The sequence below is a fragment of the Psychrobacter vallis genome (genome assembly GCF_904846715.1).
In the GTDB taxonomy this organism is placed as follows: Bacteria; Pseudomonadota; Gammaproteobacteria; order Pseudomonadales; family Moraxellaceae; genus Psychrobacter; species Psychrobacter vallis.
This window is the reverse complement of the sequence record NZ_CAJHBU010000025.1, coordinates 1-41,569: the sequence shown is the minus strand read 5'-3', so window position 1 is coordinate 41,569 and position 41,569 is coordinate 1. Positions and strand designations below refer to the sequence as shown.

33 protein-coding genes and 1 pseudogene are annotated in these 41,569 nt (G+C 43.0%); 5 read left to right on the top strand and 29 right to left on the bottom strand.

Annotated features, from left to right (window positions below):
• Positions 1-25: 25 nt before the first annotated feature.
• Complete coding sequence (locus JMY02_RS12680) at positions 26-1,801, bottom strand: hypothetical protein (protein WP_201598874.1); 1,776 nt, start codon at positions 1,799-1,801, stop codon at positions 26-28.
• 139 nt (positions 1,802-1,940) lie between these two features.
• Positions 1,941-3,113 (bottom strand): annotated as a pseudogene (locus JMY02_RS12675) (YifB family Mg chelatase-like AAA ATPase); the annotation flags it as partial.
• Between the two features lie 374 nt (positions 3,114-3,487).
• Here JMY02_RS12675 and hemN point away from each other — a divergent pair.
• A complete protein-coding gene (hemN, locus tag JMY02_RS12670; protein ID WP_201598882.1) occupies positions 3,488-4,951 on the top strand; it encodes an oxygen-independent coproporphyrinogen III oxidase in 1,464 nt (487 codons plus the stop codon).
• 241 nt (positions 4,952-5,192) lie between these two features.
• Here the strand turns inward: hemN and JMY02_RS12665 are convergent, their stop codons facing one another.
• The 5 genes from JMY02_RS12665 to JMY02_RS12645 all read right to left on the bottom strand — a co-directional run bounded on the left by JMY02_RS12665 (position 5,193) and on the right by JMY02_RS12645 (position 9,690).
• On the bottom strand, positions 5,193-6,569 hold the full coding sequence (locus JMY02_RS12665; RefSeq protein ID WP_201598873.1) for an esterase-like activity of phytase family protein: 1,377 nt from the start codon (positions 6,567-6,569) through the stop codon (positions 5,193-5,195).
• 225 nt (positions 6,570-6,794) lie between these two features.
• On the bottom strand, positions 6,795-7,655 hold the full coding sequence (locus tag JMY02_RS12660; protein WP_201598871.1) for an SPFH domain-containing protein: 861 nt from the start codon (positions 7,653-7,655) through the stop codon (positions 6,795-6,797).
• Between the two features lie 15 nt (positions 7,656-7,670).
• Positions 7,671-8,168 (bottom strand): NfeD family protein, encoded by a 498-nt coding sequence (locus tag JMY02_RS12655; RefSeq protein ID WP_201598880.1) that lies wholly within the window; start codon positions 8,166-8,168, stop codon positions 7,671-7,673.
• A gap of 191 nt (positions 8,169-8,359) precedes the next feature.
• Positions 8,360-8,947 (bottom strand): porin family protein, encoded by a 588-nt coding sequence (locus JMY02_RS12650; RefSeq protein ID WP_201598869.1) that lies wholly within the window; start codon positions 8,945-8,947, stop codon positions 8,360-8,362.
• A gap of 203 nt (positions 8,948-9,150) precedes the next feature.
• Positions 9,151-9,690 carry a porin family protein gene (locus JMY02_RS12645; protein WP_201598867.1) on the bottom strand — a complete coding sequence of 180 codons (540 nt, stop codon included), beginning with the start codon at positions 9,688-9,690 and terminating at the stop codon, positions 9,151-9,153.
• A 287-nt stretch (positions 9,691-9,977) separates the two neighbouring features.
• Between JMY02_RS12645 and JMY02_RS12640 the strand changes: the two genes are divergently transcribed.
• Positions 9,978-11,210 carry an 8-amino-7-oxononanoate synthase gene (locus JMY02_RS12640; RefSeq protein ID WP_201598865.1) on the top strand — a complete coding sequence of 411 codons (1,233 nt, stop codon included), beginning with the start codon at positions 9,978-9,980 and terminating at the stop codon, positions 11,208-11,210.
• Between the two features lie 210 nt (positions 11,211-11,420).
• Positions 11,421-12,242, top strand: coding sequence for a methyltransferase domain-containing protein (locus tag JMY02_RS12635; RefSeq protein ID WP_201598863.1), 822 nt, complete (start codon positions 11,421-11,423; stop codon positions 12,240-12,242).
• A 101-nt stretch (positions 12,243-12,343) separates the two neighbouring features.
• Here JMY02_RS12635 and dnaK read toward each other — a convergent pair whose 3' ends face one another.
• A complete protein-coding gene (gene dnaK, locus JMY02_RS12630) occupies positions 12,344-14,287 on the bottom strand; it encodes a molecular chaperone DnaK (protein WP_201598861.1) in 1,944 nt (647 codons plus the stop codon).
• Between the two features lie 211 nt (positions 14,288-14,498).
• Positions 14,499-15,098 (bottom strand): nucleotide exchange factor GrpE, encoded by a 600-nt coding sequence (gene grpE, locus JMY02_RS12625; RefSeq protein WP_201598856.1) that lies wholly within the window; start codon positions 15,096-15,098, stop codon positions 14,499-14,501.
• A gap of 634 nt (positions 15,099-15,732) precedes the next feature.
• Between grpE and JMY02_RS12620 the strand changes: the two genes are divergently transcribed.
• On the top strand, positions 15,733-17,148 hold the full coding sequence (locus JMY02_RS12620) for an alpha/beta hydrolase (protein WP_201598855.1): 1,416 nt from the start codon (positions 15,733-15,735) through the stop codon (positions 17,146-17,148).
• A gap of 151 nt (positions 17,149-17,299) precedes the next feature.
• Here JMY02_RS12620 and JMY02_RS12615 read toward each other — a convergent pair whose 3' ends face one another.
• The 12 genes from JMY02_RS12615 to fmt all read right to left on the bottom strand — a co-directional run bounded on the left by JMY02_RS12615 (position 17,300) and on the right by fmt (position 30,242).
• Positions 17,300-18,445 carry a metallophosphoesterase gene (locus tag JMY02_RS12615; protein ID WP_201598854.1) on the bottom strand — a complete coding sequence of 382 codons (1,146 nt, stop codon included), beginning with the start codon at positions 18,443-18,445 and terminating at the stop codon, positions 17,300-17,302.
• Between the two features lie 82 nt (positions 18,446-18,527).
• Positions 18,528-19,523, bottom strand: a complete 996-nt coding sequence (locus JMY02_RS12610; protein ID WP_201598844.1) for a TIGR01777 family oxidoreductase — start codon at positions 19,521-19,523, stop codon at positions 18,528-18,530.
• A 24-nt stretch (positions 19,524-19,547) separates the two neighbouring features.
• The gene (locus JMY02_RS12605) at positions 19,548-20,048 is read right to left on the bottom strand and encodes a hypothetical protein (RefSeq protein WP_201598842.1); all 501 of its coding nucleotides are present in this window, start codon (positions 20,046-20,048) and stop codon (positions 19,548-19,550) included.
• Between the two features lie 112 nt (positions 20,049-20,160).
• Positions 20,161-20,607, bottom strand: a complete 447-nt coding sequence (locus tag JMY02_RS12600; RefSeq protein WP_201598840.1) for a hypothetical protein — start codon at positions 20,605-20,607, stop codon at positions 20,161-20,163.
• Between the two features lie 108 nt (positions 20,608-20,715).
• Entirely contained in the window at positions 20,716-21,663 is a 948-nt protein-coding gene (locus JMY02_RS12595) for a fatty acid desaturase family protein (RefSeq protein WP_201598838.1), read from the bottom strand.
• A gap of 118 nt (positions 21,664-21,781) precedes the next feature.
• Positions 21,782-22,300: a GbsR/MarR family transcriptional regulator gene (locus tag JMY02_RS12590; RefSeq protein WP_201598836.1), complete on the bottom strand. Its 519-nt coding sequence runs from the start codon at positions 22,298-22,300 to the stop codon at positions 21,782-21,784.
• Positions 22,301-22,442: 142 nt separating this feature from the next.
• Complete coding sequence (locus tag JMY02_RS12585; protein ID WP_201598832.1) at positions 22,443-23,072, bottom strand: L-threonylcarbamoyladenylate synthase; 630 nt, start codon at positions 23,070-23,072, stop codon at positions 22,443-22,445.
• 157 nt (positions 23,073-23,229) lie between these two features.
• Complete coding sequence (dprA, locus tag JMY02_RS12580; protein ID WP_201598878.1) at positions 23,230-24,495, bottom strand: DNA-processing protein DprA; 1,266 nt, start codon at positions 24,493-24,495, stop codon at positions 23,230-23,232.
• Positions 24,496-24,663: 168 nt separating this feature from the next.
• Entirely contained in the window at positions 24,664-25,761 is a 1,098-nt protein-coding gene (locus JMY02_RS12575) for a LysM peptidoglycan-binding domain-containing protein (protein ID WP_201598821.1), read from the bottom strand.
• Between the two features lie 207 nt (positions 25,762-25,968).
• On the bottom strand, positions 25,969-27,390 hold the full coding sequence (gene thrC, locus JMY02_RS12570) for a threonine synthase (RefSeq protein ID WP_201598820.1): 1,422 nt from the start codon (positions 27,388-27,390) through the stop codon (positions 25,969-25,971).
• A 41-nt stretch (positions 27,391-27,431) separates the two neighbouring features.
• Positions 27,432-29,015 carry a transcription antitermination factor NusB gene (locus JMY02_RS12565; protein WP_201598819.1) on the bottom strand — a complete coding sequence of 528 codons (1,584 nt, stop codon included), beginning with the start codon at positions 29,013-29,015 and terminating at the stop codon, positions 27,432-27,434.
• A 114-nt stretch (positions 29,016-29,129) separates the two neighbouring features.
• Complete coding sequence (gene fmt / locus JMY02_RS12560; protein ID WP_201598817.1) at positions 29,130-30,242, bottom strand: methionyl-tRNA formyltransferase; 1,113 nt, start codon at positions 30,240-30,242, stop codon at positions 29,130-29,132.
• A gap of 314 nt (positions 30,243-30,556) precedes the next feature.
• Here fmt and JMY02_RS12555 point away from each other — a divergent pair, with 314 nt between their 5' ends.
• Positions 30,557-33,457, top strand: coding sequence for a response regulator (locus JMY02_RS12555; RefSeq protein WP_201598816.1), 2,901 nt, complete (start codon positions 30,557-30,559; stop codon positions 33,455-33,457).
• Between the two features lie 100 nt (positions 33,458-33,557).
• Here JMY02_RS12555 and JMY02_RS12550 read toward each other — a convergent pair whose 3' ends face one another.
• From JMY02_RS12550 to rpmH, 8 genes are all read right to left on the bottom strand, one after another.
• Positions 33,558-34,232 (bottom strand): riboflavin synthase, encoded by a 675-nt coding sequence (locus JMY02_RS12550; protein WP_201598815.1) that lies wholly within the window; start codon positions 34,230-34,232, stop codon positions 33,558-33,560.
• A 416-nt stretch (positions 34,233-34,648) separates the two neighbouring features.
• On the bottom strand, positions 34,649-35,695 hold the full coding sequence (gene ribD / locus JMY02_RS12545) for a bifunctional diaminohydroxyphosphoribosylaminopyrimidine deaminase/5-amino-6-(5-phosphoribosylamino)uracil reductase RibD (RefSeq protein WP_201598812.1): 1,047 nt from the start codon (positions 35,693-35,695) through the stop codon (positions 34,649-34,651).
• A 97-nt stretch (positions 35,696-35,792) separates the two neighbouring features.
• Positions 35,793-36,251, bottom strand: coding sequence for a transcriptional regulator NrdR (gene nrdR, locus JMY02_RS12540; RefSeq protein ID WP_131656516.1), 459 nt, complete (start codon positions 36,249-36,251; stop codon positions 35,793-35,795).
• 265 nt (positions 36,252-36,516) lie between these two features.
• Positions 36,517-37,968, bottom strand: a complete 1,452-nt coding sequence (gene mnmE / locus JMY02_RS12535; RefSeq protein WP_227678519.1) for a tRNA uridine-5-carboxymethylaminomethyl(34) synthesis GTPase MnmE — start codon at positions 37,966-37,968, stop codon at positions 36,517-36,519.
• A 187-nt stretch (positions 37,969-38,155) separates the two neighbouring features.
• Positions 38,156-39,844 (bottom strand): membrane protein insertase YidC, encoded by a 1,689-nt coding sequence (gene yidC, locus JMY02_RS12530; protein ID WP_201598810.1) that lies wholly within the window; start codon positions 39,842-39,844, stop codon positions 38,156-38,158.
• 419 nt (positions 39,845-40,263) lie between these two features.
• Positions 40,264-40,641: a membrane protein insertion efficiency factor YidD gene (gene yidD, locus JMY02_RS12525; protein WP_201598808.1), complete on the bottom strand. Its 378-nt coding sequence runs from the start codon at positions 40,639-40,641 to the stop codon at positions 40,264-40,266.
• Position 40,642: 1 nt separating this feature from the next.
• Complete coding sequence (gene rnpA / locus JMY02_RS12520; RefSeq protein WP_201598806.1) at positions 40,643-41,014, bottom strand: ribonuclease P protein component; 372 nt, start codon at positions 41,012-41,014, stop codon at positions 40,643-40,645.
• Between the two features lie 190 nt (positions 41,015-41,204).
• Positions 41,205-41,339, bottom strand: coding sequence for a 50S ribosomal protein L34 (gene rpmH, locus JMY02_RS12515; protein WP_007394757.1), 135 nt, complete (start codon positions 41,337-41,339; stop codon positions 41,205-41,207).
• Positions 41,340-41,569: the final 230 nt, after the last annotated feature.

Here is a 41,569-nt window from a genome sequence, read left to right as displayed (position 1 = left end):
TTATTTAATTTTTTAAATTTATTTACTAAATAATTTCATTGATTTTATTAACAATTCTATTTTCGATAGGATTATTAACATAACTAATATGTTTCAAAGGTTCTACCATTTTAAACCTAGACTCTAAAATTGACTTAATCCCTTTACCACGGCTCTCACTAATTGTGTTTATGATACCAGCTAGGTTCATCTCATTCGTACCTTGTATAGGGCTTGTGAACAAAAATAAGCTAAATGTTGCACTTTTATAAGGCTCAATATCTAAGCAGTACAGTACAGCCCTGTCTCTTATCTCAACTCTTAGTAGTAGTCCTTTTCGATTTCTCTCATAAACTTCAGACCATTTTGTGCCTTCAAAATCAAATAACCCATAAGGATGAGTATTATCAGTATGATTTAGTGGTAGGGCCGTAACACGCCAATTCTCGTTTGCTGACTCAATTTCGTGAAAGATCTCAGAAATTTCATTAAGAGATTTAATTTCACTTGGCCCTCTTTCAGGAGTTATTTGTACAGGGTTAATTGGATTATTTCTTATGTAATTTTCTTGACCTAGAGATCCTTTATTTACAGCTTCATTATCCTGTAGAGTCACTTGGCTGATACCTATAACATTATAAACAGTCTCTTCTTTGCCATCCTGCTCATGTTTCTTTTGAACTGGTAATGTGTTGAGAAACGGAAAACGTGCACTTTGATCAAGCTCTATAACTAATTCGGTCTTATTAGCACTTGGTCTGTCTCCAGCAGTCAATTCTATTTGATCTTCTTCTACCGTTGCTTGTTCCTTAGATACTCTAACTTCGTATTCTTCTCTCTCACGATCTTTAAATGTTTCGGCACTAATAATATTTAATTTTTTAAATGGCCAAGAGTGGTGACAAGTTTGAATTTTGCGTACTAAAAAGAACCTATCTTCACTACCTTCTATATTTAAGTAGTGTCCTATAACGTCAAGTTTAGTTTTATCTTTGAAAGGTAAAGTTGTTTCTAAGGGTAATCCAGTCAACCTATGATAATAACCCTTTTGTTCTGAATGATTTAAAGCATTATTGGCACGACTATGAATTGATCGCATTGCGAAAAGTGTCGTCTTGTCCAATAAAGCTCGAGCTATGAATGGAACATCACTATCAAGAAAATGTCTGCTATTAAGCTTTACCGAACAAATATCAGAGTTGTCTTCCACGCTTCCAATAAGCTCAGCTAACTCCACTATTCTATCTTCTTCAAACAATTTAGAAATAAAATATTTTGATGCAGAAAAATAATGTCTAACAATTTCAGAGTAAGGAATAAGTACCGTAGTGTTTTTACTTTCAACGAAAGAATCTGAAATAGCTAATAAGGGTAATTTATTATTTAGATTAAGAGGATTAAATTTAGCAGAAGTATTCAATGATTTATAGACATCTTCTTGAACACATCTATTCCGTTCTATACCAATTTCGATAGTTTCTGAGGTAATAGGCTCAAAAACTTTTTCGATAGATTTAGAGCCTTTAGCCTTCCAAATAGAGCCTGCTGACATAAGATATAAGTACTCAACCCTTATGTCTACACTGATTAATCTTGCACTAAATTTTGCCCCAATAGAATCGAAGTATTTGTTGTAATTTCCAGTTGATTCATGACTCTTTAACTTATCTATTGACACTGTTTCGTGCAACTTAAAAAATTTGACTCTTAGAAATTCAAACGGCTCATGCTTGCTAATATTTTCAATCGCTTCCAACCTATATAGTGCTTTATTTATAAAATAATTATTTTCAAAGCGCTCGTTCTCAAATATTATCTTCACAATAAAACCTTTTCTAATTTATACAAATTTCGTTTGATTAATATAATTTTAAACTTATTTCACCAATTTTTGTCTCAAATGTAAGCTTATACATATTATCAATTATAGTTGTAATTATCATTTAGATTTGTAGTTGTCAGCGACATCTTGCTGAGCCGTCACCGTCATAGCCACATGGGCAAGGATTCATCGCAGCGACCAACTGAAAGTTAGCTGGAAAAGTCATCTGTGAGTTGGCACGGCTAATGGTAATCTGCTTGGCTTCTAATGGTTGGCGCAATACCTCTAACACCGTACGATCAAACTCAGGCAATTCGTCAAGAAACAAAACTCCTTTATTAGCAAGCGTAATCTCACCAGGTTTGGGACGTGAGCCACCGCCTACCAAAGCCACCGCTGATATGGTGTGATGAACCTGCCTAAATGGCCGTGTCCCATAATCATAATCGCTGTCAGCTACTGAATATGTGCTGGCAACCTCTAGCGCATCCTCAGCACTCAAGTCTGGCAAAATAGTCGGCAGGCGTGACGCCATCAGTGTCTTGCCAGAACCCGGCGGCCCTGTAAATAATAATGAATGACCACCCGCTGCGGCAATCTCCAGCGCGCGTCTCGCATGATGCTGTCCTTTCACATCCGCTAAATCCACTTGATAGCCAATTTGCTGTGGCGCAGGACTGGGCTGCACCACCGCTAAACGTGCATCGAGGTCACTAGGATCGCTTAAAGATTGCAGATGATCACAAACGGCTTTTAGACTTGGCGCTGCCAGTATCGTTACGCCATCAACACGGCTGGCCTCAGCGCTATTATTGAGTGGTACGATGAGTTGCGGTGTGACCTGTGATAATGGTTGTGGCTCATTTGGCGCTTGCTCATCCTTTTTTAATACTTGTGCTATCTTTGCTGCTAATCCTTCAGCTTTTATCGCTCGTGCTACAGCCAGACTACCCGTTACTTGCCTAAGTTCCCCATTGAGCGCCAATTCACCAATAAACTCAAACCCAGATAGCACATCTGGTTCTATCTGACCACTTGCCGCCAATATTCCAATGGCAATGGGCAAGTCCAGACGAGCGCCATCTTTTGGCAAATCTGCAGGTGCTAAATTGATCGTCAACCGCCGATTCGGAAATTGAAAGCCGGAGTTAAGAATCGCGGAACGTACACGATCCTTACTTTCGCGGACGGCGGCTTCGGGTAAACCAACAATGGTCAATGCTGGCAGGCCTTGCGACAAATGCACTTCAATAATGACCTTGGGTGCATGCAAACCAACGACCGAACGAGTATAGACTTGAGCAAACGACATCACTGTTTCCTAATATAGCGGATAAGTGATGATAAAGTATTATCAATCAGTGCGCAAATGTCGTGTTTTATTATTTATGAGATATAAGCCTCTGCCTCATAAGAAAACAAGCCAACCACCCCAACGCCAATAAGGATTTGTTATACTATTAGCTATCTACTGAGCCGTTCGTGGATTTGGCTATCAATGTGACTCATCACCATCCATAAATGATAAAACGGACATTGGCTTTTGCCTACTTAACCATGAATCATATAAAAAGTAGCAATACCAAAGGTCAAAACGAGGAATACCGCATGACAGACTATTCAGGACAAAACACCCAGCAGCCTTACAATCGTGCGGAAGAGCAACCGACCACCACGCGCCCTGTTATGCAGACAGAAAGTCCTTATGCCAGTATGCGCGGTAGTATCACGAGTAAACACCTTCCCGCCTTTGATGAAGCAATTATTAATAAATACAATCGTTCAGGGCCACGTTATACCTCTTATCCGACGGCATTGGAGTTTTTACCCATCCCTGATGGACTTGAGACAAAAATTCTGCAAAATCGCGAAGCCCGTGCACCATTGTCTTTGTATTTCCACATTCCATTCTGTCGTCACCTTTGCTATTACTGCGCTTGTAATAAAATCATCACCAAAAAAAATAGCGACTCAGGCGATTATTTGCAGTATTTGATCGCGGAGATTAAGCACAAACGTCGCTTGTTATCCACGCCAGCAGACAGCAGCAAACCTTTGGTGAAACAACTACATTTGGGCGGTGGCACACCCACGTTTTTGCGTGATGAGGAAATGGTTCAGCTGTGGGAGTTTTTGCAGACGCAGTTTGAGTTTTTACCAGAAGACCAAGGCGACTACTCGATTGAAATTGACCCACGCGAGCTGAGTGGCAACACGCTAAAAGTGCTGCGTCAGCTTGGTTTCAATCGGGTTAGCTTAGGGGTGCAAGACTTGGATGAGACGGTGCAAATTGCCGTCAATCGAGTGCATTCAGCGGAATTGATAGAAAATGTCCTAAACGAAGCGCGCGAATTGGGTTTTCATTCCATCAATATCGATCTGATTTATGGTCTACCGCATCAAACGCCAGTGACCTTAGATAAAACAGTACGCCGTATCATTGAGATGTCGCCCGATCGTCTGTCGGTGTTTAACTATGCCCATCTGCCAGAACGCTTTAAAGCCCAGCGCCAAATCAAGGATGAAGACTTACCAAGTCCAGCAGCCAAGCTTACGATGCTTGGCAATACCATCAATACACTGACGGAAGCAGGCTATCAATATATCGGTATTGATCATTTTGCCAAACCTGACGATGAGCTGTCTATCGCCCAGCGCGAAGGCAAGCTACATCGTAATTTTCAGGGTTATACCATCATGGGCGACTGTGATTTATTGGGCTTTGGCGTCTCCTCAATCAGTCAGATTGCCAATGCCAATACTCGCTACATTTTACAAAACGATACGGATCTGCAAGCCTATCAAGCCAATATCGATGCCGCGCACCACAATCCCACGATGATGCCTGCCGTAAAAGTCATCAAGACTTCTATCAAAGATCGCTTGCGTGAATACGTCATTATGAATTTGCTATGTCACGACTACATCGACTTTAAAGATGTGAATCAAAAATTTGGTATCGATGCGATCACTTATTTTATTGATGAGATTCAACAGTTGGGCGAGATGCAGTCAGATCGCCTCATTGATATGGATGCCGCTGGTATCCGTGTCTTACCGAGAGGTCGCTTGCTGGGTCGCAATGTGGCCATGGTGTTTGATGAATATCTTGATAAAAAACACAAAAACCGTTTTTCAAAAGCCATCTAAAGGGTTTGTCGCATGATATTCAATCCACTATGAAAAAATGCAGTGCTGCTAGGATAAATTTTTCTTGCCTGCTGTGCCGTTGCTGCCAGAGGCTACAAAAAATTCATCCCCGTCTCGCTCCCTCTCTTTTATATTGATTTGACCATCGCTTAATCCGCAGCGATAAAAAAGACCCCATTTGGTTTGAGGTCTTTTTTATTTCGTACAGACTATAGTAGTACCTAGCATTAGCCCCATCATTTTATGCAGTGGGCATAACGATATACAGTCTGTTGGCGTCTTCTATCGTTTTTTCCTTATCCAAGTACTTTTGCTCGATGGTGCTTTTTGAATTTGTTATTTCCGTATCGGTCATCGCAAAATCATCATCATTGAACAAACCCAATGAGCCATCTTGACGCAACCACAAGCCTTCAAGCTTGTCATGAGGATAATATAGGGTAGCAAGAACATCAACGACCAAGGTTTTTTTCACAGGTTTGATGGACATGCCTGCCAGTATTTGCCAGTTTGCCTCGGTTTCTGTCATCATTTGCTCCAGCGTTCGACCGTCGATGGTTAATCCGACCATTTCTTCTTGCTTGATATTGTGAGTAACCAAAACAGCTTCAATATCAGTCGCTTGAGAAATATCTATTTTATAAATGAGCTTTTGGGCAGACGTCTCTTGTAACGGAAATTTGCGATCATGCTCAATAATATAAAACTCTTGATGACTGAGTGCAACAATACCCGAAGTCACATGTTGCGCTTTATCAAGCCGGTATAAATACTGTGCTATCTGACCAGAATTTAGGTCAATCGTCACAATGCGAGTCAAACTAGACACACGCCCTGACTCATCAGGATTGTCTATGGAAGATTCCATAACGGCTACAAGCGTGGTTTGATCTGGCGTAATCGTTAACGCCTCCATACCACGATTGGCACGACGCTTCGCAAACTCTGCTGGTAATAAAAGCAGCTTACCGTCACTAATCATATTATTACGCGCATCATTGGCAAAAGGATTGATACGTGCAATCTCTATCCCTTCAGCATCGTAGTGTACGAGGTGTGGACCATACTCATCACTGATCCAAAAACTGCCATCAGTGAGCGCCGCCAGCCCTTCAGGATCCAAACCATTGATATCAGTTTTAATAGGATTGGTCACTTCATCAAACGGTAGCGTTGGGTTCATCGTCATCGGCTGACCATTGACATCATAAGGGACTTCATTGGTACCGCCTAACGTCTTTGGGTTTGGCAGCCCAGAGATAGGATGGCCATGACGGTCTTTCAGCATTATGTCTTTTATTTTGGTGATTTTTCCATCTGTTTGTAACTCGAACAAGCCAATACATGGTACATAGTCTGGTATTAAAAATTGCTTGCCCTTACCTGCATGACCTTCAAAGTCGGCGTTTGGCCCGCGATCAGTCAGTACATAGAATTGGTTGGCATTGGTAGGGTGTGCGGCAGCGTCTGAGCCGTAACCGCCACCTCGAATCTCCAATTGCTGATTGGGGTAGGCAGCATTGATGTGCGTTGCATCAAGCACGGTATAAGGTAAAGGACTGCCTTGCACAAACGCGTTTATATGGATAATGTCAGTACTTACAGTTTGCTTTGTCACGTTTGCTTTCCTTGCATTCATATTTTTATGAGTGAACAATAATACGAGCACCTACTGGGGTGTGTCCTCAACTCGATTGATGGTCATCTAAATGGGCTAAAAATGATTTTTGGCAAATCAAACTCAAAAAATAGCCAGCGCGTAAAACGCTCACTGGCTATGTTTAGAAACGGATTTCGGGCATTGTGAATTGACTGCTCTGAAGTATAATAGAGAGCATATCTATTATACTTTTAGCTTATCACCAACCATACCCTTAACGGTGCTTAAAATATCGGCAGGTAAAACCACCATTTTTGAATTATCAGATTCTGCCAACTCACGAATCGCTTTAATATACTGCTCACCCAACAAATAAACAATCGGCATCTCTTCTGTGCCCATCGCATTAGTGATCAGGCGAATCGACTCTTCAGACCCGCGAGCAAGTACTACCTGTGCTTCAGCATCACGACGCGAGGCTTCTAAGCGACCGTCAGCTTCTAAGATAGCCGCTTGCTTTTGGCCATCAGCACGCGTCACTGTCGCACGGCGTTGACGTTCAGCCGCTGCCTGCTCTTCCATAGCGGTTTGCATGGTATCAGACGGATTAATATCTTGGATTTCCACCGTTTTAAGCGTAATGCCCCAGTCAGAGATATCCTCAGAAATGGCATGTTTGAGTTTGGCTTTGATTTCGTCACGGCTAGACAGTGCGCTGTCCAAATCCATCTCACCGATAATGGAACGCAGTGATGTCTGTACTAAATTGCGAATACCGTACTCATAATCTTCGATACCATAGACGGCTTTGTCAGGACGCACAATATTGATGTAGGCGACCGCATTTGCGATAATAACCACGTTGTCTCGAGTAATGACCTCTTGTGATGGAATATCGAGCACGATATCTTTGGTCGTTACTTTGTAGGCCACGTCATCGACGTAAGGGATAATAAGGTTTAGCCCAGGCTCTAGCGTTTGACTATATTTGCCCAATCGTTGCACCACCCACTTATACCCTTGCGGTACAATGCGAACTCCTTTAAAAATAGTAAACACGACCAGCGCGACCAATACTATCATTACAATACTAAAACTTTCCATAACACACCCCTATTATTATACCTGCATATTTTTATTGATCACGGCCTGTGATTTCATACTGCTCACAATCAGCTCGTTACCGATGATATCAGTCACCACAACCCGCTCTCCGACAGCGATTACCTCTCCTGTGGTACGGCACATCCATTCTGCCGCCCCAACAATAGGCACACTAAAGCGTACAACACCTGCACGGTCTGGCTGCGGTTGCACGATAATCATGCCTGTCTCGCCAACGATGACACTACCACCCAACCCTGCTTTGGTACGATCCACCGATAAAGGTTTGACAAATTTGAACCACACCACCAAAAAAGCCGCAGAAAGCACCAACCAGATGATAACTTGAACAGAGACAGAAATAGGCATTAACCATGCCAATGCGGCAACTATGATGGCCGCTGCACCAAACCAAAGACTGGCAAAGGTTGGCACAAACATTTCAATAATCAGTAGCACAAAGCCTAATACCAGCCAATGCCAAGGTTCAATCATCCAAAGCATCTCCATCATTGCTACCTCACCTATCATAATCGTCTTATCTTTTAATGTATCACACTTTTAGCATTTATATTTTCTTAAAAATCATCAATATATGAGGTATGCACTACAAAAATTTATACATGAGACAGTAAAATTTTAGGCATAAAAAAAACGACCGCCGAAGCGATCGTTTTCTACTAGTAATTCACATAAATTAAAGTTTAGAATTTAGCATGTGCGCCCAAAGTAATACCACTGGCGTCTAGATCATCGCCATCGCCAATATCAATAGATGGGTAAAAATTATACATAGCTTCTACAGATACCATAGGTGTTACATTGTAGCCTAAACCTAAACCGCCTGCTACTCCTGTATCAGAAGCGCTTGCTTTAAAACTATTGCCAGCAATAATTTTATCTGTGTATTCCGCATCAACTTCATTTTTTGCTATACCTAAGCGACCTTTTGCATACAGTGATGTATTTGGAAATACATAGTCATAAGTACCGTACAGACCATATACATCAGCGCTATATTCTGATTTCTCTTCACTGTCGTTATATACTTCTTCATCACTAGTCGTTAAATATTCAGCTTCGATACCAAATGCTGGTGTAAACTTATAGCCGCCGTAAACACCATATGATATGGCATCATCGATGCTGTTAGCAACATCACCATCTGGACTGTATTGACCAACTTTTACACCAGCGTACGATTGACCTGCATAATTCACTGCTGCTTGAGCACTTACACTCAATAAAGCACCTGTTGCTAAAGTTAATAATGTTTTCTGTAAAATTTTCATTGTGATCCTTAAAGATATTTCAATCAGCAGTCGTATTTTTATAAACTGCTGTCCGTTAAAATACCATCTTGTATATAGATGATAATGATATTTTAACAATATTATCTTTAAAAGCACACAACTGTTTTTCATTTTACGTAATATAAAAAAACGACCGCCGAAGCGATCGTTTTATACTACTTAATAATCTATCAATCAAACACTTAGAACTTTAACTGTGCACCAACCGTCATAAGATCAGCATCGTTACCTAGCATGTCATACGCAGCTTCAACACTGAAGTCAGGGTTAACTGAATACCCAAGACCTACACCGCCAGCAAGATTGGTATCGTCTTTAGACTCTGATACTCTCAGTGCTCCAACATTATAATTGGCTTCTACTTCAGTTTTGGCCACACCTAACTTACCTTTGGCATATAAACCAGTATTTGGGAAGGCATAACGATAGGTACCATAAGCGCCATACGTTTTTGCGTCAATATCTCCGCCTCTGTAGTCAGCGTCATCTGAACCAACATATTCAGCTTCGATACCGAAGTTAGGATCAAAGTTGTAACCACCGTATACGCCATAAGCGGTTGGATCATCAGCACCATCAATATCTAGGTCAAACTGACCAACTTTAACACCAGCGTATGGTTGACCGGTATAGCCATTACCATAACCAACGGCTGCTTGAGCACTTACTGCAAGTAAAGAACCAGTTGCTAGGGCAAGTAGAGTTTTTTGTAAAGTTTTCATTATTAGCTCCTTAGAGGAAGTTTGGACAAACAAGTTATGTATTTTATATTGGCCTTTTGGCCCTATCGCCTTGTTCGCTAACGATGAGTACATAGTAACAAAGTATTTCAAACACTCTGTCAGTGTTTGATGGCATGAGAGTTAAGATTTGCAAGTATTTATCAGTGTGTGGGTTACAAAGGCCTAGATATGAAACTTTCTGTTACATGTCTTGATTTTGTGCAATACTTCGTACCTAGTACCACGCCATGCTTATATATGTAAAATAAAATAAGGGACAAACCCACATGCCAGTGCCTATTTCTAAGCGATTACAAGATGCCCTTGTCCAGTTGAAGGACAACCAACAATACCGTCAGTTACCAGATCTGGAGCATCAAGGGCGTTATGTCGTCAATAATGGCCAAACCTTATTGAATATCGCTAGTAATGACTATCTTGGTTTGAGCGGTGACGCAGCGCTGCAGTACGAATTTTTTGAGCACATACAACAATATCCCGCAACACAATTGCCCAAAATGAGTGCCGCCTCATCACGGCTTTTAACCGGAAATGACGCACAATTGCAACTGCTAGAAGATGAGTTACAACACTGGTATCAATTGGCAGCGGGTAAAAAAAATAGTGCGGCTACGAAGTCAACACTGGTAATGAACAGCGGCTATCATGCCAATATTGGGATTTTACCAGCCCTCACCGCCTTACCTGTCAAAACGCTCATTTTGGCAGACAAGCTGGTACACGCCAGTATCATTGATGGTATTCGCTTGAGCCAAAATAAGTTATGTACCTATCGGCGTTATCGTCATAATGATTATGAGCACTTGGCAATGTTATTGGCACAAGCTGAGGATAATGTTGAACGCATTATTATTATTACCGAAAGTATCTTTAGTATGGATGGTGACCGCGCAGACTTACGGGCGTTGGTACGCTTAAAAACATTGGACAGTCGTATTGAGCTATATGTAGATGAAGCACACGCTGTGGGGGTCTTTGGCGATCAAGGCTGTGGACTGGCCGAAGAAACGCAGACACTGACTGATATCGATTATTTGGTGGGCACTTTTGGTAAAGCATTTGCCTCAATCGGTGCGTACATCTTATGCGATGAGACGGTCAAATCATGGCTAATCAACCACATGCGCCCTCTTATCTTTAGTACCGCGTTACCACCGATCAATCATGCTTGGACACGTTTTATTTTGGCAAAAATGCCACAGTTGCAGTCGCATAGACAACATTTGGCTCAGATATCTCTACAGCTTAGCCAAGCCATCAGCCCTGCGCATCGGGTCACATCGAGTCAGCAAGAGATCGTTTATCAGTCACCCATTGTGCCTTATTTATTGGGAGACAATGCTCGAACGATTGCCAAAGCAGAGCGGCTACAAGCAGCGGGGTTTTATGCCCTACCTATCAGGCCGCCGACCGTGCCTGCCAATACGGCACGCATTCGACTAGTCATGAATGCCAGCATAAGCATGGCAGATTGTCAGCGTTTGATCGCGCACTTATAATCAATCATAAATAAAGTGGATACACGACATCATGACGAAGGACTGGTACAAATTTTTCTTGCTTGCTTATACCGTTGCTGCCAGAGGCTACAAAAAATTCTTACCAGTCCTGCTGTATCCTTTTTATATTAATCTGACTATATAACTGAGAAAACTTGCCTTAACATTGTCTTAGCAAACACTCATGATATTTTGGATTGAATAAACGTTATGGAACACCCCATTACACTAAATGAGCTGAGCGCCCGAAAGCAGAGCATCGCCCGTCATTTCGCCAAAGCCAATGACTATGATCAGCACGCTCACATCCAGCAGCATATCTGTCAGCACTTGCTGACTCTGATTGCCCATCAGCAGCAAGATAGCGTGCTTGAAGTGGGTGCTGGTACTGGTCAAATGACTCAGTTGCTAGCGGCAAATCTACAAAGCAACCGCTGGATCATCAATGAGCTTTGCGCGCAGCAAGCAAAAAACCTACAGTCCATACTGCCAAAGGCACAGCTGCGTATAGGTGATGCAGAAACGATAGATTTAGCGACCAACCACAGTTTGATTGTCAGTGCCAATGCGATACAGTGGTTTGATGAGCCGTTACGTTTTATATCGCAGTCATCAACTCGGCTACAAGCGGGCGGCCAGCTATTACTCAGTACTTTTACACCTGATAATTTTTTGCAAATTAAAGCCCTTACTGGGAAAGGACTGGCTTATCCAAGCGTGGCAGCATGGCGTTCAGCATTAGAGGATACCAAACTTAAGAACGCTCAGCTATCGACTCAGCGCTTCGACATACCGTTTGCACGGCCGTATGACGTACTAAAACACATGAAAATGACCGGCGTGTCAACCAACCAAACCCAACGGCGCAGTACAGCAGACAATCAAAATACCGCCCCTTTTGTTTGGACAAAAGCGCGTTTGCAACAGTTTGAGCAGGCATATTGGCAACAGTTCTCAGGACAAGATAAAGAGGGACAACCCTGTGTCTATCTAACTTATGAAGTGCTTATCATTGATGCTTATCGGTCATAAAAACTATCAATTATAAAAACCATCAGCCATAAAAAAACGCACCTCGAAAGGTGCGTTTTTTGTCTTTACTGACTGGCTCTACTGATTAGCGTTAAGAAATATTATTTCTTATCGTCATTGACTTCAGTGAACTCAGCATCAACGACGTCATCATTGGCTTGGTTTCTGCTTTCAGCATCGTCCGCGCCTTGTTGGAACTGGCTTGGATCCATGCCTTCTGCTCCAGCACCGCTGTCAGCATAAATCTTCTGACTAACTGGCAAGAAAGCATTGTCTAACGCTTCAAGCTTGGCTTTGATGTCATCATGATCATCTTCTTTAATCACTGCTTCAAGCTCAGTGATGGCCGTTTCTACGGTTGATTTTTCTTCAGCAGTGACTTTGTCTTCTGCTTCTTTTAGTGCTTTTTGTACCGCATGGATACGACCATCTGCTTCGTTACGCACTTGCGCTAGATTAGCGAATTTCTCGTCTTCTGCGGCATTGGCTTCTGCATCGCGAACCATTTGTTCGACTTCTTCGTCCGACAAACCAGAATCCGCTTTGATCTGGATGCTTTGCGCTTTACCAGTGCCTTTGTCAGTTGCTGAGATGTTCATGATACCATCAGCATTGATGTCAAAAGATACTTCAATTTGTGGCAGACCACGTGGTGCTGGTGGAATATCCGTCAAATCAAAACGACCAAGCTGTTTGTTTTGGTTAGCGATTTTACGTTCACCTTGATATACCTGAATCGTTACTGCTGGCTGGTTGTCTTCAGCCGTTGAGAACACCTGTGATTTCTTGGTAGGAATCATCGTGTTTTTCTCGATAACTGGTGTCATCACACCGCCCATCGTTTCGATACCAAGGGTCAATGGCGTTACATCAAGTAGTAGTACATCTGTTTTTTCACCAGACAATACCGCACCTTGAATCGCCGCGCCCGCTGCTACCGCTTCGTCAGGGTTCACGTCTTTACGTGGTTCTTGACCGAAGAACTCTTGTACTTTTTGTTGTACCAGTGGCATACGTGTCTGACCACCAACTAAGATAACATCATCGATGTCACCAATTTTAATGCCGGCATCTTCAAGCGCAATTTTACAAGGGCCCATGGTGCGTTGTACCAACTCTTCAGTGAGACTCTCTAGCTTTGAGCGACTGATGGTCACGACCAAATGCTTAGGACCACTGCTGTCTGCGGTGATATATGGCAAGTTCACTTCGGTGCTTTGGGCACTAGATAGCTCAATTTTCGCTTTTTCTGCCGCTTCTTTTAGACGCTGCATCGCCAATGAGTCACCTTTTAGGTTGACGTCTTGGTCTTTTTTGAATTCATCAGCCAAATAATCAATCAAAGCTGAGTCAAAATCTTCACCACCAAGGAACGTATCACCATTGGTCGCAAGTACTTCAAACTGTTGCTCGCCATCGACATCAGCGATTTCTATGATTGAGATATCAAAAGTACCACCGCCCAAGTCATATACAGCAACCGTGCTATCGCCTTGCTTTTTGTCCATACCATAAGCAAGAGCAGCAGCAGTTGGCTCGTTGATGATACGTTTTACATCAAGACCCGCAATTTTACCTGCGTCTTTTGTGGCTTGACGCTGTGAGTCATTAAAGTAAGCAGGTACCGTTACAACGGCTTCAGTCACGCTTTCACCAAGATAGTCTTCTGCTGTTTTTTTCATTTTTTTCAAGATTTCAGCAGAAACCTGTGGTGGCGCCAGTTTTTTACCGTTCACTTCTACCCATGCATCACCATTATCCGCTTTGGCAATTTTGTAAGGTACCATGCCGATGTCTTTTTGCACGACTTTGTCATCAAAACGACGACCGATCAAACGCTTGATCGCAAACAACGTATTGTTTGGGTTGGTTACCGCTTGACGCTTGGCTGATTGACCAACCAAAATTTCGTCATTTTTATAGGCGACGATTGATGGCGTTGTACGAGTACCTTCAGCATTTTCGATGACCTTAACCTTGTCACCTTCCATGACGGCAACACATGAGTTGGTTGTACCTAAATCAATACCAATTACTTTACCCATAATCAATTACTCCTAATTGTTTTAAATATAAATTTTGTTTATTCTGACCACAGTCGGTCACTTGTTGCTTTATATCGGTTTACTTATTGATTTTTTCAAGGCAATAAGTCCGCAAAAATGGTCTTTCGTGTGACTTTTTGTGAAAATCCTTAATATTAGTAAGGTTTACCACTTTTAAATACTATTAACGTGAAAATGTGACGTTAAATTCCTATTGTCCGACACGTACCATAGCTGGGCGCAATAGGCGACCGTTCAGGCTATAACCCTTTTGCAACACTGTTCCGACGGTATCTGCTTCTGCATCTGCGTCAATACCGACCGCTTCATGCAGATCAGCATTGAATTTTTCACCTTGTGGATCAACCGCTTCGACGCCATTTTTATTCAATACAGCGACTAGCGCTTTATGGGTCAGTTGTACCCCTTCGGCGACTGGATCGTTGGCCTCAGCATTTTCAATAGCACGCTCTAAGTTATCAACAATCTCTAATAATTCTCTGGCAAATTTTTGTAGGGCAAATTTTTTGCTTTTATCTGCTTCTTGTTCCATGCGTTTTTGGGCGTTGTAAGCTTCTGCATTGGCACGAGCCGTGCCTTCTTTTGCTTGCTTAACTTCGCCTTCTAACTCAGCAATACGTGCTTTAAAAGTATCAAGATCGATTTCAGTATGGATAGTCAGATCTTCATCTGAGTTATGTTGTGGATCAAACTCATTCATGGTTTCTTCTAAAATACTGTCGCTGTGCTCAATATTATCATGCGCCACATTTTGCTCAGGGGATTCGTGGTTGGTGTTTTTCTCGCTCATGATGGCTCCTTAGAATGTTAATAATGACGGTTAATATAGAACACAATAAACCCGCTAATCGCGAGTCATACCGTGCTCTTATTAGAGACTAAACGGTTCTTACTCATTGTTGTTATTGATGCGTTTTACTAGCTGTTTGATAAAGGTGACGGCTACAAATTTCAAGCCCAAAACGTAGGAATTTTTCTCATTTACAACAAATACGGTGTCAATACGTCACTAAACACCGATAAAAGACTTTTTATTGCCCTGCACGAATAGCATGGTCTGGCACAACTCAATATTTTTTAGCACATTTAAGTGACCGTTGATTGCACTATAGTCGATACCAAATAAAATGGATGTACAACACTATGATGCGAGACTGGCACAAATTTTTCTTGCTTACTGTGCCTGCGCAGCTCGATGCTACAAAAAATTCATTCCAGCCCCGCTGACGCTCTTTATGACCTGACTATGTCAATTGACTTGAGGACACGCTTTAATACTTCAATACTTCAATACTTTAGTAATTACCAAAAAACACGCTGTTTTTTATCTGACTCCTTTATCATAGCGGCAAACAGTATCACTTATCTTAAAGTAAGCACCAATGTGTAACAACGGATACTGACCATTATTTATGAGAAGTGTTATGTCTAATTCAACCGTACTAAATTCAACTGTACTGTCAGTTAATACCTTATTGAACAAAGCCTTGATGACGTTGAAGCTCGCCTCGATAGAGCCAGTAAATAACGGCATAGAAAAAAACGGGTCTCAAAAGCAGCCCATGACCGTTAAAGAAAAAATGCTTAGCTACACCCCGATACCCACCTATAATCCTCACACATTACACCATGCCATGAAAGGTCTAGGCTATTTGCCAACGCCCATTTTAGAAAGCTTGGTTGGTTATCTGGACGGGCCTACGTCAAAACAATATCTGCACGCCAATGCCCATCTGCGTTTGATTTTGGCTATAAACAGTAAACTTAAAACCCCACTAGAGCTTACGCCAATGCGTGAGCTACGCGAAAAATTTGCCGCCGATGCAGTGGCCATGCAAACGCCAAAAGTATGGAAGCAAGCGAGTGGTAGTGTGCTCAGCAATATAAAACACTTTACCAAAAAAGGGCACACGCCAATTCGCTGGGAAGACAAAATGATTGCCCATGCTGACGAAGGTGACATGACGATTCGTTGCTATCAAGCAGGACTTCGCTCTAATGGTATGAGCTTAAAAAAACGCCGTAGCCACAACCCTGATGACACGGTGATGTTGTTCTTTCATGGTGGCGGGTTCTGTATTGGTGATGTCGATACTCATCATGAGTTCTGTCATGCTATTTGTGAGCAAACTGGTTGGTCGATTGTCAGTGTTGATTATCGCTTGGCGCCTGAACACTCATCTCCATCTGCGTTGAGAGACTGTATCACCGCTTATGCTTGGGTGGCTGAACACTGCCATACACTGAATGCGTCACCATCACGCATTGTCCTAGCGGGTGATAGTGCTGGTGGTGGACTGTGCACCCTGCTTGCCCAGCAGCTGACTGCGCCATCTGAAACTTTGTGGCGAGATGTGGGTATCGATGGTCAAAAGACATTTACGTTATTAAAAAGCCTACCCAAACCACTGGCGCAAATGCCTTTATATCCGGTTACTGATATCGAGACAGATTACCCGAGCTGGGAGTTGTATGGTGAAGGGTTACTATTAGATCATGCCGATGTGGCGGTATTTGATGCCGCTTGTTTTGAAAACAGTCTATTACCACGCCAGCATGTACTCAATTCTCCAATGCTCGGTGATAACAGTCAAGTATGTCCCACTTATATTGTTGCCGCTGAATTAGACGTATTGCGTGATGAAGCGTTGGCTTATGCCAAGCAAATAAAAAGCCATGGCATCCCAGTCAGAACCTATACCGTACTTGGTGCGCCGCATGGCTTTATTCACTTTATGAGCGTGCATAGCGGCTTAGGTCAAGAGACACACAATATTATCAATGGCTTTGCGCGCTTTGTACGGGACACAGTGAGTAGCCAATCTCAGTTAGCGGCGTAGCTATAGTTGAAATACTTTAGAGTCGCTACAGTATTGCTGGTGTAAATTTTTTGCAGCCTCTGTCTGCGAAGGAACAGCAAGCCAGAAAAATTTGCACCAGCAGTACGTGTTGTATTGATATTACTTTTCACCGACTATAGTTATCAGGGCATCAGTGCTTTTTGCCAACAGTGTCACCAGTCAGGCTGATTAACCAAATCTCTGAGCGCGACCCCAATCGAAAAGGAATACCCCAAAAGCCATAACCAGAGGACACTACAAAGTGACCATTGCCAATGGCTTCATACCCATAACCTACTCGATTGATGGCATTTACAATAAAATTCGCTGGAAATATCTGACCATTATGAGTATGCCCTGATACTTGCAGATCAATTGATAACTGACTGTGTTCAGTAATATCGCTCGGTCTATGATCGAGCAGTATGATTGGCTGCTTAGTATCCACTTGCGCCAATAGCTCAGTGGTCGCCACGCGTTGATGCTTGTGGTTATCAAAACGACCAATCAACCAAACGGCTGTGCCCTCGTGCTCTATACACAACGCTTCATCGTTTAACAATTTTACGCCAGCACCGCGCAGCGCCTCACTGATCGATTGCTCATGACCATATAAGTCATGATTGCCCAATGTGGCATAAATCCCATATGGCACACTAGCAGATAGCTGAGTCAAGTTGGCTGCCATATCATAGTCAGAAAACGCCTGTGTGTTGTCATCCATGATATCGCCTGGCATAAGCAATATATCTGCTTTATTTTGCACAATAAGGCGCTGTAGCCTGTCTATCGCCCCACCGCCGAACAATCGCCCGATGTGTAAATCGCTGGCTACCGCAATCTTTAATGTTCTAGCAAGCGGCTTGTCGATATGCACAGACAATTTGCGTACGATAGGGACGTAGGCATTGTATAACGCATAGATAAACAGTCCCAAAAACACAACCAACGCCAGCGCTCGTAAGGCAAAATCGACCAATGCAGAATTACTTACTGCCTCGCCCATAAGTGAGGTGATTAACCCATATCCGCCATATACTAAACTGGTCCCTAAGGCCGTGAGTAGCGTAAAATGCATGACCAACATCCAACCACTAACCCAGCGATAACTATTGGTAAACGCTCTTTTGACACTTAATATCAACAATCCGTTAGTGATGATAAATATAGTAGACCATATGACAATCTGGAGCGTTGAGGTTGTCCAAGGCTGTAGCCACCATTGCAAGCTCACAGCCGCGCCCAAACTAAAGAGTTGTAATAGCAAAAAAATGGTGATAAAAAATGCGTAGCGCATGAATATCCTTTATGATGTTTCACATGAAACCTAATCTCATACAATTGACAACTATGTTTCACATGAAACAATAGCGAAATTCTTACTCCTGCTCTGTTAACGCTTGCTTAAACGTTGGTTGTTTAAACTCGTACCCTGCCTCCAGCAATGCGTTTGGCAACACTTTTTGTCCATCAATCAGCAGCGTCGACATTTCACCAAACATCAGCTTGAGTAAAAACTCCGGTAATGTGAAAAAGGTTGGACGATGTAGCCACGCTCCCAGTGCTTTGGTAAAAGTATGATTGGTCACAGGATTGGGCGCTGTCAGGTTATATACGACCGCTGGCGTGTCATTTGCCGTTTTTAAGACATTATCACGACTATTCACATTGGCATGGTGTCCTTCACTAGCATGGTGTCCTTCACTAGTATGATCAGCCAAATGCTGTTCAATGATAAATATCGCCGCCCCCACCCAATCCTCATGGCTAATCCAACTCATTATCTGTTTACCATCGCCCAACTTTCCCCCGACACCCATTTTGAATGGTGTCAAAAGCTTACCAAGCATTCCACCTTCAGGATGAATCACAATACCCGTACGCACAATAGCCACAGGTACGCCATGGTTCGTGGCTTTGAGCGCTAACTGCTCCCAGTCATCACACAACTTATGGGCAAAATCTGTCTCAAAACCACTGCTTTCAGTCAAAGTTTTGTCCCCTTGCGTACCATACCAGCCAATCGCTGACCCACTGATCAATAATTTGGGCTTCACTGTCGTACGATTAATAAATGCTAGTAAGGCGTTGGTCGGTTTGATACGGCTGGCAAGCAATTGCTCTTTGCGCTCATCGCTCCACCGCGAGTCGGCAATACCTGCACCCGCAAGATTGACAATAACCTCAAAGCTCATATCAGACTGAGCAAGTTCTTCATAAGTCATCATACTGATATCGTCAGGATGTGCCTGACTGCTATCACGCGTGAGCCACGTAATGTTTACGTTTTTGTTTTGCACGCGATATCGTGCCATCAACTCTCGACTAAACGCACTGCCTAAAAAGCCCGAACCACCACTGATTAAAATATTCATGCCCCACTCCTTATGTTTTGTACCTCATTGTCTAAAAGACGATAACCCTTGATAATAATCGTGTTCTTTTTCGCCCATATTGTCAAAACGGCTTTTACATGACTTTGGTAAAGCCATGAAGCTAGCAATCGCGGAATTGATGGCACCAAACATCCCTATGGTAATCATAAATACAAATAATACGCCAACTTCTATCAATGAATTTATGCTCAGATATAAAACAATGGCACCCATATAAATCGCTGACGTTATAAAGCCAATTACAAACGTCGTTCTTATACTTTTATGATCACCGCGCCATATCTTTTTACTAGCAACGAAAATACCCGTTAATAAAGCAGGAATAAAACCAAGTAAGCCAACATATAACAATGGCTGATAACCAATTTGAGCAAAATCAGCATCCCTAAAGATAAACAACAAAAACAGCTGTGCTATCAATCCGCCAACCACACTGCCAATGCCTGCAAACAAAATAATCACTTGTGAATAAGGATATGAATCTACATTATTATTCATTTTCATTATATTTACCCTACTAACCTTAGTTGTTAAGTTAGTATAAATAGCTCGTTGGTAACGATAATGGATTTGCCATGGATAATTGATGATTGTTTATTTAACTTATCGCTCTAACTTATGACTTTGGTAAGAAGAATAATCCTGTTAAATATCCACTAATACTTCCAATCATGGTAGCAAAGATACAAGCAGCAAGTGAAAAAGTGAAGTTGTTAAAACCCATAAGTAACAAAGCGCAAATAACCGTCGATATTGTACCGATGATAGCTGACTGTGATAAACCTTTGTCATTACGGTATAGCTTCAAACTCGCAACCAAACAACCAGTCAATATTGCAGGAATTAAGCCTAGCAACGAACCAAGAAATGCAAAGGTAGGTATTGCTAATAGAGCTAGCACTAGTGACCCAACAATACCCTGCAAAACAGCTTCTAAAACCATAAACATGGCTATCACCAATCCTATTACTCCGCCACCGATAGCTCCACCGAAGAATGAATATGCTGTTATAACATTTGCTTTTGGATAGTTCTCACTACTTTTATTAGAATCTGAACCCATGACGATATCCTTAGAAATAGTTTTTTCTAGTTACTGGTTAAATCTATTAACTCAAGCGTTCAGCATCTTCTTATAACGTCGTTAATGCTGACATATCTGCTCATCACACTAAGAAAAACGCTTACGAATCGGACACTCACTATCATTATTACTTTGATTTTTGTCTTTTAATTTATTCCAGCGATTATTTATCGATTCCGTAACAGTCGTCATATTTGGCAATACATGCTGTTTGGTAAGATGCGGCGCTACTGTATCTAAGCGCCTTGCCAGTTCAGGCAGATGGTTGGAGGGCACAGCGGGAAATAGATGATGCTCTACGTGATAGAGCAGATTAAAAGTCAGCAGGTTGACCAATGGATTACGCTCGGTGCGGGCTATCGTCTCATCACAATCATGATGCACGCCCCACACTGCGATAATACCGACACTGGCATTGGCGAGCATCATGATCAACAGGTGATAGACCAGTACTCGCGTTAGCATCTCAAGAGCAAAGACGTGAAACACGGTCAACACAAGCGCAACGATGACGATTAAAGCAATCAAACCAAACTCTAACCAAATGATACGTTGATTGCGATGGCTACTTAGGCGTAATCCTTGACGATAGATATCAAACCGATAGGTCACGCCACCTAGCATCGCTTGCCACCATGGCAGTTTTGCCAAACTGCCTTCGATATCACTGTCCCCGAGCGGGTTGCGGTGATGCTCCATATGTGTGGCGCGGATGCTGTGCAAACTTGTTATTAGCAGCACACTAAGCAGCAGCAATAGAACGGTGGTCAGACGTTTACTCGTACCCAAGCTATGATGATAGCTATCATGAGCTTGGCGAAAAGCAGCAGCGAAAAATAAATAAGAAGCGCCGCACGCCAGTACGTACCAGAATTGACTGGCAAACCACCATGACAGCAATAAAAACGGATAAGGCAAAATGATGTTGTAAGCGATTTGACCGCGAGTTAACTGACGTAAGTCTTGCCACTCGACTAAAGCAATTGCCCTTTTAATCGATCGCGCTTTGTTATTGTGTGTTTGATTCGCTTTCATTTTACACATCCATTTGTCGTTGCGATTAAGAGAACGGATAAGAGCCTTAAAATTACATTTATTTCTGTCAAAACAGAAATAAATACTTAAATTTTTTATTTTAAATGTGCCGTTACTATTAACGTAGAACTTTTTTAATACTCGCGCCCAGTTTTAATATCTTTTTGAGTGCGCTTGTCGGTAACCTAAGCATCTCAGAGGACCATGTAGTCACAGTCTCAACGAACTCTTGTGTTTCACGGATACGGGTTTTTACATCATTGTTCTCGTGTTCAAACTCAGGACTGTCCATCAGCTCTTGTAAGAACTGCACGGTTGGATCAAGTTCACGCTTTTGACGTTCAACCACGATAATACGTGCCAACTCCCAAACATCAGTATTGGTTGTAAAATGATCACGACGATCTCCCAATATTGAAACCTTCTGTACCAAACCCCAGTGCTGTAGCTCTTTAATACTGTTAGAGACATTAGAGCGAGCCACCCCAAGCGTATCAGTGATCTCTTCAGCATTTAGAGGTTTGCCAATGATATATAACAATGCGTGAATCTGCGACATGGTGCGGTTAACGCCCCACTGCGAGCCCATCTCACCCCAATGTAAAATAAATTTTTCGGTGACGGGGTTTAATTTCATGACAAATACTCACTTAATTATTTATAAACTTTTAATTAGCTACTTACGCTATCTTGCGCCATTCTTTTATTTCTGTCAATACTGAAATAAATATAAAGTTTAGCACTGAAACAATCATGGCATATCTAGTAGACCATGATTGTTAGCGGATAACTGACCCTGTTTTTGCATCACGTATTTGACTTGGCAACGTATAGCCCAATGTCTCAGCCTGCAAGTAACTGATTTGCTCACCGAAATAAATATATGCTTCAGAAAACGTACTGGCTGGCGACTGTCCTGATAGATTACAGCTGGTAGAAACCAATAGCCCAAACGGATTATGGGCGCTGACCAATTGCTCACAAAGCTTACGGACAAGAGGATGAGCAATCACTCGCACTGCTACCGTCTGATGCTGACCAGTGATCCATGAGGGAATAGTAGTAGCAATGGTCTGCGGGACAGGCAATAGCCACGTATGTGCTTGCTGATATTCTAGGTCTACATTGTCACTGTCCGTTTGCCAGCTCTTTAGGATAGACTCGCGTTGCGCGTTATCCAGCGAAGCTAATAAAGGCGCTATACGATCTGCGCTATCAGTAACGACGATCATACCTTTTTCTTCGGGACGCTGCTTGATGGCCAAAATACGTTGAACGGCTGCTTCATTATAAGGATCACAGCCAATGCCCCATACGCTCTCGGTTGGGTACGCAAGTAATTGACCTGCTTTTAGAGAATTGGCTGCTTGGATAACAGAAGGTGCGATTGTAGAGGTAGATTGGTTCATGGCTTGAATAGTTTATGATAAGGAATGCGTAAATAATAACACAGCCGCTGCTTTAGATTAGATAATGAAAACTAGAAACGGCCAAAAGGCGTTGCGCCCTCCATAGACTCTATGATTTGAGCAAGACAGCATGGTTGTTCTAAACACGACTGTTATTCTAAAGACGTAAGTACCGTCCACCTTGTACATTGATAACGCCTAATAACTCAAGTTCCACCAGCTGCCCTATTAGCTGCGGTGCTGTCATTTCGGTCGCAATGATGAGCGCGTCTAGATCTTGCCCATGCCAATCAAGCTGCTCGTAAACCACCCTTAAATGCTCAGGTACGACGATAGCGCTACGAGGAGATTTGATGTTCGATGGCGACAGCTGGCTGGTATCCCCCACCGCCATTTTATCTAGATCTGTAGGATGAGAAGGATGACGATTATCCAATTGAGGGTCATTGGTACTGGATGTAGAAGAACTAGAAAGACTGGCTGACTGATGTGAATGGCGACGGTAAGCCAACTGACTATTCACATCTTCGATGACTTGCTGAGGATGATAAATCAATGTTGCCCCTTCACGTATCAAATGATGACAGCCCTCAGCGTTGCTATTGTCAATATGACTGGGTATCGCAAAGACTTGCTTGCCCTGCTCAGAGGTGAGGCGTGCGGTAATCAATGAGCCACTTTGAACCTTGGCTTCTGTCACAATCGTCGCCAAGCTCAACCCAGCCACCAAACGATTACGACGGGGAAAGGTATGCTTGTGTGGCTGAGTATGCGGCAATAGCTCACTGATAATGCAGCCACCTTGCTCAATAATCTGGGCAAATAATTGATCACGATGATTGGGATAATTTATGTCTATACCTGTACCCATCACCCCAACCGTGCGACCTTGATATTCAGAATCCGCCTGCGCCAAAGCACCCAAATGGGCACGCTTATCTACTCCCATAGCGAGACCACTGGTGACAATATAACCTGCCTGCGCTAAATATTGCGCCATATCAAACGTGATTTTTTGTGCATGTGCGGTGGGTTTTCGGCTGCCAACGATAGCGATTTGCGCTTGCTGTAAGCGCGCTTTATCACCACGGTAAAACAATAAAGGCGGTGGGTCGTAGATTTGCGAGAGCTGTGCGGGATAATAAGGCTGATCGGCAAATAACAGACCATATCGACCTGCGGTTAATGCCTGTTGGATCTTGTCGATATTGGCGCACGTTTGCTCAGGCTGTTCATGACGTTTGAGATGGGTATGATGAATACCAAGCTGTCGCCAAGCATCCACTTTGGCCTGCCATGCAAGCTGTGCATGACCAAAGGAGGTGATGAGCTTATGATACGAAGACAGTGACGCATTCACCTCATACCACAGCGCCAATATGGCACGCTGATCGTCGGTTAATAAAGAAGAGACGGCCGTCATAATCATATATCTCGTACAAACGAACTTAGCGTGGTTCATTTTACGAACCGGCGATAGTTTATACCAATCCCAAAAGTTAGAGTAGCAAGGAAAACGAGTGCAAGTACTACGCATGGTAAGCTAAACGAGTGTGACGCAGCTAATCAGGTCTTTTGGGTTTGGTATTATTTACAGATAAGGCGGTGGTAACAGCTGATCGCCAACATTAATAGGCAGCTCAGACTCTAGCACATAAGCATAACTAATATGATCAAAAGTATTAAAGATCATGACCATACCGCTTTGCTCATTTGGTAAGCGTACTGGCATATCGTTGTCTTTGGTATCACGCACCAATGGCCCTTTTTGGTAAACCGTCAGCACATCACCTGGTTTTGCGCCATGTGTGCTACCAAGGTTGACAGCAACCACGCTGCGTTTGGCCGCTGAGCTGATTGAGTCCATCACGCGTACAATCAAACCACCGCGACTGACAGACGCAGGAGTTGGATAAAACACGGGTGGAATTGAGTTGTTCAATTCAACGAATACGCGATCACCTTCGCGCACTTCTTTACCGTAACTGTCTGTGAGCTGTAAGCTTGTGACACCGTTACTTTCTGTAGAAGTCACCAATCCTGTCGCTACTTGTGTGACTTCTAAACCGATAACTTCTTGCGTTTTAGGATCAACATACAGCTCACCTTCACGGTAGATACCATAGCGCTGACCGACGATCAGCGGCACGCCTTTGGCATAAACCTTGTCACCCGCTGCAGTGATCAAATTACGGTTCTTAGATGCTAAAATATAAGGCGTGGTGTTGAAATCTTGTGGATTGACGATGACGGTCTTATCCAACCAGTGTTGAATAGCTGACCATGGAATAGGCGGAATACTGTTGGCAGTTGAGGTCACTGCGACCGTACTGGCAACCACATTGCCTGTTAATTGTTTCTCAACTCCAGCACAGCCCTCGCCCGTATCCACGCCAATGAGTGTTTTACCTTGAATGACGCATAAAATAAGAATGTCATTTGGATAAATAAGATTTGGGTTTTTGATTTGTTTATTGGTCGCCCAAATCTCTTTCCAGCGCCATGGGCTATCTAAATAGCGCCCTGAAATATCCCACAACGTGTCGCCTTTTTTGACGACATAACGATTGGGGGCGTCCGCTTTGATGGTTGGTGGCGGATTATTAGCGTAGGCAGTGGTCATCAGCATTGCACTGCTAAACGTTGTGATTAACAGGGCTTTTACTGCCGTTTTTAAGCTCATTTTCATTATTATATCCACAATGTGTCACGCTGTTTTGGCCAGTGTTGTGTCTAAAAAAGCGCCAAGCACAATCGTGAAAAGCTGGCGCTGTTTCTAATATTACAATCATATCCACCATAACACAATAATAAACAATTTATTACAATGTTGTAACTTTTTTGTGGATTTTTTCTTTTCAATTACTATGAAAACAGAATGTTAGTTACCCAGCATTTAAACGGGATTTGGCGTGACATGCTGACGTATCTGCTCGGCGACTAGCTCGGCCTTGTTGTCTAGTATCACCACGTGTTGCGGCAAGCTTTCTAGCCCTTCTGTATGGGCAGGACGAGCAATGTCTATGTGGCCGATCGCTTCAACGATAGTATCAGCAAACTTCACAGGTAATGCAGTCTCTGCACAGATGATAACTTCACCATCTAACTGTAGCTCTTTGGCGACCTTGATACCATCGGCCGTATGCGGATCGACCAGCTCACCATGCTGCTCATAAAGTGCCTTGATGGTTTGTAGACGGTCACTATGGGTAGATTTACCCGCAGCAAAACCATAACGCGTATTGACCGCTTCCATCACATCAGACAAATCAAAACCTTGGCCTGATTTTACCCCGTCAAATAATTCGTGAACGCGAGCCGTGTCTTTATCTAATAATAAATACACAAAACGTTCGAAGTTTGAGGCTTTTGAGATATCCATTGAAGGACTTGAGGTGATGTAGGTTTGTGCGGTCGGGCGTGGCTGATACGCCCCTTGGTTAAAGAAGTCGTTTAGTACGTCGTTTTCATTGGTGGCAACGATTAAACGCTCGATTGGCAAGCCCATTTCACGAGCGATATGACCCGCACAAATATTGCCGAAATTGCCTGATGGCACGCTAAAGCTCACTTTTTCATCATTGCTCGTCGTGACAGCAAAGTACGCTTTAAAATAATAAACAATCTGCGCCAGTATGCGACCCCAGTTGATAGAGTTGACCGTGCCTAAGTTATACGCTGCTTTAAACTCAGCGTCCTGTTGCAAGGCTTTGACGATATCCTGACAATCATCAAACATCCCATCAATCGCGATATTATGGATATTGTCATCGGTCAAGCTATACATTTGCGCGCGCTGAAATTCACTCATTTTTCCGTGCGGTGACAGCATAAAGACTTCGACATTTTCTTTGCCACGCAGGGCATACTCTGCCGCACTACCCGTGTCGCCGCTGGTGGCACCAATAATGGTGATACGCGCATCTTTTCTTTTGAGCACATATTCAAAGGCATTGCCCAAAAACTGCATGGCAACGTCTTTAAATGCTAGCGTTGGACCGTTTGATAATCCCAAAATGTATAAATTGTCTTCAAGCTTGCGTAAAGGAACAATCTCCGCGCTGCCAAATACGTCAGCGGTATACGTACGCTCAATGATATCTTGTAAATCCGTCGCAGGAATATCAGTGGCAAAACGCTGCATAATCGCCATGGCAAGCTTTGGATAGCTAAGCGTACGCCATTCATCAAGTACCGCACTGTCAATATGCGGATAATGCTCAGGCAACATCAGACCGCCGTCTGGTGCAAGCCCCATCAAAAGCACATCACTAAAATCCATCGGCGCTGTCTGACCACGGGTACTGATATATTTCATTAGATAATCCTGTCTATAATGAGATGATTAGTTAAAACGGTTTATTCAGCAGTTTTATGCAATAACGCATAATAAAAACCATCACCGCTTTCGCTATCAATTGGCAAGCACTGGCGACCGATGGTTTGGGCAATACCCCAACTACAATCTTCGGTAAATTCAATTGCGACCGCATCATTATGATAGCTGATAAAGTCCTGCATTTGCTCGACGTTTTCTTGCTTTAGGATAGAGCATGTTACATAGAGCAGATATCCACCCGCTTTGAGCTGTGGCCACAGATTGTGCAATATATCGGCTTGTAACAATGCAGTTTGTTCGACGTCTTCTTCAGTACGCAAGATACTAATATCAGGATGACGACGAATGACGCCCGTCGCAGTACAAGGAGAATCAAGCAATATTGCATCAAATACGGGCTCATTGGTAGCCGCTTTTTTATTTTTTCCATGCTGCCATCTGGTAGCGTCGGCACAAACAATATTTAGCGCAATATTTTTTTCAGCTTGCTCTAAATCATGCTGCGTTAAGGTCAAACGCTGTAAGTTGTCATAAATACGTTCGATACGCGGTGCTTCGTTGTCGATAGCAGTCAGCTTGATTTTAGAAACAGACGATGGCGCTTCCGTATTTTCTTGTTTCACGTGAAACAACGGCGACTGAACATCTGAGCTGAGCAACTCTAACCAATGCGCAAGCTTGCCACCTGGTGCTGCGCAAGCATCTAGAATATGTATCTCACTGTTATCATCTTCAGTATTATCAGGATCGGTAACTGTAGCATTTAGCCTAGCAATCAATGCTTTGTGGATAATTGGTGCAGCAAGTTGCGCATGCATGTCTTGCACGCTAGCAGCGCCTTGGGCAAATTGCGGTAAAGCATTCACGGCGGTGGTCTGATGCAACCTTAGCCCTTTGGTTGATAGCGTTACAGAAGCGGCAGCATCTGACGAACCGTCCAGTTGTAAGCCACTTATTATCTCAACCAAGTCTGCGTCCACTTCGGCACTGTATAATTCTTTTTGATAGTCATCTATCGATGTAACAGCTGTATTCACTCGCAAAAACATCGGTGCAGCTTGGCGCAAGCCTTGGGTCAGCTCATCGTACTGCTCACTCCAATCTTGCTTAAGCTGATAAGCGAGCCAATTCGGTAGGCTGTGCTTTTTATCGCATTTCTTACGAAATTTGCTAGGGTTTTTGGCGACTTTACGCAAGATGGCATTGATTAAACCCGTCGCATGCGCAAATTCAATCTCTTTTGCCGCTTCAACCGTTTCATGAATCGCTGCATGATCAGCCACTTCTAAATACAGCAACTGCACTAGCCCTACTTGAATCGTGGTACGAACCTCAATCTCATCAATAGGATTGTCTGCCAACGTGTCGAGCAATCGCGCTAACGCATACCATTGACGCAATGTCGTTAATAACAACGCATGAGCAAAACCTTTATCACCATCGTGCAGACTGTTTAGTAATGGATCAAGCACGCTTGCAAGCGACTGACCGTTTTGAATAGCCAATAAGGTGCGAATGACACGTACACGTACGCTGCCATTCATAATGAGGTTACTAGATGGTTTGAGCTTGTTGTTTCGTGGCGCAGTGTTGGTTTGTCTCATTAAATTGGATTTCCTTGACGTATGATTGATAGCGTCTGATAAAAGTTGGATTGTTTGGTATCAAATTAAGAATATTAAAATAAACAGGGTGAAACTGTATGAATTTGGCGGGCGTTATTTCGAATCGGTCGTGAATTGATCGCCATCATTTAATTGGTTGCCATGGCAGATTTGCTCAGCGGTCATCGGCTTACCGCCAGCAAACTGCAATTCGGTAATGGCTAAAGTACTGGCTGATGGCTCAATACCTTCTACTTTACTCTCTTGTTTAGTATCAGCTTGTTTAGTATCTGCCTCTTTACCACAAGCCACCAATATCGCTTTGCGTCCAACGCTGATGACCGTGCCAGCAGACTGATTGGTTTTCTGCGTGGTATTGATAGGCAAGCTGGCTAGAATTTTGACGCGCTGCCCTGCCAAAAAAGTATAAGCACCTGGCCATGGTGTCAATCCGCGAATTTTTCGCTCAATTTCAGTAGCTGATTGTGTCCAGTCGATTTCGCCTTCGGTTTTGATAAGCTTTTCGGCATAATTGGCTTGACTGTCGTCTTGAGGTACAGCCTGCACTTGATAATGTGCCAAGTCTTTTAGCACGGTGACAATGGCGGTCGCGCCAAGCTCAGCCATCTTATCATGTAGGCTGGCAGCGGTATCATTAGCCTCGATAGGAGCGCTGACTTTATAGATCATATCGCCCGTATCTAAGCCTTTATCCATCTGCATAATAGTGATGCCTGTCTCGCTATCACCAGCCAATAACGCGCGATGAATAGGGGCAGCACCGCGCCAGCGTGGTAATAACGAAGCATGAATATTTAGGCAGCCATGCGTGGGCGTGGTCAACACACCTATAGGCAAAATAAGCCCGTAAGCGGCGACAATCATGACGTCTGGTTGATAAGTACGCAAAGTTTGCCGCGCTTCCATGCCTTCTGTACTGGATTTTTTAAAGGTAGCTGGTTGTTCAACGGCAATATTATGATTTAATGCCACTTGTTTGACGGCAGACGCTGATAATTTCTGACCACGTCCTGCCTTACGATCAGGTTGCGTATATACTGCAACGATGTCTATATTCAGAGCGTCTTGCTGCTGAATGAGCGAGATGAGACTACTGGCAGCAAACTCAGGCGTGCCAGCGAACACCACCCTTAAGCGCTTACTAGAGAGGCCGTCGTCAGTCGTAGATGAAGCAGATAAATTGGTAGCAGGAGCAATTGTTGTCATAATCATGCATTATATATGAGTGGTTTGCCCATTATAGGTGAGTTTGCGATGTTGTGCCATGATTGTAACAGCAGCAATCAGGCGTTACTAATGCTCCTTTTTATCTCTATAATAAAAAGCCAGTAACACCGTTTTTACGCGTCTTTTTATAGCACACCGATTTATTGAGTGACATATTCTGCTATGAAAAATACATATATAAGGCAAGCGCGCTTATTGTATCTTTAGTACAGTAAGCGAGGGTAACGCCGTAACTATTTACCACTGCGTTGACTATCGTATATTTTTTCGTGCCGATATAGAGCCAAGCTTTCATGCAACAGTTTCAGTCCTTACAACGCTTACTTATATTTTACACATTGACTTTGCTGGCTATGTTAGCGCTGTACTATTCCACACTGTTTTATGAAATAAAGAATCATAGTGAACATCATAGTATTGATACTTTTCGCTCATTGCAGCATGAAGTTATTGAGCAGACGAGCCTAATAAACAGTGACATCAAAACAATTCTAAAAAAACCTGCATTTAAAGAGGTTAGCTATCAGCTGATCTTTATGACGCCATCTGGACAAACCTATATCCATCGCCATACTCGTCCTAATGAGACTGCCTTTGCGACCGTCACCTTTCCTACCATTGACTCACCGAACTCTAATAACAGTAGCCGTGGCACTTATATAATCAATAATCACCATTTAATAGGCACTATTAGAGTTAAAAGCGGTCATCAAATTTACCTTATGTTGCGCCACAAGCCGCTCGATATTAATTGGCTATCTTATCGTTATTGGCTACCTTTGATGACAGCGATCATGTTTTTTATCGCCACTTTACTTTATATGCTTAATCGTCGCCTCAATTGGGAACAGCTGCTGATTTATACCGACAACTTAAGCCTTCATGCAAAGGAAGCTTATACGCCGCCGCCTTTTATACATAAAAATTCTACTACTGAGTTCTTACGCTTAGGCCATGCGCTGAGCCGTGCAGGCTATCAGCTGCACAGCGACTATCGCCGTATCAAAACCCTAACGCATCGACTTGAGCGTTTGGTGAATCAAGCGCCGTTACCAATGCTGATGATCATGCGCCATGGTCAAATTAGCTTTTTTAATCGGCGTTTTGAGCGCATTTTTATTTCTTCGTCTCAACATAATAACGACCATGAGTTAACGGATTTTATCGCTGGTAAGGACGAACCCACTCAGCTAATCCTACAGACATTGTCTAGCTTACGCGTCACTCGCACACTAACCGTTTATGGATTAACAAATCAACATAGTTATCAACTACACATCACACCATGGTTTGGTGAGCATGGGCAAATTCACGGCTTTACCGTACTTCTTAACCCGATCAATGAATTCATCAATCAAATCGAGCAGTTGCAGCAACAAAACCAACAGCTACAGCGAAAACTCGATCAGTTAAATACGTTTCGATCTCGCATCGGCTATCAATTGCGCGTACCACTAGAGGCAATGATTGACACCCTTGAACCGATCAACCCTAAAACACTGTCTGCCGAGCGGAATGACGCATTAAAGACGTTAATTAAATCCAGTCAGAGTATGCTAGCGACACTCAATGATGAGCTAGACATAGAGGAAATAGAAGTAAGGAAAACCCGACTTAATATTGCGCCTGTCGATATTTATAAACTTGGTCAAGATGTTAGTAACTTGATCATAAACGATGCAAGACAACAAGGACTAGATTTAAGCTACTTCTTTGCCCCAGACTGTCCGCGTTGCATTGATACAGACGACATTCGCTTGCGCCAAATCCTCTTAAACTTGTTAAAAAACGCCATAAAACTTACCATCTCAGGCTATGTGTCGCTCACTATCGACCGCGTTAACCAAGCGCAAATCACCCAAATCAATAACCAAAGTTTGCTGCCTGTTGTTGGTAACGCACATAAAAACAAGGCAAAAGAGTCGTCACCTCACTGGCTGCGTTTTAGCGTAAAAGACACTGGCATCGGTATAACAGCAGATAAACAAAGACAGCTACTTACCGGCTTCGATCAACATACCAGCCAAATCAATAAGACAACTCAAACAACCCCTTCAACTGGTATTGGCTTAAATAATGCCAATAGCTTTGCGCAACTATTAGGCGGTTTTATTGAACTGCAAAGCTCTATCGGTGAAGGCAGTACTTTTACTTTGTATCTCCCTTGTCGCCAGCCAAAATACCAGTCGGTATATCATCGTAGTGCACATTTGACGCACATTCACCTGATCGCCATCGTCAATCAACCGCTGGTTGCTAAAAACTTACAACGCCTTTGCGCGCACTTATCCCTATCGTCCACCATTTATACTTATGTAGATCGAACGACCATACAACAGTTAACCAATCAATTGGCTCAAACCGAGCAAAAGCTCGCCCCTATATTGCTGCTGGATTACGAGTACTATGAAACCTTCAGCGCCGCTGCCTCTCATCGTGCAGTCACCAATGATACAGTTAGGTCTCATGAAGAAATAGAAAAAAGTACAAACACCCACTCTCTAGAAAGACAGCTAAGGACAGCAGATAGCGTATTAAGGCATACTGATGGCCAACAAGCATTACATACCCTACTTACCTACCCTAGGCTACCAAAGATATTATTTAGTATGAAACCTGAGCGCCGTATTCCGTCCACCGTATTAGACAAACACGAGGGGTTTTTGAACAAACCACTGGATGCTACCTTATTGTTGTCCGAGTTGCTGCGCTTGACTTTGTCCGCCAGACAAGCACTTAACCAGCCAATAAACCCACCAATCAATGTAGAAAATAACAGCGGTCAATTAGTACCAAAAGACATCGCTGAACCAGTCAGCGATACCTTATTGCCACTTATTTTAGTGGTAGAAGACAGCCCCACCAACCAAAAAATAGCTTGCAAAATACTGAGCAAACTTGGTTATCGTAGTGTCACCGCAGCAGATGGTCAGCAAGCCCTTGAGCAACTGAAGAATCAGCGTCAAGATATCTCCCTGATTTTGATGGATTGCCGAATGCCAGTCATGGATGGCTTACAGGCTACGCAAGCTATTCGAGCACAAGGTGATGATATTCCTATTGTGGCTCTGACCGCCAACAATACGCAAGAGGATCGCGACGCTTGTATACGAGTAGGCATGGATGAATTTTTGTCTAAACCTATTAATATAAAAGAGCTAGAGGCCGTTTTACAGAAATTTATTACGCGATAATAAAAATCTGCAAAACAGCCTCTAGCTCTTAAAGGTTTGTTTTGGTAGCGACCTGAGTATCGATCAATAACTCAATAACAACTTTGTACGTTCTTATAAATTACTTCATAAAGCCATTATCTGCTAAGAACGCTTCGGTAATTTGACTTTGCGGACTGGGTGCATTCATGCTGCTCGCTGGTGACTTATTTATCAGACGCTCTAAGTAGCGCGCAACAATATCTACTTCGATATTGACCTTAGCTCCCACTGGCCAGTGTTTGGCAATATTGGTCACTTGTGCAGTATGCGGAATGATGTTTAAAGAAACAATGTTGTCACGTACCAGATTGGTCGTTAAGCTAATACCATCGACGGTGATAGAGCCTTTGGTCGCCGTATAATGCGCCAACTCTTGCGGTATCTCAATTTCAATATAGATAGAACGCGCATCTTGTTGCAGCTTACTAACCACCCCTACGCCATCGACATGACCGGCGACAATATGTCCGCCGAACCGAGTGGTGGGCAACATTGCTTTTTCTAAATTAACAATGTGACCCGCTTTGAGTTCATTCAGCGCTGTGCGAGCTATAGTTTCACGTGAAACATCAACAGAGTAATGATTACTACCAAAATCCACCACAGTCAAACAAATACCGTTTGAGGCAATAGAGTCACCCAATTTCACATCACTGAAATCTAACTCGTCGGACTCTACCGTCAAACGTATATCGCCACCTATTGGTTGCATAGATTTAACTTTTCCCACACTTTCTATAATTCCAGTAAACATATAAACCTCATCTAATATTTTTGGCGTTTATTGCCTGACTTATATTGCATCGCTAATGTTGCATAAACCGCTTTATTCAGTGAAACGTGCGCTTATTTAAATCTTATAGAGGATAAGTTGTGGATAAGTAAGGATAAATCAACCCATCACCCTTTAAAAACTGACACTTATTCAAAGTTATCCACAGAACACCTCCATTCTTGATAGAACATTTCCAGCAGAAAAATTAACGGTAAATTATTGATTTATATAGCTTTATATAAAAAATTCCGTGGGCATCGCTATTTTCTGTTTCATGTGAAACGAAGTTATGCACAGTTCCATGTGAAACACTGTCTTTGCCAAATGACTTATACACACTTGTCTCACATGACATATCGGTTGTGGATAAGCTGTTTATAAGTGATTCAGTCGACTTACAAAGGCAATAAGGTTAACTTGAGGTCAGCACCAATCTGTTCATGGCTATCAACATTAAAACGCAGCTGCTGCGCCAAAGATAATGGATTGAACTCCACCATTGGTCGTGCGTGAGCGCCCAACAAACAAGGCGCTTGGTAAACAATCAGCTCGTTTACCAGATGCTGACTCAAAAAACTACCTGCAACGCTAGCACCAGCTTCTACCAATACGTCATAACACTGATAGTCACTCACTAACGTTTTTAATAAACTGGTCAGATCATCTGTGCGCCAATATACGGTATCTGGACGACGACACAGTTGATAATCAGATTGCGGACTGTGTGTTAAGCGTTGACGTCTATCGAGCACGACCACCATAGGAGTAGGCACTTGCTCAGGTGACACACCTAACTGGTTGGAACGTACATTGAGTTGTGGATTATCAGCAATAACGGTTTTACTGCCCGTAATAATAGCGCCACTTTGTGCCCGCAGTTTTTGTACATCTGCGCGGGCAGCGGCTGAGGTAATCCATTTTGACTCCCCCGATGCCATCGCTGTGCGACCATCAAGGCTGGTGGCGATTTTGAGACGCACGTAGGGCATTTGCGTACGCATGGCTGTTAAAAACCCACGATTGAGTGCTTCTGCTTGTGCGGTTAGTACACCTATCGTAACCTCAATCCCAGATTGCTCTAATAACCTTATACCGCGTCCCGCCACCTGTGGATTGGGGTCGAGACCTGCTATCACCACACGTTTCACACCAGCGGCAATCAGCGCCAGTGCGCAAGGCGGCGTGCGTCCTGTATGACTGCATGGCTCCAAGGTTACATACGCAGTTGCACCTACTGCGCGCGTGCCAGCGTCTCTGAGCGCAAATACTTCTGCGTGCGGCTCACCCGCTTTGGGATGAAATCCTTGACCGACTACTTTGTCTGCTTGGACAATGACGCAACCCACTGCTGGATTGGGTCTAGTGGTATACAAACCCTGCTTGGCTTGCTCGATAGCCAGCATCATAAAATAACGATCTTGCGAGTAGTTTTGAATCGACATAAGATAGACTTAATCAATGATTGATCGTGGTTATTGGAAGGTTTATTTAAGACAATAAAAGCGCGCAGCTCAAAAACATGCCCTAGAGCAAACCAACTTATTTCTCATTTGGGCGGATATTGGCAATTTCTTGATGAAATGCATCGATATCTTGAAAATCTCGATAAACACTGGCAAAACGCACATAAGCGACATCGTCCAGCGTTTTAAGCTCGCTCATAATGATCTCACCCAAGACTTTACTGCTAATCTCGCGCTCGCCCATCTGCCTGACGCGCTTCTCAATACGGCTAATCATCGCTTCTTGCTCATCGATAGTGATGGGACGCTTTTGTAGGGGCAATAAAATAGAGCGACGCAATTTTTCATTGTCATAAGGCTCAATCTTGCCACTGGACTTGATGATTCTTGGCATCACTACTTCTACCATCTCAAAGGTCGTAAAACGCTCTTGGCAGCTATTGCAGGAGCGGCGGCGACGTACTTGCGCGCCTTCTGCAGCAAGACGTGAGTCTATCACTTTTGTCTCTGACGCATTACAGTACGGACAGTGCATCACATATTCCTTGTTATAATATCAGTGATCCTAAATAAAAGAAGTACAACCATTACAACGTACTGCTAGCAGCGCTCACTGGTGGTATGGTGAGTTGAGTATAAAAATGAGTCAGCGGAACTGGTATAAATTTTTCGCAGCCTCTGTCTGCGCAGGCACAGCAAGCAAGAAACATTTATACCAGTTCAGCATGGGAATATAGGGGCTGTATAGAATCGACTATACTATCTTTTTGTATAGCAGATTGCGGCGTAGCACTGACTGGCTATTTACCAATACAAAAGCTACCAAATATTTTGCCTAATAAATCATCCGCACTGAATTCGCCTGTAATCTCACCCAAATTTTGCTGGGCTTGACGTAGGCTTTCGGCAACCAACTCTCCTGCCTTAAAAACAGTCAGTTGCTCATGTGCCTCAGTCAAAAAATCTGCCGTTCTGCGCAAAGCATCTAAATGGCGCGTACGTGCAATCAAGCTGTTTTCTGGCGGATGAAAGCCCACTTTAGCACATAAGGTCTCGACCAATTCATCGATACCAGCGCCCGTTTCACATGAAACATTAACTTGTTCATAGCCTTTACTGCTGATTTCAATTTGCGAAACAGTGGTTGTTTTTTCGCCATTACTATCGTTTAAGAGATCGCTCTTATTGGCGATAATTAATAAGCGTTTGGCTTCTGGTAGCTCGCCAAATAGCTGCTCTGCCAGCTGTAGCGGTGTACTTTCTTCTTCCAAATCACGAGTGACATCATAGACCATCAGCAACATATCGGCCTGAGTGATGGCGGTACGCGCGCGCTCAATGCCAATGCGTTCAACCGTATCTTCAGTCTCGCGCAGTCCTGCTGTGTCTGTTAGATGCAGGGTCAAACCATTGAGCACCACCGTCTCTTGTAGCGTGTCACGAGTCGTACCAGCCACATCGGTCACGATCGCCCGCTCTTGTCCTGCCAAACGATTCAGCAGGCTTGATTTACCAGCATTTGGTCGGCCAGCTAAGACCACATGGATACCATCACGTAAGAGCTGACCTTGCTTTGCCGTTGCCAATACTTGTTGTATTTTTGCTTGTGTTTGCTCAAGTTTATCTTGTATCACTCCGTCAGACAAAAAATCTACGTCTTCCTCGTCAGGGAAATCAATCGCGGCTTCAACATGCAAACGCAGATGAGTAAGTTGCTCTAACAACTGGTTAATCTTTTGAGAAAACTCACCGCTCAGTGAGCGAATGGCGCTGCTGGCAGCGGCGGCACTGGTGGCATCAATAGCATCAGCAATGGCTTCTGCTTGTACTAGATCCAATTTATCATTATCAAAAGCGCGGTAAGAAAATTCGCCAGCGCTTGCTTGTTTTGCGCCCAATTCAAAGACGCGTGCTAGTAGCTGGTTCTGTAAAATCATGCCGCCATGACCTTGTAGCTCAATTACATCCTCGCCAGTAAAGGAGTGTGGACCTTTAAAATACAACACCAACCCTTCATCAATCACCGTGCCATCAGCCTGATAAAAGCGACAAAAACTGGCCATACGCGGCGTAAAAATCGATTTGCCAGTGAGTGCACAGGCCATCGCATAAGCACGTGCCCCTGACAGACGTATCACGCCGACCCCACCACGACCAAGCGGTGTGGCAATGGCAGCAATCGTTGCCAATCCAGAGATGTTAGATTTTTCAGACGAATCAGGGGCAGTAAGTGCCCTCTCTAATGAATCCACAAATATTCTCAATAGCTAAAATAACCATTATAGACGGCTGAACGCAGCCTGACAAAGCAAACTTAAGATAACCATACTTTGAGCTTGAGCCTCACATGCAATAACAGTCAAAATAATACAAAACTCGCACGCATAAAAAAACCACCGCTTAGGCGATGGTCTTTTCATAGTGCTAAACGATGGCTAATTAATCAAGCACTTTAACGGTACGGCGCTTTTGCTCTTCTTCGACTTTTCGGTTAACAATATATTGCTGAGTCATACTAAACAAGTTATTCACCGTCCAGTACAGCACTAGACCTGCTGGGAAGAACAGCATGAAAGCGGTAAAGATAATCGGTAAGAACTTCATCACTTTCGCTTGCATCGGATCAGCTGGCTGCGGGTTTAGCTGCTGCTGTACAAACATCGATGCACCCATGAGCAATGGTAAAATAAACCATGGATCCATCGCTGATAAATCCTGAATCCATAAGATCCAAGGCGCATGGCGCAGTTCAACACTCTCGACCAATACCCAATACAGCGCTAAGAAAATGGGCATTTGCATCAAAATAGGCAAACAACCCGCCATCGGATTGACCTTCTCTTCTTTATAGATGGCCATCATCTCTTGCGACATCTTCATGCGATCATCGCCATGCTCTTCTTTGAGCGACTTAAGTCTTGGTGCGATAGCACGCATCTTCGCCATTGAGTAGTAGCTCTTATTCGAGAACCACATCAGAGCAATTTTAACCAAAATCGTTAGGATGATAATTGACCAACCCCAGTTACCAACGACTTTGTGAACACCATCCAAGATAGCAAACAAGATTTTTGATATTGGCCATAATAGACCGTAATCGACTGTTTTGTTGAGACCAACAGCGACGTCTTTTAGCTCAGACTGTACTTTTGGCCCTGCATATAATGTTGCATCCAAGGTTATTTGTTTATTCGGTGCAACGTTGACCGGCTGACTATTAAAGCCAATAAAGTAATCATCACCCGTTTCGCGGCTAAAGAAATTACCCGTAAAATTATTAGGCGTCCATGCAGATACAAAATAATGCTGTACGATACCAACCCAACCTTCATTACTGGTCGTGGTCAACTCACCATCGTTAAACTTACCAAACTTTAACTTGTTATATGGGTCATCAGGAGTACCCCAAGCGCCACCCAAATAAGTGGCCATGCTCAGCGCACCCTTATCAGACATACCAGGGTCTTTACTGTCATCGCGTTTTAGCTGCGCAAACATTTGACCTTGCCAAGCGTTTGTAGAAGCATTTTGAATTTGGTAGCTAATATCAATCGGATATTTATTTTCTGTAAAGGTAAAAGTCTTGGTGATTGTCACGCCATCTTGTTGATAAGTGAGCGGTACTGACAACGTTTGCTGCCCTTCTTCCATCACATAGTTGTTAGCAGTATGGCTGTAGGTAGCACGACCTTCTGCTGTATCGATACCATTTGGACCAATAAGACCCGATTGTGCTACATAGACACGATTACTATTGTTTTCTAGCAATACAAAAGGCTGTTCGCTATCGAGCGTCGCGTTATATTGTTTGAGAGCAGCATAAACAATATCACCGCCTTCTGGGCTGATTTTTATATCATAGCGATCGGTAGTTACCGTGATTAGACCTTTATCTTGAGCAGAAGCAGGGGTAGCCATCACAACGTCGTTACCAACAGGTTGTGTCTGTACCGGAATATCGCCTGCGGCACCCGTCGTAGAAGGAATGTCAGCACCTACTGAAGCAGTCGTTTCTGGCACCGCATCTACAGCTGGCGCATCGGCATAATCATCTCGCCATGCCAAAATCAGCAGATAAGCGGTGATTAGCATCGCAATGATGATCATCACCCGAAATATCTTTTGCATAAACCTTTCCTAGATTAAAAAATTAGGGAATGAAAAATTAGGGCATGTGTCATGACCACACAGCACAGCTCTCTTCATATCCAGCAACTGTATTGGGAGTCATTTACATAAAATGTGCATCATTTTACTAAAAATCTGCTTTAAATGATACCAAGAGTGTGGATAACTTGTGGGTAACTCACAAGTTATGATACTAAAACCAAGTATAGGGACTGTATAGTCGGTTCTAAATAAAACAGAACCATTATATTCCGACGCTGAACAGGTATAAGTTTTTCTGGCTTGCTGTGCCTGCGCAGTCTCGATGCTACGAAACTTCTCGTTTAAAGATAAGCATTCCAGTCCCACTGACTCGTTTTTATACTGAACTCGCTATCGTTCATCTTAAATAAAAGAAGTACACACATTATAACGTGCCATTAGTACTTACTGTGACTGTGCTTCATTAAGTGATTGAGACGGGAGACATAACTTTTTTTGTCTCGGTAAACGCCCAGTCCTTGAGCACTCATATTTAATGAATGAGTGGCAGGTAAATAATGATAATGATATGAAGCCAGAGGTAGAGGGACAAAGTCGATACCATGCCCACCTAACGGATGACACTTGCCAATACGTTTTAATAATAACCAACTACCAGCCCGAACCCCATGCCATGCCAATGCTTGTTTGCCATAATTTGAGCATGTTGGATAATAGCGACAACGAGCAGGCAGTATAGGACTTATTATCCTTTGATAAAAAAAAATTAAATTAAATAAAAATCTATTTATTGTTTTTTTAAATAAAAAATTCATTTTATTTTTTTTCTATTTTTTTTAAAATATTATTTATTTGGTTTATTAGCTCTTTAGTATCTATATCTTTTATAGATTTTTTAACAATAAAAACAATGTCTTTATTTTCTAACTTTAAAGCTTTTGTGCGAAATTGCTCGCGTATTTGGCGTTTAATAAGGTTACGAGCGACCGCAGTTGGTACTTTACGTTTTGTAATAGCCATACCTACTCGTGGCTTGTCCTGAGTGTTCGCGCGTACAAAAGCCATTAAGTGACTCTGATGAAGTTTACGCTCAGGTGCGTCAAACACCTCACGGAACGCTGCTGGTGTGAGCAAGCGTTGCTCTTTAGTAAAGCGCGCGGTAGGAGTAGCTGAGACAGTAGTGAGCATATTACAACCTAGTATGAGAGCGGATGACAAAATTAGAAACCGTCGTGAAATATAGAGACAAAAAAAGCGCCTATGTGGGCGCTTTTAATATATGGCTACGTGTCAGTTTTGATGATCGACTATCGTGATCTGTAAATAATAGGCATGAAATAAATAACAAGAATTATGCTTATTTCAATCTACCCATTGATTATACAGTAAGACGATGACGTCCTTTAGCGCGGCGACGAGCTAAGACCTGACGGCCTTTTTTAGTTGCCATACGAGCACGGAAACCGTGAGTACGTTTACGCTTGATCACGCTTGGTTGGAATGTACGTTTCATAACTCACCTATCAAAATAATGGACTAAATTCGTAATAACGGAGGATTATATCACTAGATATGATTTTGGTCAATAAACTAATTCAGTCTATATTTATAATTGCATGATTTACCGTAATGACACGGCTTTTTAGTAATTATTTACTGGTTAATTTAAATGAGTAAGTAAACAGAATTTACAGTTAACTGACCTCTATTTTTCAGAAGTTATCCACAGATTAGCTCGAGCTC

What these genes read in the sequence shown, in the direction of transcription:
- hemN (WP_201598882.1), top strand. Translation starts at nt 3,488, where the DNA reads ATGCAGACAGAAAGTCCTTATGCCAGTATGCGCGGTAGTATCACGAGT.
- JMY02_RS12660 (WP_201598871.1), bottom strand. Translation starts at nt 7,655, where the DNA reads ATGGAAAGTTTTAGTATTGTAATGATAGTATTGGTCGCGCTGGTCGTG.
- JMY02_RS12655 (WP_201598880.1), bottom strand. Translation starts at nt 8,168, where the DNA reads ATGATGGAGATGCTTTGGATGATTGAACCTTGGCATTGGCTGGTATTA.
- JMY02_RS12650 (WP_201598869.1), bottom strand. Translation starts at nt 8,947, where the DNA reads ATGAAAATTTTACAGAAAACATTATTAACTTTAGCAACAGGTGCTTTA.
- JMY02_RS12645 (WP_201598867.1), bottom strand. Translation starts at nt 9,690, where the DNA reads ATGAAAACTTTACAAAAAACTCTACTTGCCCTAGCAACTGGTTCTTTA.
- JMY02_RS12640 (WP_201598865.1), top strand. Translation starts at nt 9,978, where the DNA reads ATGCCAGTGCCTATTTCTAAGCGATTACAAGATGCCCTTGTCCAGTTG.
- JMY02_RS12635 (WP_201598863.1), top strand. Translation starts at nt 11,421, where the DNA reads ATGGAACACCCCATTACACTAAATGAGCTGAGCGCCCGAAAGCAGAGC.
- dnaK (WP_201598861.1), bottom strand. Translation starts at nt 14,287, where the DNA reads ATGGGTAAAGTAATTGGTATTGATTTAGGTACAACCAACTCATGTGTT.
- grpE (WP_201598856.1), bottom strand. Translation starts at nt 15,098, where the DNA reads ATGAGCGAGAAAAACACCAACCACGAATCCCCTGAGCAAAATGTGGCG.
- JMY02_RS12620 (WP_201598855.1), top strand. Translation starts at nt 15,733, where the DNA reads ATGTCTAATTCAACCGTACTAAATTCAACTGTACTGTCAGTTAATACC.
- JMY02_RS12615 (WP_201598854.1), bottom strand. Translation starts at nt 18,445, where the DNA reads ATGCGCTACGCATTTTTTATCACCATTTTTTTGCTATTACAACTCTTT.
- JMY02_RS12610 (WP_201598844.1), bottom strand. Translation starts at nt 19,523, where the DNA reads ATGAATATTTTAATCAGTGGTGGTTCGGGCTTTTTAGGCAGTGCGTTT.
- JMY02_RS12605 (WP_201598842.1), bottom strand. Translation starts at nt 20,048, where the DNA reads ATGAAAATGAATAATAATGTAGATTCATATCCTTATTCACAAGTGATT.
- JMY02_RS12600 (WP_201598840.1), bottom strand. Translation starts at nt 20,607, where the DNA reads ATGGGTTCAGATTCTAATAAAAGTAGTGAGAACTATCCAAAAGCAAAT.
- JMY02_RS12595 (WP_201598838.1), bottom strand. Translation starts at nt 21,663, where the DNA reads ATGAAAGCGAATCAAACACACAATAACAAAGCGCGATCGATTAAAAGG.
- JMY02_RS12590 (WP_201598836.1), bottom strand. Translation starts at nt 22,300, where the DNA reads ATGAAATTAAACCCCGTCACCGAAAAATTTATTTTACATTGGGGTGAG.
- JMY02_RS12585 (WP_201598832.1), bottom strand. Translation starts at nt 23,072, where the DNA reads ATGAACCAATCTACCTCTACAATCGCACCTTCTGTTATCCAAGCAGCC.
- dprA (WP_201598878.1), bottom strand. Translation starts at nt 24,495, where the DNA reads ATGACGGCCGTCTCTTCTTTATTAACCGACGATCAGCGTGCCATATTG.
- JMY02_RS12575 (WP_201598821.1), bottom strand. Translation starts at nt 25,761, where the DNA reads ATGAAAATGAGCTTAAAAACGGCAGTAAAAGCCCTGTTAATCACAACG.
- thrC (WP_201598820.1), bottom strand. Translation starts at nt 27,390, where the DNA reads ATGAAATATATCAGTACCCGTGGTCAGACAGCGCCGATGGATTTTAGT.
- JMY02_RS12565 (WP_201598819.1), bottom strand. Translation starts at nt 29,015, where the DNA reads ATGAGACAAACCAACACTGCGCCACGAAACAACAAGCTCAAACCATCT.
- fmt (WP_201598817.1), bottom strand. Translation starts at nt 30,242, where the DNA reads ATGACAACAATTGCTCCTGCTACCAATTTATCTGCTTCATCTACGACT.
- JMY02_RS12555 (WP_201598816.1), top strand. Translation starts at nt 30,557, where the DNA reads ATGCAACAGTTTCAGTCCTTACAACGCTTACTTATATTTTACACATTG.
- JMY02_RS12550 (WP_201598815.1), bottom strand. Translation starts at nt 34,232, where the DNA reads ATGTTTACTGGAATTATAGAAAGTGTGGGAAAAGTTAAATCTATGCAA.
- ribD (WP_201598812.1), bottom strand. Translation starts at nt 35,695, where the DNA reads ATGTCGATTCAAAACTACTCGCAAGATCGTTATTTTATGATGCTGGCT.
- nrdR (WP_131656516.1), bottom strand. Translation starts at nt 36,251, where the DNA reads ATGCACTGTCCGTACTGTAATGCGTCAGAGACAAAAGTGATAGACTCA.
- yidC (WP_201598810.1), bottom strand. Translation starts at nt 39,844, where the DNA reads ATGCAAAAGATATTTCGGGTGATGATCATCATTGCGATGCTAATCACC.
- yidD (WP_201598808.1), bottom strand. Translation starts at nt 40,641, where the DNA reads ATGAATTTTTTATTTAAAAAAACAATAAATAGATTTTTATTTAATTTA.
- rnpA (WP_201598806.1), bottom strand. Translation starts at nt 41,014, where the DNA reads ATGCTCACTACTGTCTCAGCTACTCCTACCGCGCGCTTTACTAAAGAG.
- rpmH (WP_007394757.1), bottom strand. Translation starts at nt 41,339, where the DNA reads ATGAAACGTACATTCCAACCAAGCGTGATCAAGCGTAAACGTACTCAC.